Here is a 57,671-nt window from a genome sequence, read left to right as displayed (position 1 = left end):
CCCAGTCGGGCCCGCTATTGCCTCCGGCGTCGTTAAAGGCGTCGCTGAGCGCGGCATTGACGTACATCGGCAGGTTGAGTTCGGCTTGGCCGGCCGCGGCGACCTCGTCGATATATCGTGCGAGGTACCAGGCGGTGAAGTTTCGCGCAGCGGTCTTGCCGAAGGCCTCCGTCCAGGTGCCGCTTTTCCCGGTCCGCCGCGCTAGTTCTGCCGGGATGGGCGCCGCGAACAGCCGGTTCGCTTCGGGTGAATAGTCGCGATCGAGGCCATAGCTCCCGACTTCATTCTCCGGCTGCACCATGATGACGGTGTGATCCGGGTCGATCTCGCGGAGGTGGCGCATCAGCGCGACAAACGCGCGCTTGTCGGCTTCGAGCGTATTTCGGCCGAGCGGCGTATGAAGATAGTGCGGCTTGCCATCCTCGGTCATCATGTGCGGAAACCGCTTCGAATCCGCCTTCACCCATTCCGGCGCATAGGCCGGCCCGGTGTTCTTCCAGGTCCCGAACCACAGCAGGACGAGACGTACGTGGTTCTCGCGGGCCTGCGGAATCAACGCGTCGACCCATGAAAAATCGAACTTGCCCTCAACCGGCTCAATCTGCTCCCAGGCTACCGGAATCTCGAGCGTATTGGCGTGAATGGCGCGAATCGTCGGCCAGACCTCGGGCAACATGGCCGGATAATTACTCGAATTGTGTGCCTGCCCGCCGAGAACCAGGAACGGTGCGCCATCGACGTACAAAGCGTGCCGGCCGTTCTTGGAGACGATCCGCGGCAGTTCGCCGGCAGAGGCGGGTAGGGCAAGACACAGTGTGAGGAGCATGCCGCAGAGGCTACGAAACAGGTTCATTCTCTCTCCCTTGAGCGGTCGATAACTCGGCCGAGGCGAGGCTGCGCCCGGCAGCATTGCATGTGCGATCACCCGCAACTCCTCCCCCATGACCCGGTCCGGCTGCATTCTGGCAAAACGGGCTGACTCCGGTTCGGCTGGTAGACGTAATCACCCGCCGAAGTCCAACGGTTGGTCCATTAAATTCATAGTAGAAGGCATTGTAAATATACGAAAAATTACTTGCCTATTCCCGTTTATCGAGTTGCTGGACTGTCCTAAATAATGTCAGTCCGCCTCGTAACTTTTCCGCTTTCAAGACAGGCTAATTGCCCGGTGTGTTGCTCGAAACCGCGACGGGCTGGGCACTATTTCGCTATGGTTTCGAGTTGAAGGCGCTGCGTCGGCAACCCCTCGATGTCGACGTCGACCATGACGGGCCCGGCTCTGGTGCCCGCGCGCAATGCCGCAACGACGCGTCCGTGAAAACTCTTGCGCGCGCCCGACTGGAAGCTCGATGCGTCTTGCGGGTTGCCATTGCCGATACCCGCCAACGTCGCTGCGCCAAGGGCCCGCACCGTCACGACACGGTCGGCGTGCTGGTCGTAGACCGGTGTTCCGGCGGCATCGACGAGTTCCACCGTCAGATAAGCGAGATTTTCGCCATTGGCGGCGAGGCGGCGGTGATCGACGGTCACGCGGGCCTTGGTCGGCGGGCCTGCGGTGCGCAATTCCCAGCGTGCCATCTCACGTCCGTGGTCATAACCGACGGCAGTCAGCCTGCCAGGCGCATAGGGCGTCTTGAACACGGTCTTGAATTCGCTCTCGACGCCCACCTGCCTGCGCCCGAGGCTGACTCCGTTGAGCAGCAACTCCACTTCCGGAAGTTCGGAATAGACCACGACCTCGAGCGGCTTGCCTTCCTGTCCCGGCCACGTCCAACTGGGGTGAACGTCGTCGAGCGACCAATCGAGATGAGGCGGCGTAATCGGATAGAAATGCCGATCGGGGAGGTCCTGGGTTCCTTCGGGCTGGCGAACGAACGCCGCGATCGGATCAATCCCCGTCTTCCACAGCACTTCGCGGTAATAAGCGGCGGGTCTCCTGCGCCCCGTCGCGTCGATTTCACCGCTATAACCGAGATGCCAAGGGTAGGGGCCGAGCTTCTGCCAGTCCTGGCTATAGCCCATCCAGCCGATGCCGGATTCGCCCAGATAATCGACGGCGGTCCAGACGAAATCACCGATTACCCAGGGCTTGGTTTCGACCGGTCGCCAATAGTCAAAGGCATCCCGCGAGGTCGATTCAGAGGTGTACATGACGCGCTGCGGGAATTTCACGTGATCGCCCGCGAACAAATGCGCTCGATAATTGTATCCGGCCACGTCGAGCGTCGCGAACTGCTTGTCGCTCTCGGGCGGATCGATGCTCACCGCTTGGGTCACTGGCCGGGTCGGATCAAGGGCGCGTACGCGTGCGGCCAGCTTTTCTGCCGTCTCGACGCCCAGCGGCGATCCCTGTTCCGGGATTTCGTTGCCGATGCTCCAGAAGATCACGCTCGGGTGATTGCGGCCGCTGACCACCATGCTGGCGATATCCTGCGGCCAATCCGTGGCGAAGAAACGGGAATAATCCTGAGAGCGCTTGTCCTTGTTCCAAGCGTCGAAGGCCTCGTCGATCACCAGCATGCCGAGTTCGTCGGCGGCTTCAAGCGTTGCCTGGCTCGCCGGATTGTGTGCGCTTCGGATGGCATTGTAGCCGGCCGCCTTCATCAGCGCGACTTTGCGCCGGTCGGCATCGGGATACCCCGCGGCGCCGAGCATATAATTGTCGTGGTGAATATTCCCGCCGCGCAGGACCACACGCTTGCCGTTGATCCGAAGACCGTTCGTCGCATCGGCGGTGATCGTGCGGATGCCGAAGCGGGTTCGGCGGCTGTCGGTGACGACGCCGCCAATCCGCGTTTCCTGCACCAGCGTGTAGAGTTGGGGAGAGGCGGGCGACCACAAGGCCGGGCGCGGGATCGCGAGCGATTGGTCCCATTCGCCGCGCGCCCCTGCTCCTAGATCTTGGCGCCGACTGGTCTGCGCCACCACTCGGCCATTCGCCGCGACTATCTTGGACACGAGTTCGACCGATTGCGCCCGGACCGTGCAATTGCTCGCGGATGCCCGGATCGCGACCATGCCCATGTCCCGCGTCGCTTTGGGCGTGGTCACGAAGACCGAGTCCGGGTCGATATGAACGCAATCGAGGATCTGGAGCGTGACCGGCCGGATGATGCCCGATCCCGCATACCAACGCGACGATGGATCGGCGTGATTGACGCGCAGAGCGATGACATTGTCGCCGGCCCGCAGCTTGCCGGTAAGATCGACCGTGAAGGCGGTGTAGCCATAATGGTGTTCGGCAATCCGGCGGCCGTTCACCCAGATCGTGGCGTCCATATAGACTGCTTCGAAGTTGAGCCGAACGATCTTGCGCATCGCGGATGCATCGAGCTTCAGGTGGCGCCGATACCAGCCGACGCCGCCCGACAGATAGCCCGAATCCTGGCCGGAGGTGGCGCGGCGGTCGAACGGTCCGGCACCGTCCGGCCCGTCCATGATCGACCAGTCATGCGGCACCACGACCGGCTTCCAGCCGCGATCATCGAACGCAGGGGCTTCGGCACCTTGCACCTCGCCCCGCGCAAACAGCCAGTTCTGGGAGAGGCTGCGCGTCTCCGCGAACGCCGGAGTTGCCAAAGCCCAGATGAGCCATGCGGCGGCAAGTCCCCAGACTGCCCTCAGCGGTCGCGACATTTGTTTCCTCCAGGCATGCTGATCAGCGCTGCGGCCTAACGTTGCGTCGACGATCTACTGTGCAGCCGCCTCGCGCTGCGTTGCCAGCACGTGCGGATCGCTGGCCAGTTCGTGGATATAGGCGCGCCGCGCATTGGCTCCGCCCTTGAGCCCGTCATAGTGCTTGCGCTGATTTTCGGTCAGAACGATCTTGGCATAGCCGCGGTCGATCATGCAGCGACGCACGACTTGGAACATCGTTTCCTTGATACCTGCATATTGCTTGTCGGGTCTGGCGGCGGCGATGATCCCCTGTTCCTGAATGGCTCTATTCTCGGCGCCCGATACCGGGTCGGGCTGCCCCGTCGGACCGATCGCCGTGCCGATAGAGGCCTGAGCGCTGGCGTCGATACCTTCCAACTGCTGCGACGCGCGCGCCAACGTCTTCACTTCCTTTGTATTGTCGATGTTGCTGGCCAGGCCATTCATCCCGCAGGCCAAAGCATCGTCATGATATAGCTCGGAGCTGACGCCGGCCTTGCCCCATACGACGCGCGGCGCCGCGTCCTTCGCGTTGGCGCTACCCGCTTGCAGGCTCAGAAGGGCGGCGCATCCCAGCGCCACGAACTGGATCTTTCCATCAATGTTCACGACGATCCTCATAAACTTGTTCTGCAATTTCATCAGCGCAAGCCTCACTTGGTCAGGCTACTCGGTCGGCCGGTGCCGTTTGGGGCGCTTTACAGTGACGATCGATGAAATCCTGATGCGAAGTGACCTCCTGCGCCGAACGCATGATCTCTTCGCGGCGCAATTCCATACCCGTACGGATTTGCTCCAGCGGATAGCGATCGGCCGAGACGTCGTAACGAGCTGGAATAACGCAGTTGCCGAGCAGGATGGCGAGCCAGCTCGGCTCCATATAGGATTCGGCTTCGCCCAGCGCGATTTGTCCGCTGGCGGTCCAGACATCGAGTTTGTGCCGAAGGCTGTCGGGGATTTCGATCTCGCGGCACGCCGCCCACAATGGCTCGGGACGGCGCGAGAGATAGTAATGCGCGATGATGAAGTCGCGGATGCGCTCGATTTCGCTCGTCGAGATCCGGTTATATTCGTCGCGCAGAACGGGGTCGATAGTCCGCTGCGGGAAGAATCGAAGCAGTTTCAAGACTCCCATGACGATCAACTGTAGTCCGGTTGATTCCAGAGGTTCGAGAAAGTTGGAGGCGAAACCGATGCCCACGCAATTCCGATTCCAGAACTGCTCGCGGTGGCCAGAGGTAAAACGGAACAGCCGCGGCTCGGCGAGCGCTTCGCCGTCGAGACTGCCCAGCAAGGCGTCGCGCGCAGCGTCGTCGCTCCAGAAATCCGAGCTATAGACCATGCCATTCCCGCTGCGATGTTGCAGCGGGATGGTCCAGCGCCAGCCCCCGGCGTGCGCGGCAGACCGGGTAAACGGCGTTGGCTCGCCGGTGCGTTTTGATGGCACCGCCATGGCGCTGTTGCAAAGCAACCAACGCGACCAGTCGACAAACGGCGTATCCAGCGCCTTGCCCAGCAACGCAGACGCGAAACCGGTGCAATCCAGGAAGAGGTCCCCGGGAACCCTGACGCCGTTGGCGAGGTGGATGGCGGCAATATTGCCGGTCTCGCCATCCAGGTCGACGTGCGTCATCTTGCCTTCGATGCGCTCCACGCCCAGCTCGGTCGCCACGTCCCGCAGATACCGGGCGTACAACGCCGCATCGAAATGATAGGCGTGGTGATAGCGCGATTTCTGCGGGTCGCTCGGGGTGAAATTGTTGTTTTTCGCGACGGCGTAGGCAAACGAATAGTCATCGATCGGACGGTCGTCGCCCGATTGGCGCATTCTCAGCCAATAATGCTGGGTCTGCACTCCTTCGACCGGATGCCCATAGTCGCTGAACGCATGGAAATGCCGGTTTCCGGCAACTCCCCAGTCGCAGAACTCGATGCCCAGCTTGAACGTGCCCTGGGTGCGGCGAATGAAGTCGAATTCATCGATGCCGAGTAATGTGTTCAATTGCGTCAGTATCGGGACCGTCGCTTCCCCGACGCCGATGATGCCGATTTCCTCGGATTCGACCAGGGTGATGCGCGTTTGACGGGGGTTCGTCTTCTTGGCCAGCAGCGCGGCCGCTATCCACCCCGCCGCGCCGCCGCCCAGAATGACGATATCTTGTTGATCGCCGCTGTTCATAAACATGTCTCGCCATGAACGTACCCGGTGCCTGCCGAATGGGGCTTCAGGCGTACGGTGGTTATATGTCGGTCAAGGCGCGTGCCAACCGGCTGTGTCTGTGACAAACGACCGGGCATGAATCGGCCGCAGCACTGTGTTCGAAAGAGAACGGGCGCTTCCCGAGGAAGCGCCCGTCCCCGTTCAGACCGTCACAAGCGCACCCGAACGGTGAGGTCGAAGCGCCGGTCGCTGACGTTATAGTCGTACGGCTGGAACACGCCAGGCACAGGCTCCTGAAGGGTTCGCGAAACCGTGTTGAGAAGGTTGTTCGCATTGAATGAAACGGACACATTCTTATTCACCGCGAAGTCGAAACCCATGTCCAGGTAGCCTGCGGCTGCCATGTAGGCCGGAACCATGTTGTACACGGGATAGGAATGGGTCGCGTCGAAGTTGGTCGGGCTGGTATTGAGCGTGTAAGGGTTGCCGCCGCTGGTCGCATAAGACAGCGGATTGACGTTGGTCGACAGCAACGCCTTGTCGCGCCAATTGTATGCCAGACGGAAATTGACCTTGCCGCGGCTGTACAGCAGCTGGATGTTGTAGGCCCATTTCGACAATCCGGCATAAGGAAGGTTGGGATAAGTCTGCGGCACTGAGCCGTCCGGATTGAGGCCTGGAAGGAGGCCGCCGGCCGGCGGCGTAGTCAATACATTGTTAGCCTGCTGGGCAGGGTTGCTGCTATCGATGAAGGTCAGGTTGGCGTCGATGCCCAGCCCGCGAAGCACGCCCGGCAGTTTATCGAAGAACTTGCGGCCGCCAATCTCGACGCCCTTGATGTAAGCGGTTTGCGTCGACGACTTGTTCTGCAGAAAGACCCACGGAAGATTCAGGCTCGTATCCGTGATGTTCGGGCTTGGAGGTTGCCCCGCAGCGGGCGGCGTCGCGCCATTGGCATATGCTTTCAACGGCGTAGGAAGAGGGTTGATGACGAACGAATAAAATATCGGTTCGTCCTTGATCTGCTTGGCGAAGAAATCAATGTAGAAGAAGCTGGAAGACGATGGATAGTATTCAAACGTCAGATCTTCGCTCTTGATCATCGTCGGCTTGAGGTTCGTGCCGCCGCCATTGACGACAACGCCCGTGAGAATTGAAGGTGCCGACGAATTGGTGGGGTTAGGGAGCGTCCTGGCACTGATCGATCCACCGGGGCGAATGTCGTTGAGGTTGGGCGGCGAAGATGAGATCGATGCCGCACCACGAATCTTGAACTTGTCGGATGCATCGAACTTAATGTTGAACGAAGGCAGAGCGCGCGTGTAACTATAATCTCGGGTCTGCGGGAAGTAAGCTAGTGTAAAACCATAGAGCGTCGGATATGGTGTCGTGGCACCCGGTCGGCCCGCGTTGAAATATGCAGTGCTGTCCGCCTCGGTCAGAGCAAGGTTTGAAGCGTTCGGCGTTCCCAGTAGGGCGTTTGCCCGCAGCGAATCGTGGAATACGCGCACACCGATATTACCCGAAAAGGCCGGAATGAAACCGATACGATCATGCGCGAACCTGGCCTCTACATAGACGGCCATATTCATTATGCGGCTATCGGTCTTGTTAAGACCTTGATCTATATCAGCTGTCCAATACTGATCCCGAGTACCGTTAGGAATTTGATTGTTATAGGTCGTGAGCAAATGGTACCAGTCATAGCTCTGCAGGAGAGAATTGCTGGCGACTAAGAGATTCGATGGAACCGACACTTGACCACCGAAGAAATTCCTGAAGGTGGCAACTTGATAATCGGACTTGGGAACATTAGGATTATTGAGATATTGAATATTTCCCGGGCCAAATGTCGGATTGCCTACATGTGGACCCCACGGATTCGATAGCCAGGACTGACCCAGCGGCGCATAATAGGTCCCCACGAAATTGTCTTTTTCGGTGCGCCTGGCGGCACGAGCGCCAACAGTGATGCTGCGCAGGAACCCGTTGTCACTGACCCGATATTCAAGGTCGAGATGGCCGGCAAGCATCGTCCCCTTATTCTTGGGCTCGTGATAGCCGAACTGCGCCAAGTACGCTGTGTTCGGATCAAGAATGCGGGTAGTGGACAGGCCGGACAAGTTCGGCAGGGAACCGGTAAGGTCGACGTTGACCGATTTGACCAGCGGGCTGCTCTGATTGAGACCGATATATATTTGCTGCCCGGCCGAGCGCGAACTGACATATTGCACGCCGCCTCGTACGGCCACCCTGTCCCCAGGAGTCCAGACGAAGCTCTGCGAAATATCCAGCGTGGAATTCTTGGTGTGCGAGGCGTTCGCCGAACCGCTGGGATTCAACGTGGCGTAGGGGCCGCATTGCGCCAGAATTGGAGGATTCGGCGACCAATCCCACTGAATCGATGATGCGGGCGCGCCATAGGTGGAACCGCAGTCGATCTGGTACTTGGGGTCCAGCCAACTAGTGTGGGTGGTTGTGTTTGTGAACTCCACCGAATTGCCAGTGGACCCAACCGTGAGGATTCCCTTGTTGAAGGCGCCGTTGGCATCATATTGAACCGGACTGCCAACCATCGGCATGAGCACAGCTGCTGCGGATGGGTTCGCTCCCACGGAGCCACCGTTTCCCTGGCTATGTTCGATATATTGCGAGAAGAACACGGTGTTGGTCAGCGTGAGGTTCGAGGCCGGCTTCCACTGAATGGCCTGATAGGCGCCGTACCGGTCTCGCTTGTTCTCGGTGGTGCTCCAGTTGAATGAGCTAGGAACAAAGGCGAGGCCATCGCTGCGCGTGGCGGTCGGAGTATATTGGGCGAACATCGCGCCAACCGCCAAGTCGCTGCTCTGCTGATAGAGGCGGCTGAAGGCGAAATCCCACAACACGCCAATTTCCCCGATACCGGTATCGAAACGCTTGGAGAACATCGCGGAAATGCGGGGCGAACCCTTTTTCACCTGGGTGCCGTAGCTGCCGCCCGCGGTGATGTTGAACTGCGTATCCTTGAAATCGAACGGCACATGCGTGCGAAGATCGATCGCGGACGCGCCCCCTTCAATGATGTCGGCGCGCGTCGCTTTGTAGACATCAACCCCCGCCATCAATTCGGGCGTGACTTCGTTCCAGCTGATGGCGCTCGCGCCGTTGGCGCTGAACAATTGCTGGCCGTTAAGCATGCTCGAATTGAAGGGCAGACCGCGCACGGTGATACCCGAACCTTCGATCTGGAATGCGGTGTTGCCGCCATTGACGCCGGTGAAGCGCGAGATCGACACGCCGGGCACGCGCTGAAGGACTTCGGTGATCGAATTGTCCGGAAGCTTGCCCGCTTCGTCCGCGGTCACCGAGTCGACGATAGTGTCTGAGTTCTTCTTGATGGAGATCGCATCCGCCAGCGCCTTGCGGCGCGCGGTGATGATAATGTCGGTCGCGACGTCGTCGCCCTGATCTTTCGCCTTAGCGGGCTTGGCCGCTGGGGCATCGTCGGAGCTCTTTGCTCCCGCATCCTGTGCCCATGCCGGCGTTGCCACCACGCTAAAGCTTGCAAGGATCAGCGCCGAAATACTGGCTTCGATCATCAGGTTACGTGTTTTCATCTGCCCCTCCCGTTCATGTTTTTCATAGGACGTCTTATCTTCGCGGACGTCGTTGGCGCGGGCGCGAACCGCCCAGATTTCGCTGGCACCCCGTTCGCGTCCGCAGCGATCAGGCGATGCTTGCTGCGAGGATCCTTCACCCGCTGCGGGCAGCGAGCCTGGAGCTGGCCGGGCTCGATCGCAGCCGGCGTTTCGACTGCCTGCGGCCGCAATATTTGTTGTTGGTACCGCTACCAATTTTAGGTATGAAAATTGACGCCGCCTGTTTTGAAACTAGCCCTTGCGGGTCGAATTTGATTTGGGCGGAGCAGAGAAAGTCGCGCACCAGCGCTGGAGCGCATGTGCCGGTCATCTCATGGTCAATAGTCATTCCTCGACCCTCCATTTCAAATGGCAAAGGGGAGGCGTTGCTCTGATCGGCATCATCTCTCCCAAATATGGTTCGTCATCCTTCCGGCCTGCAAAGGACGGTGTGACTTCACCACTACTTATAAAACGACACAATTTTGCCGCGCCGTCCATGTATTGCCTTGGCGGAATCCACGAAATTTGGCGAAAAATTGCCACATAGCCGAGCGCTTGGTCCGCTCTATTAACCTGTAAGCCGCCTTGCGAATGCGGAGTCCGTTTCGCAACATTTTCCACAAATGCTGATCGACCAGCATTGGTTGGGCGCTTTACGACCATAAGCAGTTTGAAAGCGACCTGCGACGTGGCGCATTGCCGAATCACTGAGGCGGCCGCTCGCGATGGCTGGTCGATACTATAGTGTCGCGGCGCGGATTGCAGGAGAAGGCATGCCATCATTCCAACAGCGCGAACATGTTTAGCGTGACAGTATGTTGACTAGAGATGCTGGGCGTTGGGGAGAGAAGGGGCGCAGCGGTTTCGACCGGCAAGGTTGGCCGCCACGCCCGGTCGGAGATCGTCAAGCTTCCCGGGCGTCATTCGACGGCAGATGTGATGCGAATGGGTGTTCTCGCCTCGAATGCGGTATAGCCGGTACCCAGCTATGACTTACGTGCAGCCCGACTCCCTGTTCTTGGCGAACGACGTGCGAGAGCGCATCCAGTCTGTGAGGACGGACGGTGGCTGGCACCGCATTTGGCGTGCGTGGGTTCGTCCGGCGATCCTCATCTTCCTAATCTGGACGGCGATCGGCGTCTTTACGGTAGCGCCAGACGTCTTCAACGGTTTTCAATGGCACATTGTCGCCGGGCGAGTGATCGATGCCTGGGCGTGGGCGTTGATGACCCCGGCATTTTTTATGATCGACCGGAAGCTCGCGTCGATCGAGCGGCATGTTGTCCGCCTGACGCTGCTATTCGTCCTGCTAAGCGTCCCGTTCAGTATCGTTCACACGTACCTTACGGGCATCCTTCTTTATCCTATTCCCGCAGTCTGGTGGAATCCGCTGCGCCGCCACGATTTTTTTGTTTATTATTTCATCGGGAGTTTTCAGGTATATTCCGCCCTGGTCGGGGTTGTGTACGCATTCAAATATTATAACCGATTCCTGACCAGCCAGCTTCAACTAGAGCGCGTGAGAAAAGGGCTGCTCGAGTCGCGACTTAACGCGTTGCGACTGCAGCTTGAGCCGCATTTTCTATTCAACGCGCTGAACACGATTTCCTCCGAAGTTACGAACGATCCCAATTTAGCCCGGGACATGATCGGAGACTTGGGTGCGTTGCTCCGGCAGTCGCTGGATTGCAAGGACAGGACCGAGATAACGCTCGCTCAGGAATTGTCGCTTCTCGACCATTATCTCTCCATTCAGCGCGTTCGTTTCGGCGATAGAATGGAAATCGGGGTCGACGTCGATCCGGAAGTGCTATCGGTCATGGTACCTTCCATGTTGCTTCAGCCTTTGGTCGAAAATGCAATTCGTCATGGGATCGAAGGCCGGGTTTCCGGTGGCAAGGTCACGATTTCCGCCTGGCAGGCGGCGAACCACTTGGAAATTCGAGTGTGCGATAACGGTATCGGCCTGCCGCCGGACTGGCGGATGGAAGACTCCACCGGATTGGGAGTACGCTCGGTCTGCGAACGCCTAGCGGGGCTTTATCCCGGTCCCGGAGAGCATCGTTTCGCAATCCATCGCCGCGAAGGCAGCGGCACCGAGGTGGAAATATGCATGCCCTTATCCCGAACCAGAATTGAAGCGGCATGACGGCCTCGCGCGAACCGATCCGAGTGCTCGTGGTCGATGACGAGGCTCCCGCGCGCAAGCGCCTGACGGATCTGCTGGCCAAGGATCGCGGCGTCGGCAAGGTTCTGGAAGCAAAGAACGGCGTCGATGCGGTTGCGCTGATCCAAGACATGCATCCGGACATCGTGTTCCTCGACGTCCAGATGCCCGGTGTGGATGGCTTTGGCGTGATCGATGCCCTGGGCGCCGAAAACATGCCGCTAACGGTGTTCGTCACGGCCTATGACCAGTTCGCGCTTCAGGCGTTCGATGCGGAGGCTGTCGATTATCTGCTCAAGCCGTTCAGCGACTCTCGGTACGAGAAGATGATGGAGCGCGTCAAAAAGCGGTTGGGCGAATTGCGTTCGGAAAATGCGAACGACGCAAATTCCTTTGGTCCGGAACTCCTCAAGCTGGCTGCGAAGCGTGCGAAGCCGGGCGAGATTTGGGAATGGATGGTCGTCAAGAAGCGGGATGCGACCCAGTTCGTGATGACGCAGGATATCGACTGGATCGAAGCGGCCGGCGTGTATGTGGCGCTGCACGTAGGAGCAGAGGAATTCCTATACCGGGCCGGGCTGACCACGGTCGTTAACCGGCTCGACCCCTTTCGGTTCATCCGTATCCATCGATCCAGCGTCGTGAATTTAAGGTCGATAGCTTTTCTCGAACGCCGTTCTCATGGCGAGTTCGAGGTGGTGCTGAAGGATGGTACGCGCCTGATGCTCAGCCGGAGCTACCGCGACGAAGTCGAAGCTATGTTGGGACAATCGCTCTGAACTAGCGAATTTTCCGATGTGCGGGATGAATGTCCGCCGGGGACGACGCCGGCGTGCTGCGAATAGGCCGAATTCGGTTGTTCACAATCAGCACGCGGCCGCTGAGAATCCGGAATAGGCCAAGTCCCCATCGAATAGCAGCGCGATCGGGCTCCGATTCGCACTTTGCCCGCGACTATTCTTACCGGCTTGCCATCGCTCGAGCCGTTTTACCGGACCAATTTGCCGGTCGGGAACAATCTCTGCGAAACCCCCTTCGTTTCGCTATAGTCCTCCGGGAGTGCGCTGCGGCAAATCGTCTCAGATAGAATGGATATAAATATCCGGGCAAGATATTTAGATACGAATTTATTCATCGAAGTGTCTCAGATGAAAACTTGCATGCTATGAGAACTGTCTTTGTAAAATCTGGTAGGTGCCGAAAGTTGATCTGATCGATCGAGCTGGCGCGCACAATTACATGAGTTTGGACGAGCCTTCCTCTTGGGCCGGAAATAACATTCCGGCCCAGCTTTTTGTCTATAGGGTTCAGATATGGTGGGAAGTGGTGGCGCCCGTTGAGACATGTCCGCTACATCGATCTGTAAGAGACCGAGCGCAGGATCGGCAGAATCCGCCGAAGAGGACAAAACAATTCTGGGAGAGAATTTGGTGAAGAGATGCCGGTACGCCGTCCTTTCCTGTGGAGGTCTGGCGCTTGCGAGCCTCGCATCTTCGGCGTTCGCGCAGTCCGCGGCGCCTGCACCGCGCGTGCTGCAAGTGGATCGGGCGACGGCAGACGCTCCGGTCGATCGCTTTTTCGATCTTTCCGTGGGATCCGATTATCCAGGAACGCTGATCCGCGACGACAGCATGGCCCAGCTCAAGACGGCGACGGGCGAATTGGGATTCCGCTACATCCGCTTCCACGCGATCTTCCATGACGTGCTCAAGACGGTGCAGGTGAAAAACGGGCAAGTCGTCTACGACTGGACGCGTATCGACGAACTTTACGACAAGTTGCTCGCCCGCAACATCAAGCCCTTTGTCGAACTCGGCTTCACCCCGGATGCGCTCAAGACCTCGGACAATTCGATCTTCTATTGGAAGGGCAATACGTCCCATCCAAAGCTCGATGCGTGGGCGCACCTGATCGACGCGTTCGCTCGGCATATTCGACAGCGTTATGGCGTCGCCGAGGTGCGGAGCTGGTATTTTGAAGTCTGGAACGAGCCCAATCTCGATGGTTTCTGGGAAAAGGCGGATCGCGAGGCGTATTTCGCGCTTTATGACGTGACGGCCCGTACGCTGAAGGCGGTGGACCCCGCGCTCCGCGTAGGTGGACCGTCGACCGCCGGCGCTGCGTGGGTGCCCGAATTCCTCGATCATGTCGCCGCGAACCGGGTGCCGGTCGATTTCGTCACCACGCACACTTATGGGGTCGATGGCGGCTTTCTCGACGAAGAAGGGAAGGGCGACACCAAGCTTTCGTCTTCGCCCGACGCGATCATCGGCGACGTTCGCAGGGTGCGCGCGCAAATCCAGGCGTCGCGCTTTCCCAATCTGCCGCTCTATTTCACCGAGTGGAGCACCAGCTACACGCCGCGGGACGCCGTGCACGACAGCTATGTGAGCGCACCCTATATCCTCACCAAGCTCAAGGGGGTCGAAGGTTCGGTCCAGGGCATGAGCTACTGGACCTATAGCGACCTGTTCGAAGAGCCCGGTCCGCCGACGGCGCCGTTCCAGGGAGGCTTCGGGCTGATGAACCCCGAGGGGGTCCGCAAGCCCGCCTGGTTCGCCTACAAATATCTCAACGCGCTCCGCGGCCAGGAGATATCCGTGAAAGATCCCTACAGCATGGCCGCGGTCGATGGATCCGGACTGACCTTGCTGGTGTGGGATTGGCATCAACCCGACCAGAAGCTCAGCAACCGCCCATTCTACAGCCGATTGGTGGAGGCATTGCCCGCCGCGCCGGTCAGTGCGCGTTTCGTGCATGTCCAGCCCGGACGGTATCGTCTGCGTACCTACCGGACCGGCTACCGCCATAACGACGCCTATTCGGCCTATATCGATATGAAGATGCCCCAGAAGCTTTCGGCGGCCCAGCTGGCGCAATTGCAAGGGCTGACCCGGGACGTGGCCGAACGCGACGTCATCGTCACCGTCCCGAAAAGCGGATCGCTGAATATCGAGGCGCCCATGCGGACCAACGATATCCTGCTCATGCGGCTTGAGCGCCTCCGGCGCTAAGCAAGCCCAATAGAATCTTGGGCGACGGCAGGGGGATGTCGGCGGCGTGAGACGCCAGTTGCCCCGTAAATCACTGTGCTTGGCCTGTATTTAACGCATGCCGTAATCGTCGCCCGGCGACGACCGAAATGGCTGACGGCGAGGTGGAGAAAGAATGATACGCAACGCCCATCGACTTCTTGTCCTGCTTGCGATCCCCGGCATGGCAGCACTCGGCGCGGCGCAAGCGCCCGCGAACGATGAGGCGCAAGCGCCCGCGCGGCAATATCTGTCCCAGCCGCTCGTCAACTCGCCCTATACCGCGGATCCCGCGGCTCACGTGTTCGACGGCAAACTCTATGTTTATGCCAGCCACGACACCGATGAGGGGCCGCCGCTCCCCGACGTCGAGCCCTTCAAGAACAGTGAGGGCGGGGCGTTCAAGATGCGCGACTATGTCGTGCTGAGCATGGCGCGTCCCAACGGACCGGTTCAGGTGCATCGCACTGTGCTCGACATTGCCAACGTACCCTGGGCGGCGCGGCAGATGTGGACGCCCGACGCTGCCTATCGCAACGGGACCTATTATCTTTATTTCCCGGCCAAGGACCGCGCTGGCGCCTTTCGTATCGGCGTCGCCACGTCGAAGCAGCCGGCCGGACCGTTCAAGGCCCGGCCGCAGCCGATCAAGGGCAGCTTCTCGATCGATCCCGCGGTGTTCGTCGATGATGACGGCAGCAGCTATATGTATTTCGGCGGGCTGTCGGGCGGGCAGCTTCAGAAAAATGTCGGCGGCGTCTATGACCCGAACGGCCCCGCCGGCGATCCGCGGGGCCAGAACGAGCAGGCCTTCATGCCGCAGGTGGCGAAGTTGCGCGGGGACATGCTCGAATTCGGGGAAAAACCGCGCGAGGCGCTGATCGTCGACGAACACGGCAAACCGCTCACCAGCGGCGACGGGACTCGGCGCTTCTTCGAAGCCTCATGGATGCACAAGTATCGCGGGAAATATTATCTCAGCTATTCCACCGGAGGCACGCATCTCATCGCCTATGCGGTGGGGACGTCGCCTTACGGACCCTTCACCTACAAGGGCAACGTCCTGCTGCCCGTGCAGGGCTGGACCACGCACCATTCCATCGTTCAGTATAAGGGTCGCTGGTGGCTGTTTTATGCGGACACCCAGATCTCGGACAAGACCTGGCTGCGCAACGTGAAGGTGACCGAGCTGACCTACAATGCCGACGGGACGATCCGGACCATCGATCCGTTCGTGACGCCCAAGTAATATGGCCTATCCGAACTTACGGTAATATGGGATCAGCCGCACCGGCCCCCTGTCCGCCGAGAGCGACAAGGCGCGACGGAATTCCTTGCGCGTAAGCCTTCTATTTGACCAGTTCTACACCATAGGATGGCAAGGCAATCGTGCCGGCATAGCGCGTGTGCGATAGCACGCCGGTCTTTACGCCATCGAACGACACGGTGACCGGGTCCTGGGTCGTGTTGACGTAAAGCGTACGCCCATCGACCTCGCGTGCGATCACGCCGGGCGGCGTCGAAGGGCCACGTTTTATGCCAAGGGTGGGATAGAGCGAGCGCACCAGCGGTCCGAGTAATTCGGCTTGCGGCGCGGTGGCGACATAGATCGCCTGGCCCTTGCCGAAATGATTGACGGTGATCGCGGCGCTCTTTTGCGGTGTGTTCTCGAATGTCGCCAGCGGCTTGGCGGTGCCGAGTTCGAGCACTTCATAATAAGGGTCGCCGCCGGTCAGCGTTTGACCCTTGAAGGTGACCTTCAGGGGCTGATCAGCGCGATAGAACGCGTTGGTCCGCAGGCCGAAAACGTCGCTCAACCGGCCGGGCAGGGACGTTTCGAACCATTTGCCCGTTTCATCCACCTTCGCCGAATAGCCGGTCATGATCACCGTGCCGCCATTGGCGACGTACTGTCGCACGGCCGCCGCGGTCGGCTCGTCCATCACATAAGTGCTGGGGAGGACCGCTAGCTTGTAGCGATCGAGTGCGTCGTGCCCGAAGTCGATGACCGCAGCGTCGATATTGTCCTCGAAGAAGGGACGGAAAGCCGTCTGGGTCTGGCCGGTGTAATTGCCCTTGAAATATTCCTGCATCGTGTTCGGCCCGGGGGGCGGGCTGGTCAGCCAGAGGTTTTGGAACGAGAAGTTCACCGCGACTTCGGGCTGGCGGTAGCGCGGAAACCCGAGCGTCTTCATGGTCTGGAACTCGCGCGCGATCTGGGCGAACTCGTCGACCTTCCACGATGGGCGGCCATCATGGTCGACCAAGCCGAATAATGCCTGCTCCTCGCCGCCGATATGCGAATTGAACGTCCAGGCGAGGAAGGTCTGCGTGTAATAGATCAGACCGAAATAGGCCCACATTCTCGAGCGGCTGGGCGTGCCATAATAACCGCCGCCCCCGGCAGTGAATTCGTTGAACCAAAGCGGCGTGTCGTGCCCCGCCCGGTTTGACATCGCCTCGAACGCGGCGCCGCCCGGATCGCCGGGATAAAAGCCTTGCGCGCCATAGGTCGAGATCTTTTCCCACGACCGCAAATAGTCGAAGCCCTTGGTCCCTGCCGTCGACCAGAAGTTAGAAGCGACGGGAAGGTTGGGCGCATATTGCTTGCGCACCGCTTCCAGATCTTCAAGCGCGCCGATCGTGTCGTCGGACCAGTAACGGCGCAGGTCGAGATAGCGCTCGTTCGGGCCGGGACCGCGCTCATAGGGCAGATCCACCTGATCCCAGTTGTTGATGCGGCGCGACCAGCGCTGGGTCGCCCAGGCTTTGTTGAGCGCCTCGATGGAGCCGTAGCGACGCTTGAGCCAAACCACGAAACGATCTCGATCGGCGGCGGAATATGACATGTGCCCGTTTCCGATCTCGTTGTCGTAACCCACCGCGATCACTGCAGGATTTTGGGCGTATCGCTCCATCATCTTCTGCGCGAGGCGCCTGGCCAGCCGGCGATAGTCGGGATCGCTGATATTATCCCAATAGCGGCTCGCCGCGTTGATCCTGACACCATCCTGGTTGATGATATCCACGCCAGGATAGTGTTTGTGCATCCAGATCGGCGCCGGTTCGCCCGGGATATCGACGATGACGCGGATGCCGGCCTGGTGCATCTGATCGATCACCTTGTCGAACCAGTCGAAGGTGAAACGGCCTTCGTCCGGCTCGAACGAGTCCCAGGACAGATCGCCCATCCGCACCAGATTGAAGCCCGCGGCCTTCATGATCGCGATATCCTGCCGAATCTGGTCCGGGCTGCGATCGACCGGCTGATAGCAGGTGCCGACGAACAGCTGGCCCTTGCCAGGCCATTCGGGGTGCCCGACCGCGCTCTGCGCACGCGCCGGCGCGGTAAGACCGGCCGGCGCAAGGCCGCTGGAAACAACGAACGCGAGGGCAATGGCGGCGAGGCTAGCCGAGCGGCGATGCATGGTAGGTCCTTCTTCGATGGATCAATGGTCGAAAGGGCCCGGGCGATCGGTCGCGCCGGCCCGGCGTCCCTGGGTGTCAGGCCAAATGTATCTTGAAAACGCTGGCGTGGCGGGTCGGCAGGCGGCCGGGGACGTCGATCGAGAGGGCTTTCTGGGTCCGGCGAAACCGAACCGGGCCGCCACCGAGCAGTTCGACACCAACGACCCGGCCCTGGAGATGAGGCGCGTCCGTCCGCAACGAAACGATCTCGGTCAGGGTCGATGGTTCGCCAAGCGTAATCGCGTAAAGCGCCTTGCCCTTGACCGTGAAGCGGATGTCGCGGGCGGTAAAGGCGACCTGCTCCTTGAACATGCCCGCTTCGGCCTCGGTTGGCCCCTCGCCATAAACAGCCCACGGACGGGTGCCGTGGATCGCCTCGGCGTTGACCGCCATCCATGCCGAGAGTTCGGTCAGGAGCTCGTCCGATTCCGGCGGCAGCGACCCGTCCGCATAGAGGACCACGTTCAACAGCATGTTGCCGTTCTTGCTGACGATGTCGGCAAGCATGGTCAGGATTTCACCGGGCGTCTTGTATTTGTAATTGTCGCTGTAGAACCAGTCGCCGTTGGAGGTGTCGGTTTGCCAGGGTAGGGGATTGATGCCGTTGAGCACCCCGCGCTCGACGTCCTGCACCATTCCTTCCTTGTAGAACTCGCCCGTCCCTGAATCTTTGCAATTATAGACTGCCTCAAGGTGCCCGGTGCGCGCGACGCTGCTGTTGTAGAGGTGGGCGACCAGCGTACGGCCGACTTCGCCGAACGGCAGGCCGCCATCCGAATAGAGAAGGTCCGGTTGGTAACTGTCGACGAGATCGCGGATTCGTTTCAGCCAGCGCTGATGGTAAGCCGGGTTGGTCGTGTACCAACTCTCCCTGGTGTTGCGGAACGGTTCGTCGCGATTGTCGTGATAGAGGTCGGCATAGGCCGGATCGGCACCGTCATAGGGGACGCCAAGCTTGGGCCAGAACTGATCGTAGAGATGGTTCGGATACGACCAGCAATAGCTGGCACCGAGATGCTCGGAAACGCCGAAGCGGAGTCCTTGCCGCTTCGCCGCCGTTTGCCAGGCGCCGACGACGTCGCGCTTCGGACCCATGACAGCGGCATTCCACCGGTGATGTTTCGAGTTCCACAGGTCGAAATTGTCGTGGTGGACGCCCATGGACACGAAATATTTGGCGCCGGCGGCGGCATAGCGGGCCATCAGCGCGTCCGGATTCCAGCGCTCGGCCTTCCAGAGCGGAATGAGGTCCTTGTAACCCTTTTCCGACGGATGTCCGTAGGTCTTGAGATGGTGATCGTAGTGCGGATGGCCTGGCACATACATAAAGCGGGCGTACCAATCCCCTTGACGCGGCACTGCTTGCGGCCCCCAATGCGCCCAGATGCCGAACTTCGCATTCCTGAACCAATCCGGCGTCCGGTAGGTCTTGAGCGATTCCGGCGTCGCGCTGAACGGACCGCGTGCGATGTCGCGTTCGGCGGCTGAGAGGGACGCCGCCGCAGGCGGGATCCGGCCCAGCGCGCCCGCGCCGAGGGCAAGAAGCGGGCCGCCCAAAATCTCGCGTTTGCTGAACTTCGTCATCTCTCCCTCCCGCCGGTAGTTGTGCGCAAATCCGTCCAACCGTCACAGGCGGCTCATCGGTTATTTTCATTGGTGCAATATTATTCTCTTTGATGCAAGTTAGATAGTGGGACTGTGGACAGCCGGCGATCGACGGTGAATCTACCCGGGGCCGTAGGCGGGTGACGAGAGGATGCGGAAGACGACCTACTCGCGCGCGATGGGCAATGTCGGCCTTCCGACTTGCGCTGCGACGCACGCCGGGCGATCACGCGGCCCCATAAAGATCATGGAGGGACTAAAGCCGCGATGGGACGATCAGGGGTGAAAGGGACTTACGCCGCGCCGGCGATCCAAAAAGCCTTCGAGGTGATCGAACTGCTCGTGCAATGGCCGCAGGGTGCCCTGGTCAGTGAGATGGCAGCTGATCTGGGGAGGACCGTCGGAGAGCTGTTTCGCATCGTGGTCGTGATGGAGCAGCTGGGATATCTTCAGAAATCGCAGACGACCGACCGCTACACCGTCACCTACAAGCTCCTCGATCTCGCCTACCGCGCCACACCGTCGCAGGATCTCGTCCGGGCGGCACTGCCGGAGATGCAGGTACTGGCAATGGAGGCCGGCCAGTCGTGCCATCTGGTCGTGCCGAATGGCGGTCGCGGCATCGTGATAGCGCGCGAGGAACAGCCCGGTACGCGCGGCTTCGCGCTCAAGGTCGGCGCTCATATCGATATCGTCGCAAGCTGCTCCGGCCAGGTCATCCTGGCATTCTCAAACGATCAGCGCCGTGAACAGATTGTTCGTGCGGCGGAGAGCGAGCGAGGCATCGAGGTGGACCGCGCCTGGCTGGCGGAGCGTAAGGAAGCGATCCGTGCTGCGGGCTTCGATCTGCGCAAGAGTCCGATCACCTATGGCGTGACCGACATCAGCTTTCCGGTTTTCGGCTTTGATCGCGAGATCATTGCGGCGTTGACGATTCCGTTCCTCGAACTGATCGACGGTTCGCAGAAAGTGCATATCGAGGCGGCGTGTGACCTCCTCCGCTCGGCCACGATGCGAGTGTCGGATCGGCTAGGCTATCAACCGGGCTGACCTCTCGACAACCTCCGACGACATTGCGGAATCGGCGGATCCGGTCCGAGACGCTGGGGCTCAGAAATACGAGGCTCTGCCTTGGGAACTTCGCGCGCCGTTGCAGCCAAAACTCTTAGCGCTAGCGAGAACATACTTGCACATACGGAAATAACCGTGCGATGGCGCTGCTCAGGAGGGGCCGACCGTTATGCGCGCCATTGTTTGCCGTGAGCCATTTCACCTCGATGTAATCGCGCGCGATAAACCGCAGCCGGGACCCGGCGAGGCGCTGATCCATGTTCGGAATGTCGGCTTGTGCGGCACCGACTTCCATATCTTCGCCGGGAAACATCCCTTTCTGGATTACCCGCGAGTGATCGGTCACGAACTGGGCGGGGAGATCGTCGCTCTGGGCGAGGGGACCTCTCTGCGGATCGGACAACAGGTAGCGATCAATCCCTATCTCGCGTGCGGCCATTGTGTGGCGTGCCGGCGCGGCAAGCCCAACGCTTGCGTCAACATTCGCGTGCTCGGCGTCCATGTCGATGGCGGCATGTGCGAATTCCTGGCCGTGCCGCAAACGGCGGTGATCGATGCGGAGGCCCTCTCGCCAGTACAGGCGGCGATGGTCGAGTTCCTGGCGGTGGGAGCGCATGCGGCCGCTCGCGCGCCGAAAGGCGGCGACCATCTGCTCGTCGTGGGCGCCGGGCCGATCGGTGTGGCGACCGCGCTCTTCGCGAAGCTGGATGGAAGAAAGCCGCTAGTCGTCGATCGGCTGCCTGCTCGGGTCACCTTCGTTCGCGACCGCCTCGGGTTAGACGGGGCCGTCGCGGATGACGAGCTTGATCGGACGCTTGCCGACTGGACCAACGGCGACATGTTCGACGTCGTGGTCGACGCCACCGGATCGCTGGCGGCGATGCGTCGCAGCTTGTCGTTCGTCGCGCATGGCGGTGCTCTAGTGCTGGTCGGTGTCGCGCAGGGCGAGCTCAGCTTCGAAGACCCGGAGTTCCACAAGCGTGAGGCGACGCTGATCGCGAGCCGAAATGCGCTGGCCGAGGATTTCTCGCGAGTGATCGAAGCGATCAAGTCCGGCGCGATCCCGACCGATATCCTGCATACCCACAGCATCGCGGCGGACGAATTGCCGCAGCGGCTGCCGGAATTGATCCGCAATGCCGACAGCATTCTCAAGGTCGTCGCGTCTTTCTGATCGCCGCCGTGATTTGTCGCCGGTCGGTCCCGACGGTTCTCCTGTATCGACAGGCTGGGCGTTTCGATTTGCGCGGTTGGAACGCGGGGCATCCCATCGGGTGTCAGTTTCGTCGACGCGTCAATGCAATTGATCAACCCTGTCCGCTGTTGCTGAACAGCGTCGGACGCTTGCAACTTGCGTCCCCCTTTTTTGGGAAAGTCATCGAATGAAACTTTCGCGTCGCAACCTTCTGACTGGGGCGTCCAGCCTGGTCGCCACGAATGCGGTCGCCGCACTTGCTCTGGCCAAATCCGAAACAAAGGCCGCAAAGCCCGTTTTCGAGGGCAGTTGGGAGTCGCTGGAAGCCGGCTACCAGACGCCGGATTGGTTCCGCGACGCGAAGTTCGGCATCTGGGCGCACTGGGGACCGCAATGCGTGCCGGAATTCGGCGACTGGTATGGCCGCCGGATGTATATCCAGGGCAGCGACTATTATAACCATCACGTCGCCACTTATGGTCACCCCAGCGTCTATGGTTTCATGGACATCATCAACACCTGGAAGGTGGACAAGTGGGATCCGGAGCGCCTGATGGGGCTCTATAAGAAAGCGGGGGCGAAGTATTTCGTCTCGATGGCGAGTCATCACGACAATTTCGACAACTTCAACTCGAAATATCATGCCTGGAACTCGACGAAGGTCGGCCCGAAACGCGATATCGTCGGCGAGTGGGCCAAGGTGACACGCGATCACGGATTGCGTTTTGGCGTCTCGAACCACTCCGGCCACGCCTGGCTCTGGTGGCAGACGGCCTATAGCTACGACGCCGAAGGCATCATGCATGGGGTGCGGTATGACGCCGCTACGCGCCGAAAGGACGACGGCAAGGGTAAGTGGTGGGACGGCCTCGATCCACAGGCGCTATATACCGGCCCGGCGGCAGGTTTCACGCCGCCCGACGGCATCAAGACGATCAAGCAGATGGACGCGTTCAACCAGGTCACCGAGCAGTGGCTGGAAATGCCGCCGCCAAATAATCCGTGGTACGCGAAGCATTGGCTGACGCGACAAATGAATCTCGTCGAGCAATACCGTCCCGACTTCGTGTTTTTCGACTGTAACGTCATGCCGCTGGGCCAGACGGGACTGGAAGCCGTAGCCCATTTCTATAATCAGAACATCAAATGGAATAACGGTTTGCAGGCCGTGGTTACGAGCAATGGTCTGGATGAGGACCAGTCGAGGGCCCTGGTCAAGAATGTCGAACGTGGCTTCTCGAACCACTTGCGCGACAAGCCCTGGCAGACCTGCACGTGCATCGGCCAGTGGCATTATGACCGCCGCCTCTATGACAATGATGGCTACAAGACCGCCAAGCAGGTGATCCAGCGTCTGATCGACACGGTGTCGAAGAACGGCGCATTGTTGCTCAGCATTCCGCTGCGCGGCAATGGCGAGATCGACGACAAGGAAGAAAAGATCCTGACCGATCTGGCCGGCTGGATGGAGATCAATGCCGAGGCGATCTTCGACACCCGTCCCTGGGACATCTATGGCGAAGGCCCAACCCGTTTTGCCGAAGGTTTCCAAAGTGAAGATGTGGCGCAAGGGCTGTCGCACGAGGATATCCGCTTCACCACAAAGGCGGGCGTGCTTTACGCCTTGGCGGCGGAATGGCCGAACGCGCCATATCTGACGGTCTATTCGATGGCTGCGGGCTCGCCGCAGCGCAAGGGCAGGATCGAAAAGGTCGAGCTTCTGGGCTATGGACCGATGCCGTTTGAGCTGGGCATGGATGGCCTGACGGTCAAACTTCCGGATGCAAAGCCGGCTTTCACCCCCGTGCTGAAGATCACCGGCGAAGGCGTGGTTTGATCGGCAACAAAAGCTCTTCGTCCCTTGTCCACGCCAGGGCGGGCCGAGTCTAGCGATCAGTCATGACGACGTCACGTCTTCCGCGACGAGGTCGGCATGGTGATGATGGCATGTCCGCGACAAGAAATGGTCCGGATTCCTATTTGCTTGCGCCGACAACCTCCACCAGGGGGGCGAGCGCCTGCCCGGGCGGAAGGGCGCCGGATGCGGTCAGCCTATGGCTGGCCTCGTCCCAGCGCAGCTCGGCGCTCTTGCCGCCGCGCGCCCGATAGTCGTTGGTGGTCCCGTCGTCGTCATAAAGCGCGAAGCGAGCGTCGCGGCCCGGATAGACCCGGATTTTCTCCAGCGCCTGACGCGTCGCGGTGCTCGGCACCTGCACGCCGATCGGCACGATCGAGCCCGCGCGGACGAACACCGGAATGCGATCGATCGGCGCGGGCGCGTCGATCCACTCGCCCCCGGCCACTTTCGCGTTGGTCCACCAGTCGTACCAGTCGGTGCCGGCGGGCAGATAGACCTTGCGGCTGGTCGCTCCTTGCTCGGTCACTGGCGCGACGAGCAAGGCCGGCCCGAGCATATATTCGTCGCCAATGGTTGTCGCCCGGACGTCGGCGGGAAAGTCCATGAACAGCGCGCGCATAAAGGGTGCGCCGGTGTCATAGGTCTCGCGGCCCAGCGGGTAGAGATAGGGGATGAGCGAATAGCGCAGGCGCAGCCATTGCGCGAGGATCGGCTCTGCCGCCGCGCCATAGTCCCAGATGGCGGTCGCCGGCCGTTGGCCGTGAATGCGCAAGGTCGGCGTAAGTGCGTTATATTCGAACCAGCGCACGAACAGCTCGGGATAGTCGCGATAATCCGGCGCCATCGCCTTCGCGCCGGCCGGGTCGACCAGAACGGGGCGCGGCGCCGGCGGACCGCTCGGCCATTGCCAGCCGCCCGTGTCCGATCCCCAATATGCCAGGCCTGAGGCCGTGAAACCGAGCCCTGTCGGCACCTGCCGCCGAAGGGCCTCCCAGGTCGACTGCACGTCGGAAGACCAGAACAGGCAGCCGTTCGCCTGGGTGCCCAGATAGGCTGCACGGCACAGGATCATATTGCGGAAGTTGGGGCGATCCGCGGCTGACCCTTTGGCCACGGCCGACGTATGCAGCAACGGAAATAGGTTGTGATACCGGTCGCCCGACCCGATCGAATAGAAGGAGCCGTCGGGGACAAGATCAGGCTCGGTCTCGTCGAGCCAGGTATAGTCGAACCCCTGGCTCAGGATGTTGTCGCGGATGCGTTGCCAGAACCAGGCGCGGGCATCGGGATTGGTCGAATCCAGCAAGGCGCCGGCGCGGTCGGAACGGACGGCCAATCCGTCGACAACCTTTCCGTCCTTGTCATGAAGCAGCCAGCCCTTGGCAGCGAGCATGTCGAAATAGCGCGATTCGCGTTCGAACCGTGGCCAGACGCTGATGATCGAATGCATCCCCATGGCGTGAAGTTCGTCGTTCATGCCCTTGGGATCGGGAAAATAGGTCCGGTCGATGTCGAGCTGGCCCATCCGCGTCCAGTAGAACCAGTCGAGCACCATGGCGTCGAGCGGGTAGCCGCGCCGCCGATATTCGCGCGCGATCCCAAGCAGTTCGGCCTGGGTCTCGTAGCGGGCTTTGGACTGGATGAGCCCAAAGGCGGCCTTGGGCGGCAACGGGGTTGTGCCGGTCAGGCGACGATAGCCGGCATAGAGGTCGTCGGTGGTCGCGCCGGTGATGATGAAGAACGAAACACGCTCGCCGACCTGGCTCTGGAATCGGGTGGCATTATGCAGTCCGGCGGACACGGTGGTCGCGGCCGGATTGTCCCACAGGATCGCATAGCCCTTGTTCGTGACGAGGAACGGCACGCACACCTGCTCGCCCGCGGGCGCGTCGTAATAATGGCGGCAGTCGATCGTCCGCCCGCGCAGATCGAGCACGCCTTCCTGATTTTGGCCAAGTCCGAAATAATGCGTGTCGGCGGTATCGGAAAAGCTCGCGCCGACGCGGAAGGTCTTCTCGCCGTTGACAGTTTGCGGCGCCATTTCCCAACCGGTCATACCCGTAATCGGGCGGCCATCGGCACCGGCAATGGTGATGGATACGGGCGGCAGCGACGGCGCGAAATACCGCTCCATCTGGGTCGGTGCCTTGGGCCATGGCTGCGCGGCGACCGCGACGGTGAGTGCGGCCGAACGGAACACGTCGCCGCCTGAGTCCAGGACGTGCGTCCAGCCCGACTGATCCGCCTGGCCAGTGACGCCGGGCCCGGGCGCCGCAGCGGCGAGTACCGGATCGGTGGCGATCGTGATCCGGACGATATTCGGCCCGTACCCCTCGACTGCAACGATGCTGCCATTCCGATCGATCTGGGCAGGCGTCTGAGCAGCAGCCGGCGCGTTGGCTAGGAACGCTAAAGCGAGAAGAGCAACGGCGAGCGGACCTGTCGATGTCGTTCTTGCGCTTGATCTTGCCATTCCATGCCTCTCCCAGGTCGCCTTGAGAACGGCGGCGATCGCCACCTTGTTTGCCTCAACGAACGGCGGTCTCTATTTTTGCTAGCGCTACCATTAGGCATGCGCTTGCGCAACCAGGCTCACTGGCCGCTGAACGCCGCCGTGTTATGTCGCTCTATGGAATGCGCTTCTACCGCCGACCCGGGCTGGAAAATCGCCGCCGAGAAACTCCTGAACTACGGTATGGAATTCCTTGGAAAGCGCCCCTATAGACGGCCCGACCGTCGGTCAGCGGCCCCCGCGAGGTGCCCAAATCGACATGCGGGCGTGGTGGAACTGGTAGACGCGCCGGACTCAAAATCCGGTTCCGAGAGGAGTGTGGGTTCGATTCCCACCGCCCGCACCATCTGATAATTGTCGCAGATTTACATTCAGCCGACGGACTCCCAGCTGTGTCGGTGGCTATCGGGGCGCTTGTAGATTGGCGGTTTTCACGCTGGACTTGGCGATAGCGGTCGACGGTAGCGGCCCTCGGCGGCCCCGATACACCAGCCTCCCGGCATCAGGTCGGGAGCGGGGGCTCGCCTATATCCGGCGGGCGATCGTCGCCGCATAGCCACCGAATCGCCAGTCGATCACTTCGCCGACGGTGTCCTCCACGCGCCAGCGATCGGGTTGGGCAGGGCGCCAGTCGACCGGTTCGGGCGACATGTTGAACACGCACAGCATGGTCTCGTCGGCCGCCGACCGTTCGATCGCCAGGACCGTCTCACTCGCTTCGATCACGTGGGCGTCGCCCCGCATCAGCGCATCGCTCGCGTGGCGGAATGCGAGAAAATGTCGGGTCAGGTTGAGCAACGATTGCGGGTCCTGATTCTGGCGGTCGACCGCCAGCGCAAGGTGGTCGGCACCGATCGGCAACCAGGGCGCGCCGGAGCTGAACCCGGCATGGTCGTTGGCGTCTCCGCGCCAAGGCATCGGCGTCCGCGCGCCGTCGCGCGACAGCGTCAGCGGCCAGTTGGCGATCGCCTCGGGATCGCGCAGCGCTTCGAACGGGATATCGACCTGAGTGAGGCCCAGCTCTTCGCCATTATAGAGGAAAATATTGCCGCGCAGCGAGACGAGCAGCATCAGCTTCATCCGCGCAAAGGCGTCGCGATGCTGGGGCGCGGCCCAGCGCGAGATCGCGCGCGGCGCATCGTGATTCTCGAATGCCCAACTCGGCCAGCCGGTGCCGGGCGTATCGGGCCATTGCGCGAGCGCGTCGCGGACCAATGCCGGCGTCAGCTTGTCGGCATAGAGGAAATTGAAGCCATAGGCCGAATTGAGCCGGCGATCGCCCTGGGTGAAGGCGTGCATCTCGGCCTCGGGGCTGGGGCCGCCGACCTCCGCCACCGTGAAGGTCGCGCCGTAGCGGTCGAGCAGGGCGCGGAGCCGCTCGAGGAACGCCGGGATTTCCGGCTGGCTCTGGTTGTGGACATGCAGCTGGAAATCGAACGACCGCGTGCGCGGACCCGGCGGGGCTGACGGGTTGTCGGTCAAAGCGGGATCGTGCATCGAAAAGTTGATCGCGTCGATGCGGAAGCCATCGACCCCGCGATCGAGCCAGAATTTCGCGACGTCGAGCATCGCGTCCTGAACCGCCGGCAGATGCATATGCAGCTGAGGTTGTTCGGGCAGGAAATTGTGCATGTAATATTGCCGCCGCGGCGCGCTCCACGTCCAGGCGGGGCCGCCGAACACCGACTGCCAATTGTTGGGCGGCGTGCCGTCGGGACGGGCATCGGCCCAGACATACCAATCTGCTTTCGGGTTGGTGCGGTCGGTGCGGCTCTCGAGGAACCAGGGGTGGCGATCGCTGCTGTGCGAATAGACCTGATCGATCAGTACCTTGAGCCCGAGCGCGTGCGCGCGGGCGACCAAGGCGTCGAAATCGGCGAGGGTGCCGAAGATCGGATCGACATCGCAATAATCTGCTACGTCGTAACCGAAATCGAGCATCGGCGAGGTGAAGAAGGGCGACAGCCAGATCGCGTCGACGCCCAGGCTGGCGACATGGTCGAGATGCGCGGTGATGCCCGGCAAGTCGCCGATACCGTCGCCATTGGTGTCGGCGAAGCTGCGCGGATAGATTTGATAGATCGCCGCCCCGCGCCACCATTCGCGCGTGGTCTGGACGGAGGGCAGGCGGGCGGCGTCGTTCACTGGGCCTCGCAAATGATGAAGTCGAGAGGGGCGAGGCTGACCTTGAGGCTACCCGGCGCGGTGGCTTTGGCTTCGCACGCGCCACGGAGCGCGGTGAAAGCGGCGGATGTGTCGTCGACCAGCACGTTGGCGGTCAGCGGCACGGTCGAGGTGTTGAACGCGATCAGCACTTCCTTGCCGGTATCGGGATCGAACCGCGACACGGCGAACAGGCCCGGTCTGTCGCCCCAAGCGCGCGGCACCTGGCGCCCCCGGGTCAGCGCATGGTGGCTAGTACGGATGCGGGCGAGCTCGGCGATCGTCTTGAAGATCGGGTTATCGGTACCGAAACTCGGCGTCGCGGTCGTCTTGGTCGTGCCGAGCAACTTGGTGTCGTTATACACCGCGACCTTGCTGCCGAACATGTCCTCGCGTGCCAGCTGGTCGTTGCCCTTGCTGACGAAGCCTTGTTCATCGCCATAATAGATCGTCGGCACGCCGCGCAGCGTCAGCAGCATGGCATGGCCGAGGATGACGCGCTTGAGGACCTCGTCGTCGCTCGCCTGCGGCATGCCCGCTTTCACGAACATCGAGAAGCGACCCATGTCGTGATTGCCGAGGAAGGTCGGCAATGTCCGCGCGGTCGCCTCGCCATTCGCATAAGCGGGGTCGCCGAAGAACAAGTGGAACAATTCGCCCGTCGGGGCGCCGCGCGCGACGGTGTCGGCCACCGCGCGCTCGAACGCAAAGTCGAGCACGGCGGGGAGCTTGTCGACCCTGGTGTGCGCCGCGAGCCGGGCGACGTCGAGGTCGCCGGTGAAGACCTCCCCGAAGATATGGAAGTTGGGAATGTCCTTGGCCTTGGCGCGGGCGAGCATCGCAGGGACGAACGCCTGCCAGAAGGCGGGGTCGACATGCTGCGCGGTGTCGATGCGATATCCGTCGATTCCGAAATCGTCGATCCACTTGCCGAAAATGTCGATCATCCCCGCAATCACGCGCGGATTCTCGGTCATCAGATCGTCGAGGCCGGAGAAGTCGCCGAGCTGCGAATCCTCGGTCGAGAAGGTCGAATCGCCGCGATTGTGGTAATAGATCGGGTCGTTGAGCCAGGCGGGCACCTTTGCCTTCTCCTCACCCTTGGGGAGATAAGGGGTGTAGGCCCAGTTCGGATCGGCCAGCTTGGCGAAATTCTTCGATGTGGCGACGCTATCCCCGAGGAAACCAGGGTTGATCGCCGGACCGCTGAGGCCGCCCTTGCGGGTGTACGGATAGTCGGCGCGGCTGCGGTACGCGCAGGGCTTGTCCGCCTCGCATTCGCGATATTTGATCACGTCCGCGGTGTGGTTGGCGATGATGTCCATATAGACTTTCATCCCACGCGCATGCGCTGCGTCGACCAGGGCCTTGAAGTCGGCATTGGTGCCAAAATGCGGATCGACCCGGGTGAAGTCGGTGATCCAATAGCCGTGATAACCGGCGGTTTCGTTGCCCTTGGGTCCCTGGACGGGCTTGTTCTTGAAGATCGGCCCGACCCAGATCGCGGTCGCGCCTAGCGCCTGGATATAGTCGATCCGCTTGAGCAACCCCCTGAGGTCGCCGCCGTGATAGAAACCCTTGGCGGTCGGGTCGAAGCCGGTGACGAGCCGGTCGCCTTTGAGGCCGCCCGTGTCGTTCTTTGAATCGCCATTCTCGAACCGGTCGGGAAGCACGAAATAGATCACTTCGTCCTCGGGCAGGCGATCGCGATAGTCGGTGACCGGCGCCGTTGTCGGGGCGGTCTCCGGCGACGCCAGGGCGGGCTGCACCAACGCGGCGGCGAGCAAGGCGGTGAGCAGCGAGCGGCGGATCATGCGTGTTTCTCCAGAGCGTCGCCCGTCAACGACGTGACGAAGTCGCGATGGCTGGGCAGCGTCTCCGCCTTGACGCGATAGGATTTGGCGAGCGTATCGAGGAAGGGGCCGACATCCTGCCCGGGAACATTGTCGGCGAGCGGCGACCAGCTTTGCGGCATGATGCCCTGGCCGATCATTACCTGGCCCCAGCTATCGTCGAGGAAGAGCTCTTCCTCTTCGCGGACGAACGCGCCGGCTTCGCGGAACAAGGCGATCTTTTCCGCTAGCGTCGCGGGCAGCTCGATCGAGCGGCAATGGTCCCAGAACGGCTCGCCGGTGCGGTCATTGGCGACATAATGCAGGACGATGAAGTCGCGGATGCGCTGCCACTCGATCACCGACAGGCGGTTGAACGTGTCGCGCGCCGTGCCGACGTTCGACAAGTCGCCCGACAGCAAGGTGAGCAGGCGCCCGAGACCCGACTGGACGAGGTGGATACTGGTCGATTCGAGCGGTTCCATGAACCCCGCGGCGAGGCCCAAAGCGACGCAATTATGCGACCAGAACTCCTGCCTGCGTCCGCTGGTGAATCGGATCGGGCGCGGATCGGCGAGCGGCTTGCCCTCGACATTGGCGAGCAGCAACTCGCTCGCCTCATCGACCGACATGAAGGCCGAGCAGAAGACATGGCCGTTGCCGGTGCGATGCTGCAGCGGGATGCGCCATTGCCAGCCGGCGGGGCGAGCCATCGACTGGGTGTAGGGACGCAGCTCGGCGCGCATTTCACTCGGCACCGCCAGTGCGGTGTCGCAGGGGAGGAAACGGCGCCAATCGACGAATGGCACGCCCAGCGCATCGCCGAGCAACAGGCTGCGAAAGCCGGTGCAGTCGATGAAGAACGAGCCGGCAATTTCGCGGTCGCGGTCGAGCCGGAGCGCGCGGATATCGCCCGTTTCGCCGTTGCGCTCGATCCGTTCGATCAGCCCCTCAACCCGCCGCACGCCGCGTTCTTCGGCGTAATCGCGTAGCATCTGCGCGAACAGCGCGGCGTCGAAATGATATGCGTAGGCGAGGTCAGTCGGCTTGCCGTCGCGCCCGTCAGTCGTCGCGAACCGTCCGAGGCGCGTGGCGGCGACATTATAGCTGTAATCGCCATAATCGCCCGCGACGCCGAGATGCCGGCCGCGCAGCCAGAGCTGGCGGAACGGGATCAGGCCGACGCCCCGCCCGACCTGGCCGAAGCTGTGGATGTAACGATGGCCGGGACGCAGCCAGTCGCTGAACTCGATCCCCAGCTTGAAGGTGGCATTGGTCCGCCGCAGGAAATCGGCCTGGTCCAAACCGAGACCGATGATCAGATTGTGGATCTGCGGGATCGTCGCCTCGCCAACACCAACTGTGCCGATCGCATCGGATTCGACCAGGGTGATCGTCGCACGGTTCCCAAGGAAGCGGGCGAGGATGGCGGCAGCCGTCCATCCTGCTGTCCCGCCGCCGGCGATGACGATGTCGAGGGGCGTAGGATCAGTCATGTGCAGCCTTAATCAGCGAAAGCGCCTCGCCGGACTAACCGGCGAGGCGGATCGCGTCATCAGAACTTGAAGGTGGCCCCGGCAACGAACCGGCGTCCATAAGACTGATATTTCAGATAGGAGAGCGGCTGGGTGACGATACCCAAGGTCGCCGATCGCGTATCGGTCAGGTTCTGGCCCTGAACATAGATCGACAGTCCTTTGAGCGCGCCCGACGAGAAGTCGTAGCCGACCTGTGCATCGTAGATCGTCTCACCGAGGACCGTCTGACGATCGAGCCCGCCGCTATAGAGGGTGAAGTCGCCGAGATAGGTCGAACGGTAGCGCATGCTGCCGCGAATGTTGAAACCGTAGCGTTCATAGAAAGCGGTAACGCCTCCCACCCACTTCGAATAGCCGGGGATCACGCTCAGCTTGCCATAGAAATCGGCGATCTTGGTCTTGGTATAGCCACCGCCGGCGGTAATGCCGAACCCGGTCAGCCCCCTCGAGAACACCTCGAACGGTAAGGTCGCCGCGACTTCCGCGCCGTACATATAGCCGCCCTTCGTGTTCACGCTGGTGGAAAGCCAGCCCACGGTGGTCGTCGGAATCGGAGGAGTCGTCGGCAGTCCCGGAACGCCCGCATAGTCATACCCCTGGATGACGCCGCTGGCGACGTAGGTGGTAATATCCTTGTAGAAGGTCTGCAGAGCGACGTAGCCCTTGCCGCCAAAATACTTTTCGAAGTTCAGGTCGAACGCCCATGCCTGGTATGGGCGCAGACGCGGATTGCCGCCGCTGCCGTTGTAGAAAGGCGTTCCCAACGTGGCGCGATCGATGCCAACCGAGAACACGTTGTTGAGGTCGGGAATGCGCGCGCGCATCATTTCCTTCGACACGGCGAAACGAACGACGAAGTCGCTGTCGGTCCGAAGGTTGAGGTTCATGCTGGGCAGAACCATCCAGTAGCCGTCCCTGATCGTTGGAAAGGCCTGGCCGCCTGACGCCACGTCGGTGCGAACCGCCTGAACGCCGATATTGCCCGTCAGCTTGGCGCCGCCGAGATCGCCATTGAGCGAGGCCATCGCATAGGGAGTCCAGACATCTTCCTCGATGTTATAGCCCTTGGTGCTGCCGAAAGTGTTCGGAACGAAGACGAGCACGCCGTTCGACACCAAGGTGCGGGGATCATAGGCGATGACCTTGCCGAGGCCGCGGTCAAGCGTGATCGGCTTGAGCAGCAGGTTGCTCGGGATCGCCGCGGTGAGGGCACCGTTGGGCGGGCTGAGATAGCCTTCGTTCGCGCTCAGCGTCTTGGTGCGACCCGTATAGTCGACGCCCAGCTTCACCGATTTCAGGAAACCGCCAATCTCCTTCTCGATCTCCGCTTTGGCCTCGATCAGATCGTCCTTAGTGTCCCGGATATTGCTGTAGCCGGCCTGGACGGGCGATCCGCTCCAGCCTTCGACGTCGGTCAACACGAGTGCCGAGCTGGTGCCGTTATAGTTGCTCGTGAATTGCGGACCGGTCGGCGTGGTCGTGTAAGACACGATCGCGGTCGGGTTCGGCAGGGCGCGACCGAGGCCGGCGGTGGTCTGCAGCGAAGTATCGGTGCGATCGGTGCGGGACCAACTGAAGTCGCCCATTACGCGCCAGCCGGCGTCGTTCTTCCAGGTGCCATTCCAACCCACCGAATATTGGTTGGCGACGCGGTCGTTGGCATAATTCTCGATCAGCGGCGTGCCGGCGATCGTAGCGGCGGTGACCAGGCCATTGGTCGCGGTGACGTTCGAGATCGAATCATGGCCGCAGCCGCCGCCGCAGCTGAACGGCATCTCGAAACCACGCTGGTCGATACGGTCGATAAAGCGCGAATAAAAAGCGTCGATCGTAATCGTGAGATGGTCGTCGGGGCGGACCTGAAATGTGCCGTTCGCCCCAAAGCGCTTGAGGCGATCCGACTCGAACCAGGACTTGATACCGTTCATGCCCGACGCGCCGCCTGGATAGCCGCCATAGCCCCAGGCGTTGAAATCCTTGGTTTGATACGGCTCGTCCGTATAGGCGGCCGACAGTGCGATGCCGGCCTTGCCGTCGGCAAACGTGTCGATAAACGTGCCATAGGCGCGGAAGCCCTTGTCGGTCGAGCTGGGCTGCAGCTTCTGGTCGACATAGGTGCCGCGCCCGCCGATCGCGATGACGCGCTTGCCGTAATCAAGCGGGCGGACCGTACGCAGGTCGATGCTGCCGACCAGGCCGCCGGCGGTCTTGTCGGCTTCCGCAGTCTTGTAGACGTCGACGCCGGCTAGAATTTCCGACGGATATTGGTCGAACTCTACCTCGCGGCTGTCGTTGGTCGTCGTCTGCTGACGGCCGTTCAGCGTGGTGGAGGAAAAGTCGGGGCCGAAACCGCGAATCGAGATGACGTTGGCTCGGCCGGCGCTGCGCTGAGCCGAAACGCCGGGTAAGCGCGCTATCGATTCGCCGATGCCGTTATCGGGCAGCTTGCCGATATCTTCCGACGACACCGATTCGAGGATCTGTTCGGAAGACTTCTTCTTCGCGGTCGCGCTGGCCAGCGCGGCCCTGAAGCCGCTGACGACGATGTCCTGAGCGGTATCGGCGTTTGCCTGATCGTCGGCCTGCGGCGCCGCGGCAGTCGGCGCCGTCTGCGCGAGCGCTGGCGACGCGATCACCGTCAGCGCGCCGGCAAGCGCGATGCCGCTTGCGCGAAGCGCAAGCTGGGTACGACGGTTCGAACGGAAAGCAGTCATCAATTCCTCCCCTTGCGGCCGCACCATGTTTGGCTGGCGGCATCGACGCGGCCCACATGGCGCGTGCAGATATGCTGCGCTTATGTTGCAGCGGGGATGGGGCCAAGTTGGCCACATACGTATTCAGGATTATGCATAAGCGGGTGTTGCCCGGTTGCATCGCCACGACCGACGTTTCTCCGCGCGATCCCAAGCGCACCGAACGGTGTTCGCTGAATACGTATGTGATGGCGTTCCGACCCTCGAGCCGCTCGCCTAGGCTCCAAGGATTGCCCCGTGACAGAGGGCGGCTGGGGAGGCACGATTTGCCGGACACTCGTTATGCGCGCGGGCCCTATCGCGGCGCCGCGCTGCCCGCTACACTCGCGCCCAACCGGCCGCAGGCGATGGCCGGCAGCGGGAGAAGCCGTCGGGCGATGCTAACCGACAAACCGACGTCCTTCGATATCGCGCAACGCGCGGGCGTATCTCAACCGACCGTGTCGCGCGCGCTGCGTGGTGACCCGACCGTCAGCGAAGCGACGCGCAAACGGATCGAAGCGATCGCCGCGCAACTCAACTACAAGGTCGACAAGAACGCCTCCTCGCTGCGCAGCCGACACACCAACACGCTGGCGCTGCTGTTCTTCGAGGATCCGACCCCCGACGATTCGCTGATCAACCCGTTCTTTCTCTCCATGCTGGGGTCGATCGCACGGACCTGCGCGCTGCGCGGCTATGACCTGCTCACCTCGTTCCAGCAGCTCTCGTCGAACTGGCACGTCGATTATGAGGATAGCCACAAGGCCGACGGCATCATCCTGCTCGGCTATGGCGATTATGAGACCTATCGGGCGCGGCTCGAACAGCTCGAGGCGCAAGGGACGCACTTCGTGCGCTGGGGTTCGGTCCAGACCGGGCAGCCCGGCACGACGATCGGCTGCGACAATGTGCGCGGCGGGCGCGACGCCAGTGCGCATTTGATCGGGCTGGGATGCCGCCGGATCGCGTTCCTGGGGCAAGTGTCCAGCCACTCACCTGAACTCGCCGACCGCTATCGTGGCGCGTGTTCGGCGATGCTGGAGGCGGGCATCGACCCCGATCCGGCATTGCAGGCCGACGCCATCACTACCGAGGCGTCGGGATACGAAGCGGCGATCGAGTTGTTGCGGCGCGGCGTGGCATTCGACGCAGTCTTCGCCGGCAGCGATTTGATCGCGATCGGCGCGATGCGAGCGTTCGAGGAAGCAGGGCTCGACGTGCCGAGCGATGTGTCGATCGTCGGCTTCGACGATATCCCGGCGGCGAGCCTGTCGCACCCGCCGCTGACCACGATCGCCCAGGATTATGCCAAGGCCGGGGCGGCCTTGGTCGACACGCTGTTGCGCCAGATCCGCGCGCAATCGGTCGAAGCGGCGATGCTGCCCCCACGCTTAGTCGTTCGCCGCTCGACGGCGCCCCGGGCATGAGCGGACTTCCGGTGGAGAAACCGCGCCAGACCTGGCGCGGGCTGTGGAACATTTCGTTCGGTTTCTTCGGCATCCAGATCGCGTTCGGGCTGCAGAATGCCAACCTCAGCCGTATCTTTCAGACACTGGGAAGCGATGTCGGTAGCCTCGCGTTGCTGGCCATCGCGGCGCCGGTTACCGGCCTCGTCGTGCAGCCGCTGATCGGCCATTTCAGCGACCGCACCTGGGGACGGTTCGGGCGGCGGCGGCCATATTTCCTGGCGGGAGCGTTGCTCGCGGCGCTTGCGCTGCTCGGCATGCCTAACGCGACCACGTTGCTCGCGGCGGCGTTGTTGCTGTGGATGCTCGACGCGTCGATCAACGTATCGATGGAGCCGTTTCGCGCGTTCGTCGGCGACATGGTCGCGCCTTCGCAGCGTACCGCGGGCTATGCGTTCCAGACCGGATTCATCGGCGCCGGCGCGGTGATCGGCAGCCTCGCGCCGTTCGCCATGGCCAGGCTGGGGATCAGCAACGTCGCGCCCGCGGGCGAGATTCCGCAATCGGTCCGTTATGCCTTTTATCTCGGTGCGGCATTGATTTTCGCGGCGGTACTGTGGACGGTGCTGACGACGCGGGAATATTCGCCCGAGCAAATGCGCTCGTTCGACGACGCCGATGCGGGGCGAGAGCATGAAACGCCGATCGCGCCGCGCGGTGGCTGGTGGTGGTTGCTGGCAGGCTCGGCAGTTGTCGCATGCGTCTGGTGGTTCACGTTCGAACGCGATCTCTACGTGCTGGGCGGCGCGCTCGCGGCTTTCGGTGTCCTCGGCTTGATCGCCGCCGCGATGGTGCGGGGTGGCGGCGATAACGCGCTCGTCCAGATCATGAGCGACCTATCGCGCATGCCCGACCAGATGAAGCGGCTGGCGCTGGTCCAGTTCTTCTCCTGGCTCGCGCTGTTCGTCATGTGGATCTACACCACCCCAGTGGTGGCGCAATACGTGTTCCATTCGACTGACACCGCGGCCAAGGCGTACAATGATGGCGCCGACTGGGTCGGGGTATTGTTCTCGGTCTATAACGGCGTCGCGGCGCTTGCCGCGTTCGTGCTGCCGGTGCTTGCGAGACGGATCGGCGCGCAGAAGACTCACATGCTGTGCCTGGTGATCGGCGCCGTCAGCTTCGCCTCGCTGCTGGTCATCCGCGATCAGCAATTGTTGCTGCTGCCGATGATCGGGGTCGGCTTCACTTGGGCCTCGATTCTGACCATGCCCTATGTCATCCTGGCCGGCGTGCTGCCGCAACATAAGCTCGGCATCTATATGGGGATCTTCAACTTCTTCATCGTGGTGCCGCAACTGCTGGTCGCGACGGTGATGGGCGCGATCATTCGCACGTTCTTCCCGGGGGAACCCGTCTGGACGATGGCGTGCGGCGCGGTCGTTTTGGTGCTTGCTGCATTGGCAATGCTGCGGGTGAAGGATCCTACTGTGGCGCCTAACGCGGCAGCGTAATCGTCGCGGCAAGGCCGCCTTCCGGACGGTTTTCCAGCCGGATATCGCCCCGCGCCTCGCGCACGATAGCGCGCGCCAGCGCCAGGCCAAGGCCGATGCCGCCGGTTTCCTTATTGCGCGATCCCTCGATCCGCGTGAATGCCTCGAACACCTCTGGGATGCGGTCGGGTGGGACGCCAGGCCCGTTGTCGCACACCGCGATCTCGACTGTCTTGGCATCGGACCTCAGGAACACGTCCGCGCCGCCGCCATATTTGACCGCATTTTCGATCAGATTGCGGATCGCTCGGCGCATCAGCGACGGCCGCAAATGCATCGTCAGCCGTTCGACCTCGGTGAACTCGACCGGCATGCCGAGGTCGCGGAAATCCTCGACCACCGCATCGACCAAAGCGGCGAGGTCGACTTCGGTCGCCTGCTCGCTCGGCCGCCCCAGCCGCGCCAGCGACAATATGTCGTCGAGCGTGCGGTTCATCTCGTCGATGGTGTCCGCCATGCGCGCGCGGTCGTCGTCATCCTCAACCGATTCGATGCGGACGCGAAGAGCGGCCAGCGGCGTGCGCAGATCGTGCCCGATCGCGCCCAGCATGCGGTCCTTTTCCTCCAACATCGCGCTGACGCGCGTGCGCAAGTCGTTGAACGCGACGATCAGCGTACGCACATCGTGCGGCCCGCTTTCCGGGATCGCGGCATCGGATTCGCCGGGATGATAGCGTTGCGCGGCGCGCGCTAGCGAGCGTAGCGGCTGCGCGATACGCCGCGTCGCCAGCAGCACGGGTAGCAGCACGATTGCATAGAGCACCAGCGTCTGGCCGATCAGCCGCGAGAGGAACGGCCATTCCGAATCCTGCCACGGATTGGCTGCCGCCCACCAGCCGACCTTGGGCTGCTCGACGGCGATCAGCAATTCGCTCTTGGCAAAGCGATAGCGCTGGGCACGGACGCGCGACATCTTAGCGAAGCGCGGGTCGTTGGACAGCAGCGGACGGACGCCGGTGATGACTTGCTCGACCGGGATTCCCGCTTCGACCAGTCGCGCGCGCAATGCCTCTTCGATCGCCGGTTGTCGCACGAGGCCCGCCGGCATCGGATTGGAGGGCCAGGGGTGCGAGCGGAAACGGTCCCAGGGAGTCTCATCAGCTGACGCCGGTGCGGCCGTTATATCCGGCTGCCGCTCGTCGCGCCTGCCGCGCGGTCCTTGCGAGGCGTCGATGATGCGTGCGACGACTGGCCCAACGGTCTGCTCCAGCCGGAACGTCTGGCGATCGCGCAGGCTCAACCCGAAATTGATCGCCTGCGCGACGAACAGCGCGACCGCGACGAGCACGGCCATCTGGCCAGGCAGGTTCCGCGGCCACAATCTCATAATCGCGTGACTTCCGCGGCGAGCGTGTAACCACCGCCCCACACCGTCTTAATGACGGCAGGGTTTTTCGGATCGGGCTCGATCTTGCGCCGCAACCGGCTGACTTGGTTGTCGATCGCGCGATCGAACGCCATCGCCTCGCGGCCCTGGGTCAGATCAAGCAACTGGTCGCGAGTGAGCACCTGGCGCGGGCGCAGCACCAGGGCCAGAAGCAGATTATATTCACCGGTCGACAACGGCACCGACACGCCTTCACGGTCGACCAGCGCGCGCTCGCCGGACTTCAACACCCAGCCGGCAAAGGCGTAGGACCCGCTTTCGGGCGCGTGCTGGCGCGTACCGCTGCCGGCGGCGCGGCGCAGGATGACGCGGGCGCGGGTTGCCAGTTCGCGCGGCGAGAAGGGTTTGACGACATAATCGTCGGCACCCATTTCGAGCCCGACGATGCGGTCGGTCTCCTCGCTCTTGGCGGTCAACAGGATGACGGGAATGTCGCCGGTCGCACGGATATGGCGGCACAGGCTCAACCCGTCCTCGCCCGGCATCATGATGTCGAGGATGATCAGGTCGATGGCATACGCCGCCATCCGCGTGCGCGCGCTTTCGGCATCGCCCGCCTGGGTGACGCGAAACCCCTGCTTGTTCAGGTATTGGGCGAGCGGCTCGCGGATCGAGCGCTCGTCATCGACCAGGAGAATGTGGGGAATGCCGCCCATCGGCACTTCGCTAAGCATCAATCGTCCCCCTGAAAAGCCCTGACGGCGAAAAGGCCCAATGAGGAAGGGGTGGAGGGCCGGGCGGGTGAGGAGGGGCACCCGCCCGGCAGCCTGGGCATATGGGGATTACTGCCCGGGCTTGTCCGTCGATGCGGGTGGCGGTGGCGGGGCGTCTCCGCGGTTGCCGCGCCTACCGCGCATCTGTTCCATTGCGTCACGCGCCGCCTGGCGCTCCGCCGCATCGATCTTGCCGTCCTTGTTGGTATCCATGCGGTCGAAGCGTTGCGCGGCCTGTGCGCGAAATTCCCCGCGGTCGACTACGCCGTCGCCGTTGGTATCCAGCCGGGCGAACATCCGCCCACCGAAGCCGTGGCCGCCGGGGCCGGCCGGAGGAGACGCGCCTTCAGCCGGCGGCGGAGGAGGCGCCGCCGCCTCGGCTCCGCCCATCGGCCGGCGCGGCTGCATCTCGTCGGGCGTCAGCTTGCCGTCCTTGTTCGCGTCCAGGCGGTCGAACCGCGCATCGGCCTGCGCCATTGCTTCGTCGCGCGAGAGCACGCCGTCGCCATTGGCATCGCCTCTGGCAGCCGGGGCGGTCTGCGCCGCGGTCGGCCCGATCAGCGCTACCGCCATAAAGCTTGCGCTCGCGAGCGCCGCGGCAAGAAACACTCGATTCATCCCGTTGTCCTCGATCGGGCGAAGGGTCATTCCCTGCCGCCTGGGGACTTGTGGGTCCTCTGTGTCGCCCGGACATGTCAGTCCACGGCGAAATTGTCGCAAATTGTCGCGATATAAGGGGAAATCCCTGGCTCAGGCGAAGATGGCGACGCTTTGCATCTGCTCGGCGACGGGCTCGCCATCGGCATTCCAGATCATCATTTCCTGGCTCGAACTGCCTGCCTTGGCGTAATCGGCATTGGTTCTGAGCAGCCACCATCCATCTTCGGTTCGCGGCTGCGCGCCGAGCAGGTTGAGCTGCCAGGTCATCGAGCTGCACGGCGCCGGTCCGCCGATCAGCTTGAGCGCGGCGGGCGGCAGGCAATCGGCGACCGCAATCAGCTCGACCATCGGATCGAGTCCGTCGCGCTCGTTCAACCGTACCCAGCGCAGCCACTCGGCCGGCCCGACCGTCGCGTCGCGTCGATCGAGCAGCTCGAAATTCTGCGCGAAGGAGACGGCTGAATTGCCCTTGAAGGTCGTGTCGCTGGCTTGCGGGCGAGGAAAGTCGGGGGCGCAGCCGACCTGATGATCGAGCTTGGAGTCGACCGCGCTCATGAACACGAAGGTCGCGCGCAGTCCGAGCCCGGCTTCGCTCTCGACATCGGCCTGAATGAAGGCGGCGTTGCGACCACGACGCAGCCGGCTCGCGCGGATCACCACGTCACCGGACAAGGGGCCGATGAATGCGACCAGCGCGGATCGCAGTGGCGGCAGGTCAGTGTCCGACTGTTGCGCCGCATGGAGCGCGAGCGCCGCCGACAAGCCGCCATAGCTGGTGCGCCCCTGCAGCCAGCTATCGGGGATGCTGCCCCGCCAGCCGCCCTCGATCGGTTCGAGCGCGTCGATGATCTGCTTCAAGCCCGGCATGAATCTCCCTTGTTCTTGCGATTATGCCGGCTGCACGGCCAGGCGATCGCGCAATTCGCGCTTGAGCACTTTGCCGATCGCGCTGCGTGGCAATTCGTCGATCGGATGGAGCGCCGACAGGCGCTGCGTCTTGCCGAGCTGGTTGTTGGTCCATGCCATGATCTCGTCGGCCGAGGCATCGATGCCGCTGTTGGGAACGTAAAAGCCGACCGGCGTCTCTCCCCATTGCTCTGACGGCACGCCGATCACGGTGCATTCCTGCACTGCCGGATGCTGTTTGAGCACAGCCTCGATATCGACCGGGTAGATATTGAAGCCGCCCGAGATGATCAGGTCCTTCTTGCGGTCCATCAGGATCAGGAACCCGTCTTCGTCGAACCGGCCGATATCGCCATGCCGGATGAAGCGGTTGCCATACTTGTCGTACCATTCGGCATCGGCGGTCGCCTGCTTGCGGCCGTGATAGCCGGTCATCATCGCCGGCGACCGGCCGACGACCTCGCCCGTCTCGCCTTGCGCGACTTCGTTGCCGTCATCGTCGATCAGCCGCATGTCGTGACCGGGCAACGGTTGTCCCACCGTGTGAAGCTTGTCCGGAAAGGCGGTGCAGTCGAGCCCGGTCGAGGCGCCACCTTCGGTCATGCCGTAGAATTCGACCAACCGGCCCGGCCAGCGCGCCAATATGTCGGCCTTGAGCGCAGGCGAGAAAGGCGCGCTGGTCGAGGTCTTGAACCTGAACGCCGACAAATCGAACCGGTCGAAATCGGGCACCGCCATGATCCGCTGATATTGGACCGGAACCAGCATCGCGTGTGTCACCCGGTGTTTCTCCGCAAGCTCGAGGAAAGCGCGAGCGTCGAACTTCTTCATCAGAAAGACGGTACCGCCCCAGCCGAGGGTCGGCAGGAAACTGACCAACGTCGTGTTCGAATAAAGCGGCGTCGAGTTCATCGTCACGGCGTCGCCATAGCCGCTCGCCGAATTGCGACCGATATGCGACCAGCGCATATCGTGTGACTGGACGATGCCCTTGGGCGTGCCCGTCGTTCCCGAGGAATAAATGATGTTGAAGCCATCGGCCGGGTCAATCGTGACCGGACGGGGCTTGCTGCCCGGTGGCGCCAACCATTCCGCGAACTCGGCAGTGTCCAGGCGGATCTGCTTTGCCGCAACGCGCTGTTCCGCGATGGCAGTCTGATTGTCGCCATCGAGGAAGACGATCGGCGCACCGCAATCGGCGATCATCGCGGCAAGCGCCTCCGGCGTCGACGACGGCGCGAGTGGCGCCGCAACGCATCCTGCCCGTAACGTCCCTAGGAACACAGCCGCATAGGCGATCGAGGAAGCGGAGATGATCGCCACCGATTGGCCCTGCTCGACGCCATCGCGCCGCAGCGCCGCAGCGATGCGGTCCATCATCGCGTCGAGCTCTGCGTACGTATAGTTGCCGTCGGCGTCCGCCACAGCGGTCTTGCCGCCACGTTCCTTGGCATGTTCGCGGATGATGTCGGGCAGGGTAGCGAAGTCACTCGTGAGCAAGGCTTCGGCGCTCATGATCTCTCCTCAAACTTGCCACGAATCGCTAGGCGAAGCCGTCGTGAAATGCCATACGCGATATTCGAAAACTAGAATCAAAGGGGAGTCGATGCTGTTCTACGATGCGGTCAGTCCCGCGCCCAATCCGCGACGCGTGCGGATATATCTTGCCGAAAAAGGGCTGACCGTCGCCAGCGAACAGGTCTCGATCCCGCGCGGCGAGCATAAGGGAGAAGCGTATCGCGCGGTCAATCCGCTCGGCCAAGTGCCGTGCCTGAAACTGGATGACGGTACTGTCATCACCGAGAGCGTGTCGATCTGCCGCTATTTCGAGGCGCTCAATCCCGAGCCGCCCTTGTTCGGCTTTGGTGCGCAGGGCCAGGCGGAAGTCGATATGTTCACCCGTCGCGTTGAGCTCCGCCTAATGACCCCGATCGCGATGGTGTGGGTGCACACGCACCCTTACACCGCGCGGGTCGTTCCCAAGCAATATACCGAGTTCGGTGAAAGCAACCGGCCGCGGATCAACACGGTGATGCGTGAGTTCGACACCGTGCTGAGCGAGCGTCAATTTCTCGATGGAAGAGGCTATTCTATGGCCGATATCGTGCTGCAGACGACGATCGATTTCGGCAAGTTCATCGGCGTCGAGATGCCCGCGGACGCAATGGCGCTGAGAACTTGGTACGACCGTGTCGCCGCGCGTCCGAGTGCGGCGGCATGAGCGCAGGAATGAATGGGCGGGTCGCGATCGTCACCGGCGGCGGGACGGGGATCGGCGCGTCGACCGTCAGGATGCTGGCGGCGCGAGGCGTGCGCTGCGTGGTCAATTACGCGTCGAGCCGGGAAGATGCCGAAGCGGTGGCGGCCGAGGCCGGCAATGGGGCGATCGCGGTGCAGGCCGATATCGTCGAGGATGCCGCGTGCCGCGCGCTGGCCCAGGCGGCACTCGATGCGTTCGGGCGGATCGATTTCTTGGTCAACAATGCCGGGCGCACCAAATTCGCCAATCACGAGGATCTCGACGCGCTCGATGCCAAGGACTTCGTCGACATCTATCGGCTCAACACCGTCGCCGCGTTCCAGATGGTCCGCGCCTGCGCCCCGGCGATGCGCGAGCAGGACGCATCGGCGGTGGTCAACGTCGCCAGCGTCGCGGGCGTCTTCGGCATGGGATCATCGGTCGCCTATGCCGCATCAAAGGGCGCGCTGATCACCATGACCAAGAGCCTGGCGCGCGTGCTGGCGCCGCGGATTCGGGTCAATGCCGTCGCACCCGGCTATGTCGGTACAGGCTGGTTCGAGAAGAGGCTTGGCGCGGAAGGATTCGAGCGGCTCAACCAGAATATCGCCAGCCGGCTCCCGATGGGATTTGCTGCGGGACCTGACGATATCGCCGGACCAATCGTGCAATTGCTCGATCCGATCGCCCGGGCGATCACCGGCGAGGTGACCTTGCTCGATGCCGGCGGCCATCTCGACCTCGCGCTGACGCGGCGGCCCGGGAAGGAACAATAAGCAGCCTTTCCGTCATCCCAGCGAGAGCCGGGATCTCAGGCGACGTGCGCGACGGCTTGAGACCCCAGCTGTCGCTGGGGTGACGAATGGCGTCAGCCTTCGGCCACCGCAACGGATGGCGGCGGCACGCGATCGAGCACTTTCCACACAATGATGCCGAGCGCGATCGTCACCAGCACGGCCGCGACCAGGAAATTCGCGCCGGTGAATCCGTGATGATCGCCCGTAGCCAAGGCCTGGGTCAGGACAAGCGGTCCCAGGATCGACGACACGCTGCCCATACTGCCGATCCCGCCCTGCAATTGCCCCTGACGCGTCGCATCGACCATGCGGGATAACAGACCGTTGAAGGCGGGGAAGACGAAGCCCTGGAACGCGCTGATCGTCATCAGGACATAAGCCTGCCAGCCGGCGGTGGCGAAGGCGAACAGGTAAAAAGCGGTACCGGCGGAGCACATGCCTACCACCATCGCCTTGCGCTCGCCGATGCGCTTGATCACCGGGCCGGTCAGACCCGCCTGCACGCACGCCATGATGAAACCGACGAACGCCAGGCTCCAGCCGATCGCGCGCCCATCCCAGCCGAACCGCATCGTCGCCCAGAACGACCATGTCGCTGGGTAGACCATGTGCGCGAGCTGCCAGATGAACCAGGCGAGCAGCAACGGCGCGGCATTGCCGGCGTGGAACAGAGGACGGAAAGCGCCGACTATATGCGCATCGCGCAGGCGGAACGGCCGGCGATTCACGGGCTTCAGCGTTTCCGGCATGAACAGGAACATCGTCGCCGCATTGAGCAACGCCAGCGCGGCGGCGGCGATGAACGGTGCGCGCGGTCCGAAGCTCGAGAGCAGGCCGCCGAGCGCCGGGCCGAGGATGAAACCGATACCGAATGCGGCACCGATTAGTCCGAAGGTCGCGCTACGCTTTTCGGGCGGAGTTACGTCGGCAATGACCGATCCGGCCGGACCATAGACCGCACCCGCCGCACCAGCGATCGCGCGGCCGAGGAACAGCCACCCAAGCGTCGGCGCCCAGGCCATCAAGGCATAATCCATCCCGAAACACAGCATCGAGGTCAGCAAGATCGGCCGCCGCCCGAACCGGTCGGAGAGGTTGCCGAGCACCGGACCGGCGAAGAACTGCATCACCGAGAAGACGACCAGCATATAGCCCGCGACGCGCGTGGCCTGCTCCAGGTCGATATGGCCGAGTTGCGTGATCAGCTTCGGGAAGACCGGCATGACGATCCCGAAGCCGATCGTATCGATCAGCACTGCAGTGAGCGCGATCGGCACGGCGCGATTGTCGAAGCGCATCAATTTCTCCCCGGCGATATTATCGAGCCGCAATGCCCGAACCATGCGGACCCGGCAATTCAGCTGCTTGTTCGCCGCGTTCTGCCCGACTTGTTCCAACATCGCAAAACAAGGCGCCGCCCCCGGGGTAAGGGGCGGCGCGGCCGGGGCTCAGCTGAGATGGGCGACGAGATTGTCGAGGGTCTGGCTCGTACCATTGGCGACGCCTAGCCTGATATATTCGTCGAGATGCTCGTCCGATCGGCAGACGATCTCGACTGTCATGCGGGTACCGCCGTCATGATCGGCGAGCATCACGCGGCCGATCGCGTCCATCGCGTCGAACTCGAGCAAATGCGGCGGTTCGATCCGCTTATAGGTCCCGGTGAACGGCATATGCGCATGGCTGGGCGAGACGAAGACGAACTCACCGCCGATGCGCAGATCGATGTCGCAGCGCGACAGCGGCTCGCCGCCAGCGTCCCACCAGAGACGCATGCTCTCGGGTGTGGTCCAGGCGGTGAAAACCGCGTCAGGCGAAGCGGCGAAATCGCGGATGAAGCGGATGGCGTGAGCGGCGCGGTCGATCGTGAAACCTGGGGCGTCGGTGGCGATAGCGGGGGCAGGCATTCAACTCTCCTTCTTGGTGGTGGCGAGGTGGCGGTCGAGATTGTCGAAGCGGCGGTCCCATTGGTCGCGGAACCGCTCGATCCAGTCGGCGGCGTCCTTCATCGCCTCGGCGCGCAACCGCCGCGGCCGGCGTTGCGCATCGCGCCCGCCCTCGATCAGGCCGGCATGTTCGAGCACCTTGAGATGTTTCGAGATGGTCGGCTGGCTGAGGGCGAAGGGCTGCGCGAGTTCGGATACTGTCGCCTCACCCAGGGCCAGCCGGGCAAGGATCGCGCGGCGAGTGGGGTCGCTGAGCGCAGCGAAGGTCGCGTCGAGATGAGGTGATTCGATAGCCATATGGCTATATAGCCAAATAGCTATTTAAGAGTCAAATCGGGAGGGCAATTCGCTTCCCGCCGGCAGGTCTACGTTCAATCCGGCATCGTCTCGAACACCGTCAAACCGTCCGGCATCGCCACCCAAGCGGGCCTATCCCGCACGAAGATCGCAAGCGTCGGCTTGAAGTGCGCCGGGTCGTCGAGCGAACCGGCATAGATGGTATGGCTGTCATGCACGCCATGAATCCCGCCGAACACCAGCCCGCCGCACTCGGGGCAGGAATTGCGCGTGGCGCTGCCGCCGCGCATCGCCGGGGAATGGAATTGATGGGCGCGGCCGGTGATTATCAGCGCGCTGGCGGCAAAGCCCATGAACGGGATGAAACCCGACCCCGATGCCTTGCGGCAATCGGCGCAATAGCAGAAGCCCATGCCGTCCGGCTTTCCTTGCGCTTCGTAACGCAATTGCCCGCACAAACATCCACCGGTAATCGTCATCCGCCTCTCCGCTTGCCATCATTCTTAAGCGCTTCGCGTTTGCTCAGGCCGCTCAGTCGATCTTCGTTCGCAGTGACATACCGTGCAACTTCGTCCGGATCTGTCCAGGCATATTGGCGCAGCGCCCAGCCGATCGCCTTGCGCAAGAAGAATTCGCTCGATCCGATCGACGGTTCGATACAGGCGTAGAGCAGATCGAGGTCGGTCTCGCGCTTGGCGGGCAATTGGCAGAGGATCGCGCTTCTCCGCTTCCACATATCCGCGTCGGTCGCCCAGGCCAGCATCGTGTCGCGCATCGCGGCGCGGTCGTTCTGCAGCAACGTCCATAGCCGATGCCCGGCGATCTCATCGACATAGTCCCACCATGCGCCGGTGACGATCATCTCCTCGTACATCGGCAGCGCGTCGATCCGCTGAAATCCCCGCGCAGCCTTCACCGCGGTGAGATCGATCGCCGCATACCGTTCCTCGCGATGGGTCGCGGCGCGCCACAGTGCGAACACATCCGCCCGCCACCCAGCGCTGTCGGGCCAATCGAGCCCGGCGAACACTGGCTTCAACGCGGCGCGCCGCGGCACGCTCGCGAGGCCGAGATAGGGCATCGCCGATTTCATGTACGCCTGCATCGCTGGCGCGCGTGCCGGTTCCGCTACGGCCTCCAGTGCTTCGCGGACCCGCGTTGTCAGGGGCTTTCCCACCGGCTTGGAATGTGTCATCTCCGGACCATACCCGATATTCAGATTCGGTTTAAAGGAGAGTTTTCATGGCATCCGCCGCCGAACTCGATCGTCCGTCCGACGCACTCGAGAATTTCCGTGCCGAAGTGCGCGACTGGCTCGCCGCCAATTTCCCGGCATCGCTCATGGGCAAGGGTAATGCCCTGGCCAGCGTCGAGGGGCCGACCGAGGAAACGCCCGAAATGACCGCCTGGCGCAAGGCGATGGGCGAGAAGGGCTGGGGCGTGCCGACCTGGCCGAAGGAATATGGCGGCGGCGGCCTCAGCCGTGCCGAGGCGAAAGTGCTGGCGGACGAGATGGCGCGCGTCGATGCGTGGAACCCGATCGGCGGCATGGGCGTGATGATGTTCGGTCCGACCCTGCTCGAATATGGCAATGAGGCGCAGAAGCGCGAGCACATCCCGGCGATCGCCAAGGGCGAAATACGCTGGTGCCAGGGATATTCCGAACCCAATGCCGGCTCGGACCTCGCCAACCTCCAGACCTTTGCCGAGGACAAGGGCGACCATTATGTCGTCAATGGCCAGAAGACCTGGACCTCGGGCGGGCAATGGGCGGACAAATGCTTCTGCCTCGTCCGCACCGACAAAACGGAAAAGCACAAGGGGATCAGCTTTCTGCTGATCGACATGACCGCGCCGGGCGTCGAGGTGAAGCCGATCAAGATGATCAGCGGCATGTCGCCGTTCTGCGAAACCTTCTTCACCGACGTGAAAGTGCCGAAGGAGAATCTGGTTGGCGAGGAAGGGCAGGGCTGGACGATCGGTAAACGCCTGCTCCAGCATGAGCGCACCAATTTGTCGGGCGGCGGATCGCGGCTGATGCCGAGCGGCCCAGGCCTACCAGACGTCGCCAAGAAATATGTCGGCACCGATGCCGAAGGCCGGATCGCCGACGCGGATCTCCGCGCGCGGATCGCCAAGTTCGAGATGGACTGGCGCGCCTTCCTGTTGACTGCGATGCGCATCCAGGCCGAGTCGAAGGCCAAGGGCGGCGTGTCCGAAGTGTCGTCGATCCTCAAGACGATCGGCACCAAGCTAGGCCAGGAACGCGCCGAACTGACGATCGAGATCCAGGGATTGCAGGGCCTGGGCTGGGAAGGTGAGGGCTTCAGTGAAGCCGAAATTCACAGCGTTCGCGCCTGGCTCTTCGGCAAGGCGACGACGATCTATGGCGGCTCGACCGAGATCCAGAACAACGTGATCGCTAAACGCATCCTGGGGATGCTGGATCATCAATAATCATTAGCCCTCTCCCGCTTGCGGGAGAGGGTGGGGTGAGGGTCTTCTTTCTTCTTTTTCAGCCTCTTCCGCTTGGAAGAAAGAAGGCCCTCACCTTCCCACCGCCTTCGGCGGCGGGCCCCTCCCTCTCCCGCGAGCGGGCGAGGGGAATGGCGAAGGAGTTTAGAATATGGCCGTCCTCAACGAAGAACAGACGATGCTGCGCGACATGGCGCGCGAATGGACTCGCAACGAAAGCCCAGTGACCGCGTGGCGCAAGGTGCGCGATGCCGACACAGCGACGGGTTACGACCCCAATGTCTATAATGAGATGGCGCAGATGGGCTGGGCGGGGATCGTCATTCCCGAAGCCCAAGGAGGCTCCGATTTTGGCTGGCTCAGCCTGGGGCTGGTGATCGAGGAACTCGGTCGCACGCTGACCGCGAGCCCGCTATCGGCAAGCGCGGTGGCGGCAGCGGCGATCGTGCTCGGCGGCAGCGACGCGCAGAAGGACGCATGGCTGCCGAGGATCGCCAGCGGCGAACTGGTCGCGACCTTCGCGCTCGACGAAGGGCCGCGTCACGACCCCGAGAATATCAAGACCGAAGTCTCCGGCGGCAAGCTCAGCGGGACCAAGGCGTTCGTGGCGGAAGGCGACAGCGCCGGCCTGTTCGTCGTCGCGGCAGCGGACGGCCTCTATCTGGTCGACGGCAATCAGGCCGGCGTATCACGGTCGCGCCGCCACCTGACCGATTTCCGCAGTCACGCCGACGTGACGTTCGACGCTGTTGAAGCCGACAAATTGGCAAACGGCGGCGACAAATTGATCGACCAGGTGCTCGATCGGGCGCGCGTGGTCGCGTCGGCCGAGATGCTTGGCATGGCGCAGCAGGCGTTCGAGACCACGCTCGATTATCTCAAGCAGCGCCGTCAGTTCGATCAGGTCCTGTCGACTTTCCAGGCGCTGCAACACCGCATGGCCAGCCTGTTCAGCGATATCGAGCTGATGCGCTCGGCGGTCGAAGCGGGGCTTGCAGCGATCGATGCCGGCGGGGATACACGTCAGGCTGCCTTGCTCGCTAAGACCAAGGCCAACGAGGTCGGCCACGCGATGAGCCGCGAGATGATCCAGCTGCATGGCGGCATCGGCATGACCGACGAATATGACGCCGGCTTCTACCTCAAGCGCATGCGCGTACTGGAAGCGGTATGGGGAAATACCGCTTATCTGCGCGATCGGTTCGCACGCCTCGGCGGCTACTGAATTCAGCGCCTTTCAGCTTATGTTTCCGGGATCGGGTTTGTCCGGTTCCGGGACCATGAGTGCGTGCAGATTTCGCGTCGAACCGAGAATACATAGCAATTTGCAACGCGACTAACGCTTGACCTTACGTCACCCATAGTGCCTATTCGAGTAATGGGTATGGAGCCAGCCAATGTGCTCCAGCTCATTTGGGGAGAGGCATATGACCAAGACAAGGTTGCTTTGCGCCTGTGCGGTTTCCGTGGTTGCGGTATGTGTGGCATCGTCGGCGGCTGCCCAATCGGCGCCGGCCGCGGATCCGCAAGACACCAGCAGCACGCCCGATATCATCGTCACCGGATCGATCATCAGGGGTACGCCGGAGGATGCCGCGCTGCCGGTCAATGTCATCGGCGCCGATGAACTCCAGAAGCAGGGGTCACCTTCCGCGGTCGAATTGCTCAAGGCGCTGCCGACATCGAGCGCGGTGCTTGGCGACTCCAACCAATTCGACAGCCGCTCGCAGGGCGCGGAAGGCATCGCCACCGCCAACCTTCGCGGTCTGTCGCCGCAGCGTACACTGGTGCTGCTCAACAGCCGCCGTCTCGTTACTGCCGGCAATGGTGTCCCCGCGGTCGATATCAACCTAATTCCGGCCGCGGCGATCGGCCGCATAGAAGTGCTGAAGGATGGCGCGGCGGCGACCTACGGATCGGACGCGGTCGCCGGCGTGGTCAATTTCATCACGCGTACCGACCAGGAAGGGTTTCGCGCTTCGGCCGCCTATCGTTGGGTCAAGGATACCGACGGTGATATCGACGCGTCGCTGAGCTACGGCCATGTCGGCAACGGTTTCCGGATGCTTGCCGCGGTCGGCTTCAACAAGCGTGGCCAATTGCTGGCGCGAGACCGCGAATTCGCGGTCCAACCCTTCCTCAACAATCCGCAGGGGGGCTGGACCGGCGGCGGTAACCCTGCAAACTTCCTGCTGGTTGGCCCAAGTCCGACCACCCCTGGCGTCGTGACCCCCTATACGGGTGTCGTCGCCGATACGAGCTGCGTTCCCCTGGGCGGATATCTTGGAGCGAACGGCCGTTGCTCGACACAATATACCGGGTTCGACACCCTGGTGGATCTCGAGAAGCGTATTACCGCCTTTACCGATGTCGCGATCGATCTCGGCGGCAGCCACAAATTCGAGGTCACCGCGCTGTATGGACGCACCACGGTCCCGCATTACCTGACCTCGCCGTCTTATCTGCTGACGCAATTACCCTCGACGGTGTCGCTGGGCGGTTCGGTAGCGAACAGTAGTCTCGGGCTCGGTTTCTACGTGCCGGCGAACAATCCAGGGTTCATCGCCTACAAGGCTGCCAACCCGTCGCTTTTCATCAACCCGGTGACGGGCAATCCATTGCCTGCGAGCGGAGCCGTCTTCCCATTACTCTTGTTCCGACCGTTCATGGCCGGCGGCAATCCCTCTACGCTGGGGGATTCGGGTGAGACCGGTTCGGCCCGGGGCATGCGCAAGTCGGAATCGATCCGCTTCACCGCCGAATTCAGCGGCAAGCTCGCGCCGAAGCTCGATTACAGCCTGTCAGCGACCTATCACCAATATTATCGTTACATAGACGGCTACGACTCGTTCGGTGACCGTATCCAGCTCGCGTTGCGCGGACTGGGCGGCCCGAACTGCACCGGCAATGTACCCGGCGCGAACGGCTGCATGTGGCTCAATCCGTTCGGCAACGCGGTAACCGCCGGCGCGATCAACGGTACGACCAACCCGCAAGGCAATGCCGCTTTGGCCAATAGCAAGGCGCTAGCCGATTGGTTCTTCGTGCGGTCGTCGACCGCAGTCGACTCGCAATTGTTCGTACTCGACGGCAATATCAGTGGCTCGACCGGCATCAAACTGCCGGGCGGCGACATCCAGTTCGGCGTCGGCGCGCAATATCGCTACAACTGGTTCGACACCAAATATGCCGCGAACAACAACCTGGCGGTCAATCCCTGTCGCGACACGCCGATCACCGGCAACACCAATCCGGCGGCCTGCGCTCCGACGTCGGGCGTAACGCCGAGTCCCGCGACGGGGGCGCTGGCGTTCCTGGGCACCAACCGCGACAGTTTCCTGAAGGGCGGCGTCAAGGCCGTGTTCACCGAATTGCAGCTGCCGGTGTTCGACAGCTTCAATATCCAGGCGGCCGTACGATATGAAGATTATGGCGGTTCGGTCGGCTCGACCGTCGACCCCCAGGTCCGCGCGCGGTGGCAGGTCACCGACTGGCTTGCCATCCGCGGGGGATACGGCACGACGTTCCGCGGCCCGACGCTGGCGAACATCACCAACAATTTCGTGACCGCGCTCCAGCTGATCGGAACGACGTTCAAACCGGTCGACGTTTTTGGCAACCCGGCACTCAAGCCGGAAAGCTCCGAAAACTACTCGGCCGGCATTCTGTTAAAGTTCGGCGGATTCAACGCCAGTGTCGACTATTTCCGCTATAATCTGAGCGACGTGATCGTCAGCGATCCGCTCAGCGCGATGGTTGCGACGCTGTTTCCGACCGGGTTGCCCAACACTTGTGCCACCAATCCCGGCCTTGCCGCGCGGTTCACCTTCTCGACCGGAGTCTGCAACCCGGCAACGACGACGGTCGCCAACATCGCGCGCGTCAAGACGATGTATCAGAACGGCGCGACCCAGCGTAATGACGGGCTCGACTTCGCCGTGAACTACCGGTCGAATCAGTTCCTTGGTTCGGCCATTCGTTTCGGCGTCGGCGCCGACGCCACGCGGACGCTGCACAACCGGATCAGTGCGATCACCGTGGCAGGAACGAAGGTTCAGGACGCGTTCGACGGCGTCGGTCTGCTCAACTATCAATCGACATTGTATCCGGTGCCGAAATGGAAGGGGCAGGCGTATCTCGACCTTGGCGCCGGTCCGGTCGATGCCCGGTTGACGGTCAACTATACCGATGGGCTGCACGACCAGCGTTACGATACCAGGACTGGACCGTTCGCGCCCAACTGCGCGCTGGGCCTGAAACAGGGAGCGACCGGCGCCTGCGTCGACTCCGGGCTGACGCCCAACGCCGCGAGCATCCTGACCGGAGCCGATCTCGACGACTTCATCTCGGCCGACCTCAACATTCAGGTCAAATTGCCGTGGAAGAACATCGTCCTGACCGGCACGGTGTTCAACATCTTCGACGCCGCGCCGCCGTTCGCGCGGGAAGATTACAATTACGAGCCGTTCGTCGGGAACCCCTACGGCCGGATGTTCAAGCTCGGCCTGTCGACCAAGTTCTGACCTTGTCCGACTAGCTCTCCCTCTCCGGCTCCGCCGCGCCAGACCAGCGCGGCGGAGCCGTTGTTTTTGCAACGAAAAGAAAGGTCGCTCCGCCCGTGTCCTCCCCCACGCATCTCCCCGAAGTCGAGGCGACGTTCGTGCCCAAACGCCGCGCGCTGACCTTGCTGCTGCTGACCTTCGCCTATTTCTTTAGCTATATGGACCGGCAGATCCTCGCGATCCTGCAGGAAGACATCATCAAGGATCTGCACCTTTCCGACGCCCAGATGGGCATTCTCGGCGGGATGGCATTCGCGATCTTCTATGCCGGGTTGGGGATCCCGGTGGCCTGGCTCGCTGACCGCAGCAATCGTGTGCGAATCATCGCCGGTGCGCTGGCGATCTGGAGCGCGTTCACCGCGTTGGGCGGGCTCGCCGGCAATTTCTGGCAGTTGCTCGGCGCGCGGGTGGGGGTCGGAATCGGCGAGGCTGGGTCGAGCCCTCCCAGCCATTCGATCATTGCCGACCTCTATCCGCCGGACAAACGGGCATCGGCGATGTCGATCTATTCGCTCGGCGTCGGCCTGGGGGCGGCGTTCGGCACGATTATCGGCGGGGTCGTCGCGACCTATTATGGCTGGCGCGTCGCGATGTTTGTGATCGGCCTGCCCGGATTGTTGCTGGCGGGGGTCATCTGGGCCGTCGTGCCCGAACCCAAGCGAGGCCTGTCCGACGCGCAGATCGCCATGGATACGGCCCGGCCGTCGCTGGCCGACGGCTTCACCACCTTGTTCGCCAACCGCGCCGCGCTCCACCTTGTCGCCGGTTTCACGCTGACCTCGATGATCGGTTACGGCCTGACCGCGTTTGCGCCCAGCTTCATGCAGAGGTCGTTCGGCTTCACGAAGCTCGACATCGCGCTCAAGGTGGCACCCGCCGGCGCGGTCATCGTGGCCGTCGCGGCGATCGCCAGTGGACGGATCGCCGATCGGCTGACGCGCCGCTACGGGCCGTATAGCCAGTCATTCATGGTGGCGATCTTCAAGACGATCGGGCTGCCGCTGACCTTTTGCGTCTATACCGCGACCAACCCGACGTTCGGAATAGGATTCTATTTCCTGTCGATTCTGTTTTCGACCGCCTATCTCGGCGTGACCTTCGCGCTGATCCAGTCCGAGGCGCCGGTCCGGCTGCGCGCGACCTGGGCGGCGATCACCTTGCTGGTCAACAATATGATCGGGCTGGGGCTGGGGCCGTTTCTGGTCGGCATGCTCAGCGACGCGCTGAAACCGAGTTACGGCGCTGAATCGCTGCGTTATTCGATGTTCGTCTTCACCGCGATCACCCCCTGGGCGATCTTCCATTATTGGCGCGCGGGCGTGCTGCTCAAGCGCAAGGCGCAGGAGCGCCGCGCCGCCAAGAATGCGATATTCACCTGAAGGCAGGCGGCTCAGCTCTCCGCTGCGCGGTCGTCGAACATGCCGAAGGCGAGGGTGGAGGCGTACATCGCCACCGCGCGGTCGCGCGGCATGGTCGATGCCCATTTGCGCATGTCGAACGCAGCGTTCTGCAACGCCATCAGCGACTGGCTGACGATCAGCGCGTCGACCGGGCGAACCGACCCTTCGGCCGCGCCGTCGGACAGCATGCCGGCATAGCGCCGCGCGATGCGATTCGAGCGGTCGAGCATCGCCTGGCGGACATGGCGCGGCAGGCCGGTCAGCGCGGTCGTGCGTAGCAACGGGCCGCGCTCGGAGAATTGCACGTCGAGCAAAGTCGCGATGATGCTCGACAACCGGTGCCACCAATCGCCATTGCTGTTCTCGCCGACCTGGATGGTCTCGGTGATCGTGTCGAAGCTGCGCTTGTAGCATTCGATGACCAGATCGTCCTTGGCGTCGAGATGGTGGTAGAAGCTGCCCTTGGTGACATTGAGCTCCGATGCGATGCGTTGCACCGAGGCTCCACGATAGCCAAGCTCGTTGATCAGCCGGGTAGCCGCGCGCAGGAACGCCTCACGGCCAGGTTCCGCTTCCTCATGCTCGATATCGAGGATCGCCGGCTCCCATTTGGCGCCCGGGACCGCGATGCCGTGACGGAACATGTCCATCATGCGCGCCTCGACACGGTCGAACTGGTCGAGGTCGTAACGCGCGATCCAGGCCGGAATCCAGAAGGTGTTCTCGAGCAGCACATGGGCGCGCGCGCCGAACAAATCCTTGAGGCGGCGGTTCTCCGGTTCCTCACCCCATAGAGCACGCGTTTTGCGGAAAATCTCGCGCCACGCCGCCATCAGCCGGCCGAGCATCGGATCCTCCATCGCGCGCAAGTCGCTCAACGTCGCCAGCGCGCGCTCCTCATTCTCGCGGATACGCGCGAACCGCTCCATGTTGAGCGACAGATAGCGCGCGACCCGCGCCTGCGGCGTCGCCTCCATCTGGGCGATGTCGAGCATCTCTCCCAAGGTTTCGAGCGTGTGTTCGAAACACGCCTGGGCGAGATCTTCCTTGCGCTTGAAATAATAGGTCACGCTGGTCGTGTTGAGCCCCACGCGCCGCGCAACATCGGCGAAGGTCATGCCCTTCGCGCTTTGTTCGTTTATCGCTTCGGAAGCGGCGGCCAGGATCGCATTACGTTTCGCCTTGAAACGTTTCGTTCCCGTAACCTCGTCCAATTCTGCAGTGTCGGTTTGCCCCATTCGTCCAGCTTAACATTTCCGTCACACGGGGCCAGCGGATTCCGCAGCGCCATTTCGCTTTTTCGTTGTTCGGAACCCCTCCGAAAAAGAGGATTCAACGGCTTTACCGAAAACTCGGTACGGTTTAGTCGAGATAGCGATAGCCATAGGAGAGAAGCATCATGGACTTTACGCTGAGCGATCGCGAAACCTATTTCCGGGACCGTGTGCGGGCCTTTATCGAGAAGGAGATCGCACCCCGAAACGCCGAGTATCACAAGCAGTCGCACGAGGGCGAGCGCTGGAAGGTGATCCAGGTAATCGAGGATGTGAAGGAGGTCGCCAAGGCGCAGGGCCTGTGGAATTTCTTCATGCCGCCGCATTCGGGCCAGACCCATGTCGACGACAGTTTCGAGTTCGAAGGAACCCAGCTTTCCAATCTCGAATATGCTCTGTGCGCCGAGGAAATGGGCAAGATCGGCTGGGCTTCGGAATGCTTTAACTGTTCGGCACCCGACACGGGCAACATGGAAGTCTTTCACCGTTACGGCACGCTCGAGCAGAAAGAGCGGTGGTTGCGGCCGTTGATGGAAGGCAAGATTCGCTCCGCCTTCCTGATGACCGAGCCGGCGGTCGCCTCGTCGGACGCAACCAATATCGAAACCTCGATGGTGCGCGACGGCGACCATTATGTCATCAACGGCCGCAAATGGTGGTCGTCGGGTGTCGGCGATCCGCGCTGCGCCGTCGCGATCGTGATGGGCAAGACCAACCCGGACGCCAAGCGCCACGCCCAGCAGAGCCAGATCCTGGTTCCGCTCGACGCGCCGGGCGTCAAGATCGAGCGGATGCTTTCGGTTTACGGGTATGATCACGCGCCGCACGGCCACGGCCAGGTGCTGCTCGAGAATGTCCGCGTGCCGGTCGACAATTTGCTGCTCGGCGAAGGGCGTGGTTTCGAGATCGCGCAAGGCCGGCTCGGGCCGGGCCGCATCCACCATTGCATGCGCACGATCGGCGTTGCCGAGACGGGGATTGAGGCGATGGCGAAGCGCCTGCTCAGCCGCGTCGCATTCGGCAAACGCATCGCCGATCATTCGATCTGGGAACAGCGCATCGCGCGTGCCCGCATCGATATCGAGATGACGCGGCTGTTGTGCCTCAAGGCCGCGGACATGATGGACAAGGCCGGCAACAAATCGGCGCAGCTCGAGATCGCGATGATCAAGGTCCAGGCGCCCAACATGGCGCTGCAGATCCTCGACGATGCGATCCAGGCGCATGGCGGCGGCGGCGTGTCGGACGACTTCCCGCTGGCGCATCAATGGGCGGCGATGCGGACGTTGCGCTTCGCTGACGGTCCCGACGAAGTCCATAACCGCGCGATCGCTCGCAACGAGTTCGGCAAGTACGGCGACTACAAGGCCGATATCGTGTCGAGCGGGGATATCGGGGTTTCGCGCTAGCAACAAAAGACCCTCACCCTTCCGGCGCTT

The 57,671-nt window shown here is 62.2% G+C and carries 39 protein-coding genes and 1 tRNA gene (1 of these 40 running past the window's edge); 17 read left to right on the top strand and 23 right to left on the bottom strand.

Features of this window, described 5'->3' with window-relative positions:
* The 5 genes from SAS01S_RS07410 to SAS01S_RS07390 all read right to left on the bottom strand — a co-directional run.
* Positions 1–853: the 5' portion of a DUF5597 domain-containing protein gene (locus SAS01S_RS07410; RefSeq protein WP_066806719.1), read on the bottom strand. 731 nt of this gene lie to the left of the window's left edge; only the first 853 of its 1,584 coding nucleotides appear in the window; the start codon lies at positions 851–853; its stop codon lies beyond the left edge, outside the window.
* Between the two features lie 347 nt (positions 854–1,200).
* Entirely contained in the window at positions 1,201–3,636 is a 2,436-nt protein-coding gene (locus SAS01S_RS07405; protein ID WP_084238619.1) for a glycoside hydrolase family 2 TIM barrel-domain containing protein, read from the bottom strand.
* Positions 3,637–3,690: 54 nt separating this feature from the next.
* The gene (locus SAS01S_RS07400; protein ID WP_066806715.1) at positions 3,691–4,299 is read right to left on the bottom strand and encodes a hypothetical protein; all 609 of its coding nucleotides are present in this window, start codon (positions 4,297–4,299) and stop codon (positions 3,691–3,693) included.
* Positions 4,300–4,318: 19 nt separating this feature from the next.
* Complete coding sequence (locus tag SAS01S_RS07395) at positions 4,319–5,836, bottom strand: tryptophan halogenase family protein (protein WP_066806743.1); 1,518 nt, start codon at positions 5,834–5,836, stop codon at positions 4,319–4,321.
* Between the two features lie 191 nt (positions 5,837–6,027).
* Positions 6,028–9,414 carry a TonB-dependent receptor gene (locus tag SAS01S_RS07390; protein WP_066806713.1) on the bottom strand — a complete coding sequence of 1,129 codons (3,387 nt, stop codon included), beginning with the start codon at positions 9,412–9,414 and terminating at the stop codon, positions 6,028–6,030.
* A gap of 1,012 nt (positions 9,415–10,426) precedes the next feature.
* Between SAS01S_RS07390 and SAS01S_RS07385 the strand changes: the two genes are divergently transcribed.
* From SAS01S_RS07385 to SAS01S_RS07370, 4 genes are all read left to right on the top strand, one after another.
* On the top strand, positions 10,427–11,587 hold the full coding sequence (locus SAS01S_RS07385) for a sensor histidine kinase (RefSeq protein WP_066806711.1): 1,161 nt from the start codon (positions 10,427–10,429) through the stop codon (positions 11,585–11,587).
* Positions 11,584–12,384 carry a LytR/AlgR family response regulator transcription factor gene (locus tag SAS01S_RS07380; RefSeq protein WP_066806709.1) on the top strand — a complete coding sequence of 267 codons (801 nt, stop codon included), beginning with the start codon at positions 11,584–11,586 and terminating at the stop codon, positions 12,382–12,384. The genes SAS01S_RS07385 and SAS01S_RS07380 overlap by 4 nt, the downstream gene beginning before the upstream one ends.
* 810 nt (positions 12,385–13,194) lie before the next feature.
* Entirely contained in the window at positions 13,195–14,619 is a 1,425-nt protein-coding gene (locus SAS01S_RS07375; RefSeq protein WP_245656783.1) for a GH39 family glycosyl hydrolase, read from the top strand.
* A 154-nt stretch (positions 14,620–14,773) separates the two neighbouring features.
* Entirely contained in the window at positions 14,774–15,886 is a 1,113-nt protein-coding gene (locus SAS01S_RS07370) for a glycoside hydrolase family 43 protein (RefSeq protein WP_066806707.1), read from the top strand.
* Between the two features lie 100 nt (positions 15,887–15,986).
* Here the strand turns inward: SAS01S_RS07370 and SAS01S_RS07365 are convergent, their stop codons facing one another.
* Both SAS01S_RS07365 and SAS01S_RS07360 read right to left on the bottom strand, forming a co-directional pair.
* Positions 15,987–18,065, bottom strand: a complete 2,079-nt coding sequence (locus SAS01S_RS07365) for a beta-galactosidase (RefSeq protein ID WP_066806705.1) — start codon at positions 18,063–18,065, stop codon at positions 15,987–15,989.
* Positions 18,066–18,141: 76 nt separating this feature from the next.
* A complete protein-coding gene (locus SAS01S_RS07360; protein ID WP_066806703.1) occupies positions 18,142–19,689 on the bottom strand; it encodes an alpha-L-fucosidase in 1,548 nt (515 codons plus the stop codon).
* A gap of 348 nt (positions 19,690–20,037) precedes the next feature.
* On the opposite strand from SAS01S_RS07360, the gene SAS01S_RS07355 reads away from it, so the two are divergent.
* The 3 genes from SAS01S_RS07355 to SAS01S_RS07345 all read left to right on the top strand — a co-directional run bounded on the left by SAS01S_RS07355 (position 20,038) and on the right by SAS01S_RS07345 (position 23,813).
* Positions 20,038–20,760, top strand: coding sequence for an IclR family transcriptional regulator (locus SAS01S_RS07355; protein ID WP_369405720.1), 723 nt, complete (start codon positions 20,038–20,040; stop codon positions 20,758–20,760).
* Positions 20,761–20,950: 190 nt separating this feature from the next.
* Positions 20,951–21,955, top strand: a complete 1,005-nt coding sequence (locus SAS01S_RS07350; RefSeq protein ID WP_066806698.1) for a zinc-binding alcohol dehydrogenase family protein — start codon at positions 20,951–20,953, stop codon at positions 21,953–21,955.
* Positions 21,956–22,163: 208 nt separating this feature from the next.
* Complete coding sequence (locus tag SAS01S_RS07345) at positions 22,164–23,813, top strand: alpha-L-fucosidase (protein ID WP_066806696.1); 1,650 nt, start codon at positions 22,164–22,166, stop codon at positions 23,811–23,813.
* Positions 23,814–23,952: 139 nt separating this feature from the next.
* On the opposite strand, the gene SAS01S_RS07340 is transcribed toward SAS01S_RS07345, so the two are convergent.
* Positions 23,953–26,307, bottom strand: coding sequence for a glycoside hydrolase family 31 protein (locus SAS01S_RS07340; protein WP_066806694.1), 2,355 nt, complete (start codon positions 26,305–26,307; stop codon positions 23,953–23,955).
* A gap of 300 nt (positions 26,308–26,607) precedes the next feature.
* On the opposite strand from SAS01S_RS07340, the gene SAS01S_RS07335 reads away from it, so the two are divergent.
* Positions 26,608–26,692, top strand: a tRNA-Leu gene (locus SAS01S_RS07335).
* A 179-nt stretch (positions 26,693–26,871) separates the two neighbouring features.
* Here the strand turns inward: SAS01S_RS07335 and SAS01S_RS07330 are convergent.
* From SAS01S_RS07330 to SAS01S_RS07315, 4 genes are read right to left on the bottom strand one after another with little or no spacing between them, the layout of a single operon-like run.
* Positions 26,872–28,491 carry an alpha-glucosidase gene (locus SAS01S_RS07330; RefSeq protein ID WP_084238614.1) on the bottom strand — a complete coding sequence of 540 codons (1,620 nt, stop codon included), beginning with the start codon at positions 28,489–28,491 and terminating at the stop codon, positions 26,872–26,874.
* Complete coding sequence (locus SAS01S_RS07325) at positions 28,488–30,323, bottom strand: alpha-amylase family glycosyl hydrolase (protein ID WP_066806693.1); 1,836 nt, start codon at positions 30,321–30,323, stop codon at positions 28,488–28,490. Before SAS01S_RS07325 ends, SAS01S_RS07330 begins: the two co-directional genes overlap by 4 nt.
* Complete coding sequence (locus SAS01S_RS07320; protein ID WP_066806691.1) at positions 30,320–31,837, bottom strand: tryptophan halogenase family protein; 1,518 nt, start codon at positions 31,835–31,837, stop codon at positions 30,320–30,322. Before SAS01S_RS07320 ends, SAS01S_RS07325 begins: the two co-directional genes overlap by 4 nt.
* A 59-nt stretch (positions 31,838–31,896) precedes the next feature.
* Entirely contained in the window at positions 31,897–34,593 is a 2,697-nt protein-coding gene (locus tag SAS01S_RS07315) for a TonB-dependent receptor (protein ID WP_169804912.1), read from the bottom strand.
* A 386-nt stretch (positions 34,594–34,979) separates the two neighbouring features.
* Between SAS01S_RS07315 and SAS01S_RS07310 the strand changes: the two genes are divergently transcribed.
* Both SAS01S_RS07310 and SAS01S_RS07305 read left to right on the top strand, forming a co-directional pair.
* Entirely contained in the window at positions 34,980–36,041 is a 1,062-nt protein-coding gene (locus tag SAS01S_RS07310) for a LacI family DNA-binding transcriptional regulator (protein WP_066806734.1), read from the top strand.
* On the top strand, positions 36,038–37,537 hold the full coding sequence (locus tag SAS01S_RS07305; protein ID WP_066806687.1) for an MFS transporter: 1,500 nt from the start codon (positions 36,038–36,040) through the stop codon (positions 37,535–37,537). The genes SAS01S_RS07310 and SAS01S_RS07305 overlap by 4 nt, the downstream gene beginning before the upstream one ends.
* Here the strand turns inward: SAS01S_RS07305 and SAS01S_RS07300 are convergent.
* The 5 genes from SAS01S_RS07300 to SAS01S_RS07280 all read right to left on the bottom strand — a co-directional run bounded on the left by SAS01S_RS07300 (position 37,521) and on the right by SAS01S_RS07280 (position 42,757).
* Positions 37,521–38,870 (bottom strand): sensor histidine kinase, encoded by a 1,350-nt coding sequence (locus SAS01S_RS07300; protein WP_084238611.1) that lies wholly within the window; start codon positions 38,868–38,870, stop codon positions 37,521–37,523. The genes SAS01S_RS07305 and SAS01S_RS07300 overlap by 17 nt on opposite strands.
* A 29-nt stretch (positions 38,871–38,899) precedes the next feature.
* Positions 38,900–39,619: a response regulator gene (locus SAS01S_RS07295; protein ID WP_066806683.1), complete on the bottom strand. Its 720-nt coding sequence runs from the start codon at positions 39,617–39,619 to the stop codon at positions 38,900–38,902.
* 126 nt (positions 39,620–39,745) lie between these two features.
* Entirely contained in the window at positions 39,746–40,324 is a 579-nt protein-coding gene (locus SAS01S_RS07290) for an EF-hand domain-containing protein (protein ID WP_157082699.1), read from the bottom strand.
* Positions 40,325–40,426: 102 nt separating this feature from the next.
* Positions 40,427–41,203, bottom strand: a complete 777-nt coding sequence (locus tag SAS01S_RS07285) for a thioesterase family protein (RefSeq protein WP_066806679.1) — start codon at positions 41,201–41,203, stop codon at positions 40,427–40,429.
* Between the two features lie 21 nt (positions 41,204–41,224).
* Complete coding sequence (locus tag SAS01S_RS07280; RefSeq protein ID WP_066806677.1) at positions 41,225–42,757, bottom strand: class I adenylate-forming enzyme family protein; 1,533 nt, start codon at positions 42,755–42,757, stop codon at positions 41,225–41,227.
* A 91-nt stretch (positions 42,758–42,848) separates the two neighbouring features.
* Here SAS01S_RS07280 and SAS01S_RS07275 point away from each other — a divergent pair, with 91 nt between their 5' ends.
* Positions 42,849–43,463 (top strand): glutathione S-transferase family protein, encoded by a 615-nt coding sequence (locus SAS01S_RS07275; protein ID WP_066806675.1) that lies wholly within the window; start codon positions 42,849–42,851, stop codon positions 43,461–43,463.
* Positions 43,460–44,257, top strand: coding sequence for an SDR family NAD(P)-dependent oxidoreductase (locus SAS01S_RS07270; protein ID WP_066806673.1), 798 nt, complete (start codon positions 43,460–43,462; stop codon positions 44,255–44,257). The genes SAS01S_RS07275 and SAS01S_RS07270 overlap by 4 nt, the downstream gene beginning before the upstream one ends.
* Positions 44,258–44,349: 92 nt before the next feature.
* Here the strand turns inward: SAS01S_RS07270 and SAS01S_RS07265 are convergent, their stop codons facing one another.
* From SAS01S_RS07265 to SAS01S_RS07245, 5 genes are all read right to left on the bottom strand, one after another.
* On the bottom strand, positions 44,350–45,621 hold the full coding sequence (locus SAS01S_RS07265) for an MFS transporter (protein ID WP_245656781.1): 1,272 nt from the start codon (positions 45,619–45,621) through the stop codon (positions 44,350–44,352).
* A 105-nt stretch (positions 45,622–45,726) separates the two neighbouring features.
* Positions 45,727–46,185: an SRPBCC family protein gene (locus SAS01S_RS07260; RefSeq protein ID WP_066806671.1), complete on the bottom strand. Its 459-nt coding sequence runs from the start codon at positions 46,183–46,185 to the stop codon at positions 45,727–45,729.
* A complete protein-coding gene (locus tag SAS01S_RS07255; protein ID WP_174544945.1) occupies positions 46,186–46,521 on the bottom strand; it encodes an ArsR/SmtB family transcription factor in 336 nt (111 codons plus the stop codon).
* A gap of 74 nt (positions 46,522–46,595) precedes the next feature.
* A complete protein-coding gene (locus SAS01S_RS07250; protein WP_066806669.1) occupies positions 46,596–47,000 on the bottom strand; it encodes a GFA family protein in 405 nt (134 codons plus the stop codon).
* Positions 46,997–47,716 carry a DNA alkylation repair protein gene (locus SAS01S_RS07245; protein WP_066806666.1) on the bottom strand — a complete coding sequence of 240 codons (720 nt, stop codon included), beginning with the start codon at positions 47,714–47,716 and terminating at the stop codon, positions 46,997–46,999. Before SAS01S_RS07245 ends, SAS01S_RS07250 begins: the two co-directional genes overlap by 4 nt.
* Positions 47,717–47,763: 47 nt before the next feature.
* Here SAS01S_RS07245 and SAS01S_RS07240 point away from each other — a divergent pair, with 47 nt between their 5' ends.
* From SAS01S_RS07240 to SAS01S_RS07225, 4 genes are all read left to right on the top strand, one after another.
* Entirely contained in the window at positions 47,764–48,978 is a 1,215-nt protein-coding gene (locus SAS01S_RS07240; RefSeq protein ID WP_066806664.1) for an acyl-CoA dehydrogenase family protein, read from the top strand.
* 169 nt (positions 48,979–49,147) lie between these two features.
* Positions 49,148–50,221 carry an acyl-CoA dehydrogenase family protein gene (locus SAS01S_RS07235; protein WP_066806662.1) on the top strand — a complete coding sequence of 358 codons (1,074 nt, stop codon included), beginning with the start codon at positions 49,148–49,150 and terminating at the stop codon, positions 50,219–50,221.
* A gap of 202 nt (positions 50,222–50,423) precedes the next feature.
* Complete coding sequence (locus tag SAS01S_RS07230; RefSeq protein WP_169804911.1) at positions 50,424–53,519, top strand: TonB-dependent receptor domain-containing protein; 3,096 nt, start codon at positions 50,424–50,426, stop codon at positions 53,517–53,519.
* 95 nt (positions 53,520–53,614) lie between these two features.
* Positions 53,615–54,937, top strand: coding sequence for a spinster family MFS transporter (locus tag SAS01S_RS07225; RefSeq protein WP_066806658.1), 1,323 nt, complete (start codon positions 53,615–53,617; stop codon positions 54,935–54,937).
* Between the two features lie 11 nt (positions 54,938–54,948).
* Here SAS01S_RS07225 and SAS01S_RS07220 read toward each other — a convergent pair whose 3' ends face one another.
* Positions 54,949–56,196, bottom strand: coding sequence for a TetR/AcrR family transcriptional regulator (locus tag SAS01S_RS07220; protein ID WP_066806655.1), 1,248 nt, complete (start codon positions 56,194–56,196; stop codon positions 54,949–54,951).
* 161 nt (positions 56,197–56,357) lie between these two features.
* Between SAS01S_RS07220 and SAS01S_RS07215 the strand changes: the two genes are divergently transcribed.
* Entirely contained in the window at positions 56,358–57,641 is a 1,284-nt protein-coding gene (locus tag SAS01S_RS07215; protein WP_066806653.1) for an acyl-CoA dehydrogenase family protein, read from the top strand.
* Positions 57,642–57,671: the final 30 nt, after the last annotated feature.

It is taken from the genome of Sphingomonas asaccharolytica NBRC 15499 (assembly GCF_001598355.1).
GTDB classification, from domain to species: domain Bacteria; phylum Pseudomonadota; class Alphaproteobacteria; order Sphingomonadales; family Sphingomonadaceae; genus Sphingomonas; species Sphingomonas asaccharolytica.
This window is presented reverse-complemented; position numbering and strand designations above follow the sequence as displayed.

What these genes read in the sequence shown, in the direction of transcription:
- SAS01S_RS07405 (WP_084238619.1), bottom strand. Translation starts at nt 3,636, where the DNA reads ATGTCGCGACCGCTGAGGGCAGTCTGGGGACTTGCCGCCGCATGGCTC.
- SAS01S_RS07400 (WP_066806715.1), bottom strand. Translation starts at nt 4,299, where the DNA reads ATGAAATTGCAGAACAAGTTTATGAGGATCGTCGTGAACATTGATGGA.
- SAS01S_RS07395 (WP_066806743.1), bottom strand. Translation starts at nt 5,836, where the DNA reads ATGAACAGCGGCGATCAACAAGATATCGTCATTCTGGGCGGCGGCGCG.
- SAS01S_RS07390 (WP_066806713.1), bottom strand. Translation starts at nt 9,414, where the DNA reads ATGAAAACACGTAACCTGATGATCGAAGCCAGTATTTCGGCGCTGATC.
- SAS01S_RS07385 (WP_066806711.1), top strand. Translation starts at nt 10,427, where the DNA reads ATGACTTACGTGCAGCCCGACTCCCTGTTCTTGGCGAACGACGTGCGA.
- SAS01S_RS07380 (WP_066806709.1), top strand. Translation starts at nt 11,584, where the DNA reads ATGACGGCCTCGCGCGAACCGATCCGAGTGCTCGTGGTCGATGACGAG.
- SAS01S_RS07370 (WP_066806707.1), top strand. Translation starts at nt 14,774, where the DNA reads ATGATACGCAACGCCCATCGACTTCTTGTCCTGCTTGCGATCCCCGGC.
- SAS01S_RS07365 (WP_066806705.1), bottom strand. Translation starts at nt 18,065, where the DNA reads ATGCATCGCCGCTCGGCTAGCCTCGCCGCCATTGCCCTCGCGTTCGTT.
- SAS01S_RS07360 (WP_066806703.1), bottom strand. Translation starts at nt 19,689, where the DNA reads ATGACGAAGTTCAGCAAACGCGAGATTTTGGGCGGCCCGCTTCTTGCC.
- SAS01S_RS07350 (WP_066806698.1), top strand. Translation starts at nt 20,951, where the DNA reads ATGCGCGCCATTGTTTGCCGTGAGCCATTTCACCTCGATGTAATCGCG.
- SAS01S_RS07345 (WP_066806696.1), top strand. Translation starts at nt 22,164, where the DNA reads ATGAAACTTTCGCGTCGCAACCTTCTGACTGGGGCGTCCAGCCTGGTC.
- SAS01S_RS07340 (WP_066806694.1), bottom strand. Translation starts at nt 26,307, where the DNA reads ATGGCAAGATCAAGCGCAAGAACGACATCGACAGGTCCGCTCGCCGTT.
- SAS01S_RS07325 (WP_066806693.1), bottom strand. Translation starts at nt 30,323, where the DNA reads ATGATCCGCCGCTCGCTGCTCACCGCCTTGCTCGCCGCCGCGTTGGTG.
- SAS01S_RS07320 (WP_066806691.1), bottom strand. Translation starts at nt 31,837, where the DNA reads ATGACTGATCCTACGCCCCTCGACATCGTCATCGCCGGCGGCGGGACA.
- SAS01S_RS07315 (WP_169804912.1), bottom strand. Translation starts at nt 34,593, where the DNA reads ATGACTGCTTTCCGTTCGAACCGTCGTACCCAGCTTGCGCTTCGCGCA.
- SAS01S_RS07310 (WP_066806734.1), top strand. Translation starts at nt 34,980, where the DNA reads ATGGCCGGCAGCGGGAGAAGCCGTCGGGCGATGCTAACCGACAAACCG.
- SAS01S_RS07305 (WP_066806687.1), top strand. Translation starts at nt 36,038, where the DNA reads ATGAGCGGACTTCCGGTGGAGAAACCGCGCCAGACCTGGCGCGGGCTG.
- SAS01S_RS07300 (WP_084238611.1), bottom strand. Translation starts at nt 38,870, where the DNA reads ATGGCCGTGCTCGTCGCGGTCGCGCTGTTCGTCGCGCAGGCGATCAAT.
- SAS01S_RS07295 (WP_066806683.1), bottom strand. Translation starts at nt 39,619, where the DNA reads ATGGGCGGCATTCCCCACATTCTCCTGGTCGATGACGAGCGCTCGATC.
- SAS01S_RS07290 (WP_157082699.1), bottom strand. Translation starts at nt 40,324, where the DNA reads ATGACCCTTCGCCCGATCGAGGACAACGGGATGAATCGAGTGTTTCTT.
- SAS01S_RS07285 (WP_066806679.1), bottom strand. Translation starts at nt 41,203, where the DNA reads ATGCCGGGCTTGAAGCAGATCATCGACGCGCTCGAACCGATCGAGGGC.
- SAS01S_RS07280 (WP_066806677.1), bottom strand. Translation starts at nt 42,757, where the DNA reads ATGAGCGCCGAAGCCTTGCTCACGAGTGACTTCGCTACCCTGCCCGAC.
- SAS01S_RS07275 (WP_066806675.1), top strand. Translation starts at nt 42,849, where the DNA reads ATGCTGTTCTACGATGCGGTCAGTCCCGCGCCCAATCCGCGACGCGTG.
- SAS01S_RS07270 (WP_066806673.1), top strand. Translation starts at nt 43,460, where the DNA reads ATGAGCGCAGGAATGAATGGGCGGGTCGCGATCGTCACCGGCGGCGGG.
- SAS01S_RS07265 (WP_245656781.1), bottom strand. Translation starts at nt 45,621, where the DNA reads ATGGTTCGGGCATTGCGGCTCGATAATATCGCCGGGGAGAAATTGATG.
- SAS01S_RS07260 (WP_066806671.1), bottom strand. Translation starts at nt 46,185, where the DNA reads ATGCCTGCCCCCGCTATCGCCACCGACGCCCCAGGTTTCACGATCGAC.
- SAS01S_RS07255 (WP_174544945.1), bottom strand. Translation starts at nt 46,521, where the DNA reads ATGGCTATCGAATCACCTCATCTCGACGCGACCTTCGCTGCGCTCAGC.
- SAS01S_RS07250 (WP_066806669.1), bottom strand. Translation starts at nt 47,000, where the DNA reads ATGACGATTACCGGTGGATGTTTGTGCGGGCAATTGCGTTACGAAGCG.
- SAS01S_RS07245 (WP_066806666.1), bottom strand. Translation starts at nt 47,716, where the DNA reads ATGACACATTCCAAGCCGGTGGGAAAGCCCCTGACAACGCGGGTCCGC.
- SAS01S_RS07240 (WP_066806664.1), top strand. Translation starts at nt 47,764, where the DNA reads ATGGCATCCGCCGCCGAACTCGATCGTCCGTCCGACGCACTCGAGAAT.
- SAS01S_RS07235 (WP_066806662.1), top strand. Translation starts at nt 49,148, where the DNA reads ATGGCCGTCCTCAACGAAGAACAGACGATGCTGCGCGACATGGCGCGC.
- SAS01S_RS07230 (WP_169804911.1), top strand. Translation starts at nt 50,424, where the DNA reads ATGACCAAGACAAGGTTGCTTTGCGCCTGTGCGGTTTCCGTGGTTGCG.
- SAS01S_RS07220 (WP_066806655.1), bottom strand. Translation starts at nt 56,196, where the DNA reads ATGGGGCAAACCGACACTGCAGAATTGGACGAGGTTACGGGAACGAAA.
- SAS01S_RS07215 (WP_066806653.1), top strand. Translation starts at nt 56,358, where the DNA reads ATGGACTTTACGCTGAGCGATCGCGAAACCTATTTCCGGGACCGTGTG.